The organism is Bradyrhizobium sp. IAR9 (assembly GCF_013408065.1).
Lineage (GTDB): Bacteria > Pseudomonadota > Alphaproteobacteria > Rhizobiales > Xanthobacteraceae > Bradyrhizobium.
On sequence record NZ_JACBZW010000025.1, the window covers coordinates 1 to 56245 of the forward strand.

General features: G+C 64.9%; 48 protein-coding genes and 1 pseudogene. 20 read left to right on the forward strand and 29 right to left on the reverse strand.

Annotated features, from left to right (window positions below):
* Window positions 1-284: 284 nt before the first annotated feature.
* From GGD67_RS38230 to GGD67_RS38250, 5 genes and pseudogenes are all read right to left on the reverse strand, one after another.
* Window positions 285-2003: an amidohydrolase family protein gene (locus GGD67_RS38230; RefSeq protein ID WP_179740098.1), complete on the reverse strand. Its 1719-nt coding sequence runs from the start codon at window positions 2001-2003 to the stop codon at window positions 285-287.
* A 203-nt stretch (window positions 2004-2206) separates the two neighbouring features.
* Complete coding sequence (locus GGD67_RS38235; protein ID WP_179740100.1) at window positions 2207-3415, reverse strand: MFS transporter; 1209 nt, start codon at window positions 3413-3415, stop codon at window positions 2207-2209.
* A 294-nt stretch (window positions 3416-3709) separates the two neighbouring features.
* Window positions 3710-3877: a hypothetical protein gene (locus GGD67_RS38240; protein ID WP_018316817.1), complete on the reverse strand. Its 168-nt coding sequence runs from the start codon at window positions 3875-3877 to the stop codon at window positions 3710-3712.
* A gap of 79 nt (window positions 3878-3956) precedes the next feature.
* A complete protein-coding gene (locus GGD67_RS38245; protein ID WP_028139702.1) occupies window positions 3957-4994 on the reverse strand; it encodes an MBL fold metallo-hydrolase in 1038 nt (345 codons plus the stop codon).
* Between the two features lie 320 nt (window positions 4995-5314).
* Window positions 5315-5768 (reverse strand): annotated as a pseudogene (locus GGD67_RS38250) (hypothetical protein); the annotation flags it as partial.
* 217 nt (window positions 5769-5985) lie between these two features.
* Here GGD67_RS38250 and GGD67_RS38255 point away from each other — a divergent pair.
* Window positions 5986-8235 carry an ABC transporter substrate-binding protein gene (locus GGD67_RS38255; RefSeq protein ID WP_179740101.1) on the forward strand — a complete coding sequence of 750 codons (2250 nt, stop codon included), beginning with the start codon at window positions 5986-5988 and terminating at the stop codon, window positions 8233-8235.
* 177 nt (window positions 8236-8412) lie between these two features.
* On the opposite strand, the gene GGD67_RS38260 is transcribed toward GGD67_RS38255, so the two are convergent.
* The 7 genes from GGD67_RS38260 to soxX are packed head-to-tail and all read right to left on the reverse strand — an operon-like array spanning window position 8413 to window position 13034.
* On the reverse strand, window positions 8413-8871 hold the full coding sequence (locus GGD67_RS38260; protein ID WP_179740103.1) for a hypothetical protein: 459 nt from the start codon (window positions 8869-8871) through the stop codon (window positions 8413-8415).
* Window positions 8868-10619, reverse strand: a complete 1752-nt coding sequence (gene soxB / locus GGD67_RS38265) for a thiosulfohydrolase SoxB (protein WP_179740105.1) — start codon at window positions 10617-10619, stop codon at window positions 8868-8870. The genes GGD67_RS38260 and soxB overlap by 4 nt, the downstream gene beginning before the upstream one ends.
* A 52-nt stretch (window positions 10620-10671) precedes the next feature.
* Window positions 10672-10977 carry a hypothetical protein gene (locus GGD67_RS38270; protein WP_179740107.1) on the reverse strand — a complete coding sequence of 102 codons (306 nt, stop codon included), beginning with the start codon at window positions 10975-10977 and terminating at the stop codon, window positions 10672-10674.
* Entirely contained in the window at window positions 10974-11837 is an 864-nt protein-coding gene (gene soxA, locus GGD67_RS38275) for a sulfur oxidation c-type cytochrome SoxA (RefSeq protein ID WP_177236858.1), read from the reverse strand. Before soxA ends, GGD67_RS38270 begins: the two co-directional genes overlap by 4 nt.
* Entirely contained in the window at window positions 11837-12148 is a 312-nt protein-coding gene (gene soxZ / locus GGD67_RS38280; protein ID WP_179740109.1) for a thiosulfate oxidation carrier complex protein SoxZ, read from the reverse strand. Before soxZ ends, soxA begins: the two co-directional genes overlap by 1 nt.
* Window positions 12149-12161: 13 nt before the next feature.
* A complete protein-coding gene (soxY, locus tag GGD67_RS38285; protein ID WP_179740111.1) occupies window positions 12162-12653 on the reverse strand; it encodes a thiosulfate oxidation carrier protein SoxY in 492 nt (163 codons plus the stop codon).
* Between the two features lie 24 nt (window positions 12654-12677).
* Window positions 12678-13034: a sulfur oxidation c-type cytochrome SoxX gene (gene soxX / locus GGD67_RS38290; RefSeq protein ID WP_179740113.1), complete on the reverse strand. Its 357-nt coding sequence runs from the start codon at window positions 13032-13034 to the stop codon at window positions 12678-12680.
* A gap of 237 nt (window positions 13035-13271) precedes the next feature.
* On the opposite strand from soxX, the gene GGD67_RS38295 reads away from it, so the two are divergent.
* A complete protein-coding gene (locus GGD67_RS38295; protein ID WP_179740115.1) occupies window positions 13272-13943 on the forward strand; it encodes a DUF938 domain-containing protein in 672 nt (223 codons plus the stop codon).
* A gap of 184 nt (window positions 13944-14127) precedes the next feature.
* Here the strand turns inward: GGD67_RS38295 and GGD67_RS38300 are convergent, their stop codons facing one another.
* A complete protein-coding gene (locus tag GGD67_RS38300; protein WP_179740117.1) occupies window positions 14128-16194 on the reverse strand; it encodes a prolyl oligopeptidase family protein in 2067 nt (688 codons plus the stop codon).
* 195 nt (window positions 16195-16389) lie between these two features.
* On the opposite strand from GGD67_RS38300, the gene GGD67_RS38305 reads away from it, so the two are divergent.
* Both GGD67_RS38305 and GGD67_RS38310 read left to right on the forward strand, forming a co-directional pair.
* A complete protein-coding gene (locus tag GGD67_RS38305; protein WP_179740119.1) occupies window positions 16390-17637 on the forward strand; it encodes an MFS transporter in 1248 nt (415 codons plus the stop codon).
* 161 nt (window positions 17638-17798) lie between these two features.
* Window positions 17799-19034: an MFS transporter gene (locus tag GGD67_RS38310; protein WP_179740121.1), complete on the forward strand. Its 1236-nt coding sequence runs from the start codon at window positions 17799-17801 to the stop codon at window positions 19032-19034.
* A gap of 91 nt (window positions 19035-19125) precedes the next feature.
* On the opposite strand, the gene GGD67_RS38315 is transcribed toward GGD67_RS38310, so the two are convergent.
* Complete coding sequence (locus GGD67_RS38315; RefSeq protein ID WP_018316832.1) at window positions 19126-19620, reverse strand: VOC family protein; 495 nt, start codon at window positions 19618-19620, stop codon at window positions 19126-19128.
* Window positions 19621-19729: 109 nt separating this feature from the next.
* Complete coding sequence (locus GGD67_RS38320; protein WP_179740123.1) at window positions 19730-20275, reverse strand: carboxymuconolactone decarboxylase family protein; 546 nt, start codon at window positions 20273-20275, stop codon at window positions 19730-19732.
* A 137-nt stretch (window positions 20276-20412) separates the two neighbouring features.
* Between GGD67_RS38320 and GGD67_RS38325 the strand changes: the two genes are divergently transcribed.
* Window positions 20413-21627, forward strand: a complete 1215-nt coding sequence (locus tag GGD67_RS38325; protein WP_179740125.1) for an acyl-CoA dehydrogenase family protein — start codon at window positions 20413-20415, stop codon at window positions 21625-21627.
* Between the two features lie 86 nt (window positions 21628-21713).
* On the forward strand, window positions 21714-22853 hold the full coding sequence (locus tag GGD67_RS38330) for an acyl-CoA dehydrogenase family protein (protein ID WP_179740126.1): 1140 nt from the start codon (window positions 21714-21716) through the stop codon (window positions 22851-22853).
* Between the two features lie 207 nt (window positions 22854-23060).
* Here GGD67_RS38330 and GGD67_RS38335 read toward each other — a convergent pair whose 3' ends face one another.
* The 11 genes from GGD67_RS38335 to GGD67_RS38385 form a co-directional block, all read right to left on the reverse strand.
* Window positions 23061-24098: an amino acid ABC transporter substrate-binding protein gene (locus GGD67_RS38335; RefSeq protein WP_026201740.1), complete on the reverse strand. Its 1038-nt coding sequence runs from the start codon at window positions 24096-24098 to the stop codon at window positions 23061-23063.
* Between the two features lie 87 nt (window positions 24099-24185).
* Window positions 24186-24779: a L,D-transpeptidase gene (locus tag GGD67_RS38340; protein ID WP_018316837.1), complete on the reverse strand. Its 594-nt coding sequence runs from the start codon at window positions 24777-24779 to the stop codon at window positions 24186-24188.
* A gap of 357 nt (window positions 24780-25136) precedes the next feature.
* A complete protein-coding gene (locus tag GGD67_RS38345) occupies window positions 25137-26111 on the reverse strand; it encodes a hypothetical protein (RefSeq protein ID WP_179740128.1) in 975 nt (324 codons plus the stop codon).
* Between the two features lie 90 nt (window positions 26112-26201).
* Window positions 26202-27179 carry a hypothetical protein gene (locus GGD67_RS38350; protein ID WP_179740129.1) on the reverse strand — a complete coding sequence of 326 codons (978 nt, stop codon included), beginning with the start codon at window positions 27177-27179 and terminating at the stop codon, window positions 26202-26204.
* 109 nt (window positions 27180-27288) lie between these two features.
* Entirely contained in the window at window positions 27289-27852 is a 564-nt protein-coding gene (locus GGD67_RS38355; RefSeq protein WP_179740131.1) for a thioredoxin family protein, read from the reverse strand.
* A 31-nt stretch (window positions 27853-27883) separates the two neighbouring features.
* Window positions 27884-28582 carry a cytochrome c biogenesis CcdA family protein gene (locus tag GGD67_RS38360; protein ID WP_179740133.1) on the reverse strand — a complete coding sequence of 233 codons (699 nt, stop codon included), beginning with the start codon at window positions 28580-28582 and terminating at the stop codon, window positions 27884-27886.
* 488 nt (window positions 28583-29070) lie between these two features.
* Window positions 29071-29682: a sigma-70 family RNA polymerase sigma factor gene (locus tag GGD67_RS38365; protein ID WP_018316842.1), complete on the reverse strand. Its 612-nt coding sequence runs from the start codon at window positions 29680-29682 to the stop codon at window positions 29071-29073.
* A gap of 397 nt (window positions 29683-30079) precedes the next feature.
* Window positions 30080-30817: a response regulator gene (locus tag GGD67_RS38370; protein WP_018316843.1), complete on the reverse strand. Its 738-nt coding sequence runs from the start codon at window positions 30815-30817 to the stop codon at window positions 30080-30082.
* 10 nt (window positions 30818-30827) lie between these two features.
* On the reverse strand, window positions 30828-32573 hold the full coding sequence (locus tag GGD67_RS38375; RefSeq protein WP_092251656.1) for a DUF3369 domain-containing protein: 1746 nt from the start codon (window positions 32571-32573) through the stop codon (window positions 30828-30830).
* Window positions 32543-34621: an ATP-binding protein gene (locus GGD67_RS38380; RefSeq protein ID WP_210286789.1), complete on the reverse strand. Its 2079-nt coding sequence runs from the start codon at window positions 34619-34621 to the stop codon at window positions 32543-32545. The genes GGD67_RS38375 and GGD67_RS38380 overlap by 31 nt, the downstream gene beginning before the upstream one ends.
* A 6-nt stretch (window positions 34622-34627) precedes the next feature.
* Window positions 34628-35623, reverse strand: coding sequence for a TRAP transporter substrate-binding protein (locus GGD67_RS38385; RefSeq protein WP_179740135.1), 996 nt, complete (start codon window positions 35621-35623; stop codon window positions 34628-34630).
* 184 nt (window positions 35624-35807) lie between these two features.
* Here GGD67_RS38385 and ugpB point away from each other — a divergent pair, with 184 nt between their 5' ends.
* The 10 genes from ugpB (at window position 35808) to GGD67_RS38435 (ending at window position 47590) form a co-directional block, all read left to right on the forward strand.
* Window positions 35808-37148, forward strand: a complete 1341-nt coding sequence (gene ugpB / locus GGD67_RS38390; protein WP_179740138.1) for a sn-glycerol-3-phosphate ABC transporter substrate-binding protein UgpB — start codon at window positions 35808-35810, stop codon at window positions 37146-37148.
* 236 nt (window positions 37149-37384) lie between these two features.
* On the forward strand, window positions 37385-38344 hold the full coding sequence (locus GGD67_RS38395; RefSeq protein WP_179740140.1) for a phosphotransferase: 960 nt from the start codon (window positions 37385-37387) through the stop codon (window positions 38342-38344).
* Window positions 38345-38695: 351 nt separating this feature from the next.
* Window positions 38696-40318 (forward strand): ABC transporter substrate-binding protein, encoded by a 1623-nt coding sequence (locus tag GGD67_RS38400; protein ID WP_179740142.1) that lies wholly within the window; start codon window positions 38696-38698, stop codon window positions 40316-40318.
* A gap of 246 nt (window positions 40319-40564) precedes the next feature.
* Window positions 40565-41578, forward strand: coding sequence for an ABC transporter permease (locus tag GGD67_RS38405; RefSeq protein ID WP_179740144.1), 1014 nt, complete (start codon window positions 40565-40567; stop codon window positions 41576-41578).
* A 220-nt stretch (window positions 41579-41798) separates the two neighbouring features.
* Window positions 41799-42698, forward strand: a complete 900-nt coding sequence (locus GGD67_RS38410) for an ABC transporter permease (protein WP_179740146.1) — start codon at window positions 41799-41801, stop codon at window positions 42696-42698.
* Between the two features lie 283 nt (window positions 42699-42981).
* Window positions 42982-44805: an ABC transporter ATP-binding protein gene (locus GGD67_RS38415; protein WP_179740148.1), complete on the forward strand. Its 1824-nt coding sequence runs from the start codon at window positions 42982-42984 to the stop codon at window positions 44803-44805.
* 82 nt (window positions 44806-44887) lie between these two features.
* A complete protein-coding gene (locus GGD67_RS38420; protein ID WP_018316853.1) occupies window positions 44888-45067 on the forward strand; it encodes a DUF4089 domain-containing protein in 180 nt (59 codons plus the stop codon).
* 7 nt (window positions 45068-45074) lie between these two features.
* A complete protein-coding gene (locus GGD67_RS38425) occupies window positions 45075-46469 on the forward strand; it encodes an AtzE family amidohydrolase (protein ID WP_179740150.1) in 1395 nt (464 codons plus the stop codon).
* 1 nt (window position 46470) lies between these two features.
* The gene (hpxZ, locus tag GGD67_RS38430; RefSeq protein WP_179740152.1) at window positions 46471-46863 is read left to right on the forward strand and encodes an oxalurate catabolism protein HpxZ; all 393 of its coding nucleotides are present in this window, start codon (window positions 46471-46473) and stop codon (window positions 46861-46863) included.
* A 4-nt stretch (window positions 46864-46867) separates the two neighbouring features.
* Window positions 46868-47590 carry a GntR family transcriptional regulator gene (locus GGD67_RS38435; RefSeq protein ID WP_179740154.1) on the forward strand — a complete coding sequence of 241 codons (723 nt, stop codon included), beginning with the start codon at window positions 46868-46870 and terminating at the stop codon, window positions 47588-47590.
* Between the two features lie 110 nt (window positions 47591-47700).
* On the opposite strand, the gene atzF is transcribed toward GGD67_RS38435, so the two are convergent.
* Both atzF and GGD67_RS38445 read right to left on the reverse strand, forming a co-directional pair.
* Window positions 47701-49518: an allophanate hydrolase gene (gene atzF, locus GGD67_RS38440; RefSeq protein WP_246784483.1), complete on the reverse strand. Its 1818-nt coding sequence runs from the start codon at window positions 49516-49518 to the stop codon at window positions 47701-47703.
* 194 nt (window positions 49519-49712) lie between these two features.
* The gene (locus GGD67_RS38445) at window positions 49713-50207 is read right to left on the reverse strand and encodes a MarR family winged helix-turn-helix transcriptional regulator (protein ID WP_179740156.1); all 495 of its coding nucleotides are present in this window, start codon (window positions 50205-50207) and stop codon (window positions 49713-49715) included.
* Between the two features lie 151 nt (window positions 50208-50358).
* Between GGD67_RS38445 and GGD67_RS38450 the strand changes: the two genes are divergently transcribed.
* Window positions 50359-52209, forward strand: coding sequence for a feruloyl-CoA synthase (locus tag GGD67_RS38450; RefSeq protein WP_179740158.1), 1851 nt, complete (start codon window positions 50359-50361; stop codon window positions 52207-52209).
* A gap of 390 nt (window positions 52210-52599) precedes the next feature.
* On the opposite strand, the gene GGD67_RS38455 is transcribed toward GGD67_RS38450, so the two are convergent.
* Window positions 52600-53106, reverse strand: a complete 507-nt coding sequence (locus GGD67_RS38455; protein WP_179740160.1) for a MarR family winged helix-turn-helix transcriptional regulator — start codon at window positions 53104-53106, stop codon at window positions 52600-52602.
* A gap of 83 nt (window positions 53107-53189) precedes the next feature.
* On the opposite strand from GGD67_RS38455, the gene GGD67_RS38460 reads away from it, so the two are divergent.
* Genes GGD67_RS38460 through GGD67_RS38470 form a run of 3 tightly spaced genes read left to right on the forward strand, consistent with a single transcriptional unit; the run spans window position 53190 to window position 56014 of the window.
* On the forward strand, window positions 53190-54410 hold the full coding sequence (locus GGD67_RS38460; protein WP_179740162.1) for a cytochrome P450: 1221 nt from the start codon (window positions 53190-53192) through the stop codon (window positions 54408-54410).
* 12 nt (window positions 54411-54422) lie between these two features.
* Window positions 54423-54746: a 2Fe-2S iron-sulfur cluster-binding protein gene (locus GGD67_RS38465; RefSeq protein ID WP_018316861.1), complete on the forward strand. Its 324-nt coding sequence runs from the start codon at window positions 54423-54425 to the stop codon at window positions 54744-54746.
* A gap of 56 nt (window positions 54747-54802) precedes the next feature.
* Window positions 54803-56014 (forward strand): ABC transporter substrate-binding protein, encoded by a 1212-nt coding sequence (locus GGD67_RS38470; RefSeq protein WP_179740164.1) that lies wholly within the window; start codon window positions 54803-54805, stop codon window positions 56012-56014.
* The last annotated feature ends 231 nt before the right edge of the window (window positions 56015-56245 follow it).

Consider the following 56245-nt stretch of genomic DNA (forward strand, 5'->3'; position numbering starts at 1 on the left):
CATCCGACCCCCTCCGTCTTCCGGGAGTCGTCTTCAGAATCCGTCTTGCCTTCCAATGCAATAGCTAGACAAAACCCATATGCGATTCCCCTGCCCTGGAGGGGGAGGGTCGATCGCGCGAAGCGCGAGCGGGGTGGGGTGATCTCTCCGCTCGGGCACCGTTGGTTGGGGAGAGACTGTCACTCCACCCCGTCTCACATTTCGCTGCGCTCCATGTGAGCCGACCTACGGGCGAGCTACGCTCGTCCCGGACCCCTCCAGGGGAGGGTAAGCAACACGCCGTGCTAGCTCGCGAGCCCCTGCGCCCCGCGAATCAACTTCCCCGGCCGGCGGCCCGTGGCCTCTCCATGCCGCCGCGTCACCACGCCTGAGACGATCGTCGCCTCATAGCCGTCGACGTCCTGCAACAGCCGCCGCCCGCCGACCGGCAGATCGTAGTGCACCTTCGGCGGATGCAAATGCAGGCGGTCATAGTCGATCACGTTGACGTCGGCCTTGTAGCCGGGCGCAATCAGGCCGCGATCGGTGAGGCCGACCGAGAGCGCGGTCTTGCGCGACTGCGCCGCGACCACGAACGGGATCGACAGCTTCTCGCCGCGCGTGCGGTCGCGCGTCCAGTGCGTCAGCAGATAGGTTGGGAAGCTCGCATCGCAGATGATGCCGCAATGTGCGCCGCCGTCGGACAGGCCCGGCACCGATTGCGGGTCGATCAGCATCTCGCGCGTCGCGTCGAGATTGCCGTCGGCATAGTTGAGGAACGGCACGTAGAGCATGCCGCGGCCCTCGTCCGACAGCATCGCATCATAGGCGAGCTCTTCCGGCTGACGGCCCTGCTTGCGCGCCTGTGGCCCCAGTGCGTTCTCCGGCGGCTGCTCGTAATCGGGGGGATCGCCGAGCAGAAACATCTTGTCGTAGTTGGGCCGGAAGAACAGTGGATCGTCGGTGGCGGTTGCCGTCTCGCTCAGGATCGCCTTGCGCACATCGCTCTGATGCAGCCGTGCCAGCCGCTCCTTCAAGGGAAGATGCGCGATCGCCCTGTAGCTCGGATGGGTCTGGAACGGATTGCGCGACAGCTCGAGCCCGAGCAGCAGGCCGACCGGGCGCGCTGCGATCTGCGCGGTGATGGAGAGGCCGCGCTTCGCCGCTGCATTGATCTCGTCCAGCGTCTGGCGCCAGCGGTTTGGCGATCTGTCGTTCTGTGTGATCGAGAACGAGATCGGGCACTTCGTCGTGTCGGCGACCCGCAACATCATCGGCAAATCTTCGTGGATGGTGGAGAGATCGAGCACGAATTGCAGGACGCTGCGGCCCTGGCTGTGCATCGCCCCGGCGATCGCGGTGAGCTCGTCCTCGCCGGCCTTCAGCGTCGGTGTGAAGTCGCCGGTCGAGGTGCGGTGGTTGAGCGTGCGCGAGGTCGAGAAGCCGAGCGCGCCGGAGCGCACCGCCTCGCCCGCGAGCTTGGCCATCGCCGCATTATCCTCCGCGGTCGAGGGATCGCGGCGTGCGCCGCGCTCGCCCATGACATAGACGCGTAGCGCCGCATGCGGCAGCTGCGCGCCGACATCGATGTCGAAATCGCGCTTGGAGAGCCAGTTCATGTAGTCCGGAAAGCTCTCCCACGCCCACGGAATGCCGGCGCTCAGCACGGGCTCCGGAATGTCCTCGACGCCTTCCATCAACTGGATCAGGCGGGTCTGGTCGGCGGGCTTGCACGGCGCGAAGCCGACGCCGCAATTGCCCATGATCGCGGTGGTGACGCCGTTCTGCGAGGACGGCGTGATGTCCTGGCTCCAGGTGACCTGGCCGTCGTAATGGGTGTGCACGTCGACGAAACCCGGCGTCACCAGTTTTCCGCGGGCGTCGATTTCCTCGGCACCTTTGCCAGAGACCTTGCCGACCTCGCTGACCTTTCCGCCGGTGATGGCGACATCAGCCTCGAACAGCTCGCCGCCGCGACCGTCCGCGACGGTGCCGCCGCGGATCACCAGATCAGGATTGCTCATGTGTTTCTTCCCGTTTTGTTTCTTGTTTCTTGTCGTCGTCCCGGACAAGCGCGCCCTAAGCGCGCGCAGATCCGGGACCCATAACCACGGGGAGATGTTTTGCGACGACTCGGAGTGACCACCTCGTGCCGCAACTTCTCCCTGTGGTTATGGGTCCCCGCGTTCGCGGGGACGACAGCTCAATTTGTGGCGATACCGGCGACTCAATTTGCCTTGGCCCGCTTCCGCTCCGTGAACGGCGACAGCGCCACCGTCGCGACCATGAAGATCACCGACGCGCCGAATACCCAGTGCGGTGCGTTCTGGTCCATGATCCAGCCGAACAGCAGCGGGCTGATAATGCCGCCGAGATTGAATCCGGTGGAGACGATGCCGAAGGCGCGCCCGGCGGCGCCGGGAGGTGCTGCGTTGCGCACCAGCATGTCGCGCGAGGGGGCTATCACGCCGGAGAGGAAGCCTGCGAGCGTCATCGCGGCAGTCAGCGCCCAACCCGGCAGCGTCACGAGCGCGATCAGCAGCACGATTGCCGCGTTCACGGCAAAGCAGGCCGCGGCGACATAGCCGTGGCGTTCGGTGTGGTCGGCGAGAAAACCGCCGGCCAGCACGCCGGCGGCGCTGGCGCCAAGGAATGCCGTCAGCATGACGTTGGCGGCCGAATAGGACGTGCCATAGCCGCTCATCAGCGCGACGACGCCGAAATTGTTGATACCGGCGACCGACAGGCTGAGCAGCATGAACAGCGCCGTCAGCACGATCAGCGCCGGCGTGATGACAGCCTGCTTCGGTGCGTTCTCCGCGCCCGGCTTCTTCTTGCTGGCGCCGGCGTCGGGAATGTTCATGACGAGCAGCAGCATCGCCACCGCGATGCCGATCGCACCCGAGGCGATCAGCGCGCCGACGCCGCCGGACAGGGTGACGAGTGCAGCCACGATCGCCGGCGCCACCGCGCCGCCGAGAAACCCGGCAAAGGTGTGGATCGAGAAGGCGCGGCCCATCCGTGCCTCGTCCATGTGCTCGGCCAGGATCGCGTAGTCGGCGGGGTGGTAGACGCTGTTGGCGAGGCCCAGCAGCACGGCGCAGGCGACCAGTGAGGCGTAGCTGAGGTGCAGACCAAGCAGGATCAGCGCGAAGCCGCCGAGCGTGAGGCCGGTCAGCAGAATTCGCCGCGCGCCAAAATGGTCGACGAGATAGCCGGTCGGCGCCTGCGTCAGTCCGGACACCACCGCGAATACGGTGAGCGCGAAGCCAAGCTCGATATAGCCGACGCCGAGCTGCGCCTTGAGGAACGGGAACAGCATCGGCAGGACCAGCAGATGGAAATGGCTGACCCAATGCGCGATCGAGATTCCGGTCAGCGTGCGTAGCGCGCTGTCCGCCTTGCCTTGCTGCGGTGCGGCGAGAACGTCGACCATTGCAATTCCGGTTTCACTCCCTGGAAGGCGCGCAAACTATCGGGGAGAGCGGTTATTTGTCCATGAACGCAGGCGCATGGCAGGTAGTGCGGGTGGTCGAAGAGCGCGTTGAGGTGCCTCCACGCCGTCGTCCCTGCGAAAGCAGGGACCCCCATACCGCGTGATGTCTCGATTGTGATCGGTTGAAGTGCCGAACGACGATCTCCGCAAAACTCCTCCCTGTGGCTACGGGTCCCTGCGCCCCGTGCGCAATTGCGCACTAGGCAGGGACGACAGCGGAGTTTGGGGGCGCCCTCATAACGGGTCGTCATCCGGACCGTAGCGGTCGCGTTTGGGCGTCGCGATGTCGCCGTCCTCGTAGTCGTCGTCATCGAGAGGAGGCGGCGGTATCTTCACCTTGTCTTCCGCCCGCTTTTTGTCAGCGATTTTGGGCGGCTCGCTTGGCTTGCCGATCTTGGCCATGGCTGTTCCCGGATGGTGATGCTGCATCCGATCCTATACGGAACATATGTGTAGTTTCTGACCTATCGCAAGCAGGCCGTCAGTGCACCAGCGGCCCGCCCGCCTTCTTCCAGGCATCCACGCCGCCGGCGATATGGGCGGTGTTGGAAAGGCCGGCCGCCTTGGCGGCGGCCACCGCCATCGCCGAGCGCTCGCCGAAGGCGCAGAAGAACACGATGCGGCGGCCGGTGGCGGCGGCGACCTCGCGCAGCATACCGCCGGGCTTGAGGCTCTCCTCGACGGACGGATAGGGCGTATGCAGCGCGCCTTCGAGCATGCCGTGCTTCATCCGCTCGTTGGTCTCGCGCAGATCGACCAGCAGCATGTCGGGCCGGCCGAGAATGCGGATCGCCTCGACCGCGCTGAGCGCGCGGCCTTCCTTCTCCAGCTCCTCCTGATGCAGGCCGACATGCATGTTGGCGGGCACCGCCACGTCCATCATCTTCGGATTGGGCAGCTTCAGGTTGGCCATCAGCTCGATATATTCGTCGACCGAGCGCACCTGGAGCCGCGGGTTGTAGCGCTTCTCCTCGCCGATGGTGGAGACGGTGTCGCCCTTGTAGTCGTGCGCCGGGAATACCATCGTCTCGTCCGGCAGCTTGAGCAGCCGGTTGAAGATGGAATCGTACTGTGCGCGCGAAGAACCGTTCTGGAAATCGGTGCGGCCGGTGCCGCGGATCAGCAGCGTATCGCCGGTGAAGACGCGATCGCCCATCAAATAGGAATAGGAATCGTCGGTGTGGCCGGGCGTGTACATCACGTCAAGCGACAAGCCCTCGATCGTCACCTTGTCGCCGTCGGCGACCCGCATCGCCACCACGTCGGCCTTGGTCTGGTCGCCCATCACGGTCATGCAATGGGTGCGGTCGCGCAGCTCGCCGAGGCCGGTGACGTGGTCGGCATGCAGATGAGTGTCGACCGCCTTGACCAGCTTGAGGTCGAGCTCGCGCAGCAATTGGCAGTAGCGGTCGACTTTCTCAAGCACGGGATCGAGGATCAGCGCCTCGCCGCCGGGGCGGCTGGCGAGGACGTAACTGTAGGTGCCCGAAACGCTGTCGAAGAGCTGGCGGAAGATCATGGCGGGAAAGTCCGGCGGTGGAACTGGTTTCGAGGATTCTACTACGTTCCGGGCCGGAAAGAGAAGTAATTCACTGGGCGGATCGCAAGTTTTGGAAGATTTTTGCTTTGCAGGATCGAATCTCCGATTGAACGCGATGGCCGTCCCACAAGTTCAGTGTCGTCCCTGCGAACGCAGGGACCCATAACCCCAGGGTGGAGTTTGGCGAAGACCAGCCGTTCGGTGCGCCTGCCGCCGCGATCGAGAGATCACGCGGTATGGGTCCCTGCGTTCGCAGGGACGACAGCTGAGTGCGACGCGGGAGCGCAGCGCCCCCTCAGGGGCCTCACCACCGTATATCCATTCTCCGCCAAAAACAGGATCTGCCCGACGCCCACCTGCACCGGGTCGCGGCTGGATGAACTCCGGCCGCTTGCCGGTCTCGCGCTCGATCGTATCCACCGTGTTGAGGCAGATGTCGAAGCGCACGCCTTGCGCGATCAGGCTTTCGACCTGCTTGCGACGCTCGCTGCCGGACAACAGGAGATCGATGCCGGGGCCGAACGCGACGACCTCGATCGCGATCTTGTCGGGGTCGTACGCCTTCAGGAGATTATTGGCGACGCTGAGCACCAGCGCCTGCTTCCTGGCGTCGCCGTCGGAGAGTTGCAGCACGATCTTGTGCTCGGCGAACGGCTTGTCCTGCAGCGGTACCTGCTGTGCCGAGGCCGCTGGGATCGCGACCCGGACCAGCAGCGCCAGCATCAGCGCGCAAAAGATCGGACCCCGAATCATCCCTGTCCCGCAATGCCTGGATTGTCCTCGACGCCCTTCAGCGTGACACCGGGGCCAAGCCGCTTCTCGTCGGCTTATCAGGGTGGGCCGGACGTGAGCGGACGGCCGGTGGCGATGGGGCGGGCTTGAAAAACGCTGTCAGCGGCGGCAATCTCGGCCTGATTGAGACTTCGATCTGACGAATCTCGGCTTATGCCGATCGATGCGAGGATCGACGATGAAGCAGCGGCCGATAGTGTGGCTTGCCGTTGTTGCAGGCGTGGTCCTGGTGCTTGCTGTCGCCTGGGCCGCCATCCTCTGGACGCGCCCAGAGCCTATTCGCATCGCGTTCGCCAATTCGCTCTCTGGCCCGTCCGCCCCGATCGGGGCGGAAAGCCTGGTCGCTACGCAGCTTGCAATCGACGAGGTGAACGCCAAGGGGGGTGTCAACGGACGGCTGATTGAGCTCGTTCTGTTCGACGACGCAAGCAATCCAGCTGTGGCGCGCGCGAATGCGCAGGCGATTGCCGACAGCCCGTGCGTCGCTGTGCTCGGACATTATCTTAGTTCCGCGTCGCTCGCGGCGGCGCCGATATACAAGGATGCGCGGATACCGGCACTCACGGGAAGCTCGGCTGCCGACGATCTGACAAACAACAGTGAATATTATTTTCGTGCGCTGTCGCCGGTCTCCGTGCAGGCGCGCTCGATCGCGGAACATCTGCGCGCCGTGATGAGGGAGCCAAAAGTCCGTCTCGTTCACACGCGCGATTCCTACGGCAAGAGTTTCGAGCATGGATTTGCGACGGCCTATCCTGCGGAGCAGTTGCGTGTGTTCGGACTGGACGTCGCAGCCGGTCAGATCGGATCGACGGATGAGGCGCTGGACGCTGCCGCGCAGGAGCCCGGGCCCGGTGTTATTGTCGTCGGCGCGGCAACCGATTTTAGCGCAGACATCGTCAAGGCGCTCCGCCGCCGCGGTATCAAGGGAATGATCATTGCATCCCAAGCCGCGGCCCGCGAAAGCTATTTGCGGAATTTCGCCAATGAGCCCGAGGAAAAAGCGCAGCCGGGTTTCTTCAGCGAGAATCTGTATGCTGCTTCCTCGCTGATGTTCGACAGTGCCGGCGTGGCAGCGCAGGTCTTTGCCGCCGACTACAAAGCGAAAGCGGGAACCTTGCCAAGCTGGGTTGCCGGCGGCTCGTATGACGCTGCGCGCCTGATGATCGATGCGCTAAAACGAGCTGCCGTACATCCCCGGTTTATGGGGCAGGGAATTCAGAAACGATCCGACAGCAAGGTCGCAGATCGCGACCGTGTGCGCGTCGCGCTCGCCGCGATCGGCGATCCGAAATCGGCGGTCGTCGGGCTGACTGGGCGGCTCTATTTCAACGCGAACCGTGACATTCCGCGCCCGATTCGACTGGGTTTCTTCCGTTACGGTTTGTTCGTCACTGCGCCGCTGCAACTCGTGCGCATCGATCAGCCCAAAGGAATCGATCTCGCCGCGGAACGAGAGAAGGGCCATGTCGTCACGTTCGGCGACCGACACTACTGGATTCAGCGCGTCGTTTATACGGGCATCGACATCATTCGCGTCAGCCGGGTCGACGTGAAGCAAAATTCGTTCAACGTCGACTTCTATCTCTGGATGCGGTTCGCCGGGGACGATGAGGCGCAGACGCACGTCGAATTCCCGGCCTTGCTGGATCGCGGGGCGTTCGATCCGGCTCGGCCGATTCAGATTGGACAGGAAGACGGCCTGAGCTATCGGCTCTATCGAATCAACGGCGATTTCAAAGCCCGTTTCGATCTCCATGATTATCCGTTCGACACGCAGGAATTGCGTCTACGTTTCCAGAACACGGAGCAGCGGCGGGAACTCATCACCTATGTCATCGATCGGTTCGGCTTGCGCCTCGCCGGCGATGGAAGCTCGCGGGCCGAGGATGGGGCCTATTCCGGACTTCAGCTCTGGCGATTTCTCGGACTGAACTATTTCGTCGAATCTCAGTCCAGCGGATCGACGCTCGGAAAGGCGTCCTCGTTTGGTGCCGAGGCAATGACGGAATTCGCAGGCTTCGATGCGACCATCATGCTGCGCCGCAGCTCCGCCATCTACATGCTGAAGAACCTATTGCCGCTGTTTCTGCTCGTGCTCGTCGTGTTCGCGACGCTGTTCTTTCCCGAAACCATGTTTCGTGAACGCGTGACGATTCCAGTGACCTCGATCCTGGCGAGCGCGGTGCTGCTCGTGACGGTCGCCAGTCAGGTCGGCGATGTCGGATATACGGTGGTCGTCGAAGAGATGTTCTACATTTTCTTCATACTATGCCTGATGACGATATTGGCGGGCTACAAACATGAAAAACTTCGAGACGCCGGCCGAAAGCGCGCCGCTATTGTTTTGGATCACGCAGCGCGGATCATTTATGCCGGGACGGTACTCGCTGTAATCGTTGTGCTCTACCGGCGTTATGCCGTGTGAGGCAAGCGTGGATACCTCGCCGGGTCCGCCACACCTTCTTGAAATTCGCAGCATGAGTCCGGATCTGGTCCTTGGCCGACATGACCAAGCGCACCTCCTTTGTCTGTTTCCGACGGTCATGCGGACGTCGTCCGCCGGACGGATTGGGTACACGCGTGTTCGGCGGGACAACGCCCCCTACGGCCGCACCAGCGTGTAGCCATTCTCCGCCAGGAAGAGGATCTGCCCGACGCCCACCTGCACCGGGGTCGCGGCCTGGATGAACTCCGGCCGCTTGCCGGTCTCGCGCTCGATCGTATCCACCGTGTTGAGGCAGATGTCGAAGCGCACGCCTTGCGCGATCAGGCTTTCGACCTGCTTGCGGCGCTCGCTGCCGGACAGCAGGAGATTGACGCCGGGACCGAACGCGACGACCTCGATCGCGATCTTGTCGGGGTCGTAGGCCTTCAGGAGATTATTGGCGACGCTGAGCACCAGCGCCTGCTTCTTCGCATCACCGTCGGAAAGCTGCAGCACGATCTTGTGCTCGGCGAACGGCTTGTCCTGAAGCGGCACCTGCTGCGCAAATGCTGGCGGCACCGCGGCCCAGGCCAGCAGCGTCAGTAGCATCGCGCGAAACATTTGCGCCCGCATCATCCTTGTCCCGCAATGCCCGGATTGTCCTCGACGCCCTTCAGCGTCACGCCGGAGCCGAGCCGCTCCTGGAACATCCGACCCGAGCGCAGATATTTGCCGACGACGTCCCACACCGGCGCGCCTTGCTGGCCATTGACCGAAGCCCAGCCCGCGACCTTGTAGCGATGGCTGGCGCTGAGTGCCTTGCCGCCATGGAGCTTCAATTCGGAGATGCGGCCGCCGATCGCGGCGGTCGGCGTGCAGGTGTAGCTGAGCCCGCCGGCGCGCACCATGTCGCCGCCCTGCTGATAATAGGGATCGGCGTTGAAGAGATTGTCGCAGACGTCTTCCAGCACGTCCTTGATCTGGGCGCCCGTCATCTCCTGCACATAGGTCTCGGGATAGGTGATTGCCGTCTCCGTGAGCAGATCCTCCATGGTCAGCGCCTGGCCCGACAGCGCGGTGACGCCCCAGCGGAACCCCGGCGATAGCGCGATCTCGGCATCGAGCTCGGTGCGCAGCGCCGTGCAGATCAGCTCGTCGACGGGCCCGGAGAAATTGCCGCGCCGATAGAGCAGGCGGTCAGGCGTTGCGATCTTTGCCGACCAGTCGGTCACATGCGGCGCGCGCAGCCGGCCGATCAGCTCGGCCATTCCAGGATCGGGCTTCAGCAGTTCGGAATAAACAGGAAGCAGATGATAATGAATGTCGCTGACCTTGCCCTTGTCGATCGCAAGATCGAGCACGGCGAGGAATTTTCCGTTGGAGCCGGCATTGGTGACGAGCGTGATCCCACCGGCGTTCTTCACGGCAATCGGCTGCGGTACGGCGTCATGGGTATGGCCGCCGAGAATGACGTCGATGCCCGTGACGCGGCTTGCGAGCTTGAGGTCGACATCCATGCCGTTGTGCGACAGCAGGACGACGGCGTCGACCTTGTCGGTGCCGCGCAAGGCATCGACATGCTTTTGCAACTCCTCCTCGCGGATGCCGAAGGTCCAGTCCGGCGTGAACCGCTTGGGGTGCGCGATCGGCACGTAAGGGAAGGCCTGGCCGACGATCGCGACCCGGTGACCGCCGATCTCCTTGATCATCGAAGGCTTGAACACGCGTCCCGTGGCCTTGTCGAAGGCGGGAGCGTCGTTGAACGCGGCTTCCTCGGTCAGGAACACGTTCTGCGCCAGGAACTCGCCCTTGAAGCGTTCGAGATTGTCGCGCAGCGTCTGCTCGCCATAGGTGAATTCCCAATGCCCGGTCATCGCTTCGATGCCGAGCAGATTGGCGACCTCGACCATGTCGCGGCCCTGCATGACGTTGGCAAGCCCGGTGCCCTGCCAGAGATCGCCGCCGTCGACCAGCAGCGAACGCTTCTCGCCGACATCGCCACGCAAGCGATCGACCAGCGTCTTCAGATGGGCAAAGCCGCCGAGCTTGCCGAAGCGGCCTGCCGACTTCTCGAACTCGACGCAGGTGAAGGCATAGGCATCGGCGCTGTCGGGACGGATGCCGAAACGATCGAGGAAGGCGCGGCCGACCAGGTGCGGTGGTCGCCCGGCCATCTCACCGACGCCGATATTGATGCTGGGCTCGCGGAAATAAACCGGGTTGAGCTGCGCATGCGTGTCGGTGATGTGCAGGATGCGCGCGTTGCCGAAGCGCTCGAGGTCGTAAATGCTCGCGGACTCAGTGCCCCGCGCAAGCCGCGGCAGACCGAGCGATGCAGCAGCAAGGCCTGCGCTCTTCAGGAAATCGCGGCGGCGGATCGCCATACCAAAATTCTCCGCGCCCTCAATGTCGCAAGACTGTTTCAGTTCAGGCAGTCTAGCGGATTTCCATCGCCTTCCAGGCTTCTTTTTCGGACGCCGCCTGGAAGATCGACGCCTTTGCCAGCGCCTCGGCCTCCCTGGCCGCGGCGGTGGCGCGGTCGAAATCGCCGCCATCCGCCGCTTTCCTGGCCGCGGCCAGCGTCGAGACGGTCACGGTCCACTGGTTGCGCAAGCCGGCAGCCTCCTTCGATGCGGCTTCCGCGGTGGCATAGGCCGCCTTGTAGTCCGCTTCATTTGCCGCGCGCGCCGCGGTCGCGAGGCCGAACGCCAGCAGCATGGCGAGGGGAAGTGACCGCTTCATGGCCGCGCTCCCGGTCCTGATATCGGCAGGCCGTTGGCGACATAGGACAGGAAATATTCGACGTCGCGATATTCGTCCGATTGCGGCTCCAGCGGAACCGCGCGGGTCTGGCTGTTGCAGGTGACGAAGCGGCGGCTGGTGGTGCCCATGCCGCTCCATTCGGAGCGGTAGATCGGCATCGCGTTCAAAATGCCGAGCGCCGGCGCCAGGACCTCGGCGCGGATGCGCTCGCCCGGGCTCTGCACATGGCAGCTGGCGCAGGAGAAATTCATCTGGCCGCGCCGCGTATAGAAGTAGCGCTTGCCGTTCTCGAATGCCGCGAGCGCACGGGGATCGTCGGGAATCTTGATGTCCATCGGCTTGCCGCGCGAGGTGAAGGCCATGTAGGCGGTGAGCGAGGCCATCTCGTCCTTGACGTAGGAGTAGGGCGCCTCGCCATTGGCCTCGCGGCAGCGGTTGAGCGCGAGCTCCAGCGTGACGACCTTGCCTTCCTTCTCGTCGAAGTAGGGATAGTTCTGGCGGATGCCGACGCCCCCATTGGGGAAGCAATCGGCATAGGTCTTGCCGTTCTTGAACGGGGTGGCGAACATCTCCTTGCCGGCGTCGAGCGCGAACTCGTAAGGCGGGAATTCTTCCTTCTCCTGCCACTGCCGCTTCATGTCCGCGTTCATGGAATACGGACCGTTGACGAAGTCCTCGTGCTTTACGTCGGGAAACTTCTGGAAGAAGAAGTTCTGGAACGCCTTGGCGTCGGCAACGGGATCGACCTTGTCGGCCGCGACGACGCGCGGAGAGGTGAGGGCGAACGCAACGAGTGCGGCGCTGAGCGAACCAAGCAGCAATGCAGACCGGGTCTTCATCACGCGATCTTCGCGGTGGTCGTATCCGACGCACCCTTGTTGTCGGTCCAGGAGATCTTGAGGTCGTCGCCCTTCTTGGCGCCCTTGAAGCTGAACTTCACATAGGGATCCTTGGAGACCGCAGTGCCCCAATCGGCGACGAAGACGTCCTTGCCGTTACATTCGAATTTCAGCTGCTGGATGTAGTGCGCGGGGATCAGCTCCCCCTTGGGATCCTTGACCAGGCCGGTATCCATGGGGTGCTGGATCAGCGCCTGCACCTCGGTGACGTCGCCGTTGGATGTTGCGCGCACGCGAATGCTTGATGCCATCGGACCGATCCTCCTAGCCGCCGCAGCCGCCGACGGTGACCTTCACTTCCTTGGTCGCGCTGTAGAGCTTGCCGTCAGCCTCGACGATGGCGACCAGTTTGGTGGTCTTGGCCATTTTCAGCCGGTTGGCGACGTGCGGAATGGTGCCGTCGGCGACCTTGTAGGACGCTGCGAGCGCGTACGGGTTCTCGGTCACGAGGAACGAGATCGAGGTCACCTTGTCGAGCGTCGTCGTCACCGAGACCGGCACGACGCCGCCGTTCTCGGCGATCTCGGGCGCATCCAGCTTGACCTTGTCGGAGGGCTCGGCGGACTTGCCATAGAGCGCCTTGATCGCGTCGGCCTCGTTCTTCTGCTTGAAGGCCTCTTCCGGATATTTGTCGTTGGCCGCGGCGCGCGCGGGCGTGGCTGCGAACGGCAGATTGCCAAGGCCGAGCAGGGCGACAGAGGCAGCGCCCTGAAGGATCAGGCGCCTTGTCGCAAGCGAGCCGGTGGTCGTGGTCATCTCAAATCTCCTGGCAGCCGGCCGTTACAGCGTCTGCAGGAAATCAACGATCGCGCTGATCTCCTGTTCGGTCAAAATCCGGTTCCGGCCGAACGGCGGCATCATGGTCTGCGGATTGCGCTTGGTCTCGTCGAAGATGATCGCGGTGAGCTCGTTGCGATCAGGGTATTTGGCCTTGAGGTCCTTCAGTGCCGGCCCGATTGTTCCCGGCAGGTCGCCGCCTTTGATGACGTGGCAGGTCAGGCAATTGCCCTTGCCGCGATCGAAGGCGAGCTTCTGGCCGTCGGCGACAGCGGATTGTGCCCGCGCTGGAGCCACAGCCGCGCCGGCGGAGAGCACCAGCGCCACCAGGACGGCAAGCTTGCAAGGAAAGGCGGTCAAGGCATCGTCCCAGGCGTTATGTCGATGATCTCGTTTGCGGAAATATAAGCGTTCCAAAGCACAAAGGGCATCGCCTGACAATCAAGACTATGCACGCGGCAAAATGGAGTTAATATCCTGCGCATTGCAACCGATGAGATCGTTTGTTCATCCTAACAGGTTGGCACTAGTAAATTATTCTAGGGCGTTTGGCCCTTACGGGCCGTCTTTTCTGTTTCGCATTCATTGGGGACTGACTTGGCTGAATATGTCGTCGAATTTGGCAGGGATGGCGGACGGGTCGAGCCGGATGGACGGCTCGATGCACCGGCGTTCCATCGCAACCATGTGCCGATCTGGGCGGCGCTGGAAAAGCACCTCACCGGGCTGACCGGCAACGTGGTCGAGCTCGGCAGCGGAACCGGCCAGCACGTGGTCTATTTCGCCCGCCACACGCCCGGCCTGATCTGGTGGCCGAGCGACCTCAACCAGCGCCATCTCAGGAGCATCGAGGCCTGGCGTGTCCATACGGGCCTCGCGAACATCCGCAGCCCCCTGCGGATCGATCTCACCGATCCCGACTGGTGCGAGGAGATGAAAAGCGGACAGGCGCCGACGAGCCTTGCGGCGGTGTTCTGCGCCAATGTCATTCACATCGCGCCCTGGGCCGTGGCCGAGGGCCTGTTCGCCGGCGCCGGCCGCTACATACGCCCCGACGGCAAGCTGTTCCTCTATGGCCCGTTCAAGCGCGACGGCAAGCACACCGCGCTCAGCAATGCGGTGTTCGACACCTCCTTGCGTGAAGGCAATCCCGAATGGGGCGTGCGCGACATCAGCGATGTCGAGCTCCTCGCGCGCGGCGCGGGCCTTCGCCTCGTCGATACGATCGACATGCCCGCGAACAATCTGACGCTGGTGTTCGAGCGGTAAGCGACTCGGAAGGTGTGCTCCCTCCCCCGCCTGCGGGGGAGGGTTGGGGAGAGGGTGTCTCCGCAACGGGACATCCCCCAGAGGAGAAAACCCTCACCCGCCACGCTCTTCGAGCGCGTCGACCTCTCCCGCAAGCGGGAGAGGTAAGAGCCGGCCTTGGTCTGCACCGACCAAACGAGTCCCATCACCCTTCATCCCTCCACCCGATCTTCTCCTTCAAGAACCGGAAGCCGAGCACCTCGAAGCCGGCGCGTTCCCTGTTGTCCTTGCCGTAGCCGTGGCCGCCGGCTTCCGGCTCGTAGAACCAGGCCTCATAGCCCATGGCCTGCAGCTTGGCCGTCATCTTGCGGGCGTGGCCGGGATGAACGCGGTCATCGCGCCTTGTGGTGGCGATCAGGATCGGCGGATAGGTCTGGCCGGCTTTCACGTTGTGATAGGCCGAGTAGGTTTTCAGCCACTGCCATTCCTCGGACTTGTCGGGGTCGCCGTATTCCGCGATCCAGCTCGCGCCCGCGAGCAGTTTCGTGTAGCGGCGCATGTCGATCAGCGGGATGGTGCAGAACAGCGCGCCGAAGTGCTCGGGGTAGCGCACCAGCATGTTGGTGATGAGGATGCCGCCGTTCGAGCCGCCCTGTGCCGCAATGCGCTTCGGCTGCGTCACGCCGCGGCGGACGAGATCGGCCGCGACCGCGGCGAAATCGTCGTGCGAGAGTTTCTTGCCGGCGAGGCGGCCGGCGTCGTGCCAGCGCGTGCCGAACTCGCCGCCGCCGCGCAAATTCGCCTGCACGATGGTGCCGCCGCGCTCCAGCCACAGCTTGCCGAGCGAGGAATTGTAGTACGGCTTCACCGAATGGGCGAAGCCGCCATAGGCGCTCATATAGACCGGCGCGTCGCCGGTCTCGCCTGCCGGCCCGGTCTGGACATAGGGAATGCGCTCGCCGTCAACAGAGACCGCCTCGTGCTGCGTCACCACGAGCCCGTCGGCGGTGAACGTCTTCGGCGCCTGCTTCAGGACGATCGGGCTGGCGACGCCGCGCTCGATCAACAGCAGTGACGGCGGGGTGAGTGGATCCTGCACATTGGCGAGCAGATCGCCGTTGCTCTCGCTGGGATGACGATCGAGCGGCCAGACGTCGACGACGCCGATTTGCGGCAGGCCGGCAAGCGTCTCGCGGCTCCAGCCCGCGGCGGACGGCGCACAGATCTCGAAGCGCGGGCGCAGCTCGTCGAGGATCGACAGCACGAGCTTGCCCGCCGCCCAGAACAGGCCTTGCAACGCGCGCCGGGGCGCCGGCTCGAACAGCACCGCAAAATCGCGGCTGCCGTTCAGGAATGCCGACAGCGAGATGCCGAGCACGGTGTCGGTGGCGTAGGTCCGCCCGCCGGCCGTCCAGTCCTTGCGCAGCTTCATCGCGAACCAGTCGCCATGGGCCTGCAGCCAGATGCCGGTCGGCAGATCGAGCTTGGTCATGCGACCGGCGGCATCGCGCAGCCAGACCGCGTGATTGAAGAAGTCGATCTGCTCGACGATCCAGACCCGCGGCTCAGGTCCGGTGTCGTCGGCGCCGCCATAGATCATCATGTGATCGGCGGTGGTCTCGGCGATCATCTCGGCCTGATCGACCGGCTGGCCGCGCCGCCACAGGCGAACTGTCCGCGAGTATCCGGAGTCCGTCACCATACCCTCGCCATGCGCGCTCGACAGCAACAGCGTATCGGCATCGAGCCAGTCGGCGCCGCCCTTGGCTTCCGGCAGTGTAAAGCCGTCCGCCACGAAGCTCTTCGCAACGAGGTCGAATTCCCGCAAGGTCACGGCGTCGCTGCCACCGCGCGACAGGCTCAAGATGGCGCGCGAGCTTCCCGGCGTCGTGGCGATCCCGCTCAGCAGCCAATCCTCGCCTTCGCGCGCTGCGAGCTGGTCAATATCCAGCATGGTCTCCCACGCAGGAGAAGCTTTGCGAAATTCCGTCAGCGTGGTCCGCCGCCACAGGCCGCGCGGGTTGGTGGCGTCCTTCCAGAGATTGTGCAGGTCGCTGCCGCGCCGACTGACATAGGGGATGTTGTCCGGGCGATCGTAAATCGTCGCGAGGATGTCGCGGTCGTGCTCGAAGGCTTTGCCGCCGAACGCCGCGAGCGTCAGCTGGTTCTGCCGCTCGACGAAATCGAGCGCTTGGGTGCCCTCGATCTCCTCCAGCCAGAGCCAGGGATCGTCGTCGGGAGCGCTGAGCGTGGGCCTGTCGTCGACGGACATGAACGAACCTCCGAAAAATAGCGGCGGATAGGATTTGATCGAGCGCAAGCCGTCAAGTGCGCGGCCGGCTATGATCGCACCGATTGCGTCAGAGGCATGGCCAGCGCCCGTTTGCGCCGGTTGTCCGGCCACTCGCGTCCCTCCATAGTGCCGGGAATCAACCAGCCCTTGAGCCCGTTCGGGCAGAAAAAGCCGATGCTTGACGTGACTTCTGCCCATGCAATCGCCGACGACGCCCGCGTGCGCGCCAATGTGGTGCGCCTGGCTGCAGCCCAGGCGCTGACCGGTGCCAATTCGGCGGTGATCTTCGCTACCGGCGCGATCGTCGGCTCCACGCTCGCGCCCGACATGTCGTTCGCGACGGTGCCGATCTCGATGTATGTGGTCGGACTCGCCGCCGGCACGCTGCCGACCGGCGCGATCTCGCACCGCTTCGGCCGCCGCGCGGCCTTCGTCATCGGCACCGCTCTCGGCACGCTCACCGGCGTGCTCGGCTCGTTCGCGATCCTGCACGGCTCGTTCGCGCTGTTCTGCATCGCGACCTTCCTCGGCGGCCTCTACGGCTCCGTGGCGCAATCCTATCGCTTTGCGGCCGCCGACGGCGCCAGCGCGGCCTACCGGCCGAAAGCTGTGTCCTGGGTGATGGCGGGCGGCGTGTTCGCCGGTGTGCTCGGTCCGCAGCTCGTGCAATGGACCATGGACGTCTGGCAGCCTTATCTGTTCGCCTTCAGCTTCCTGGTGCAGGCCGCCGTGGCGCTGATCGCGATGGGCATCGTCGCCGGCGTCGATATGCCCAAGCCCGCACCGGCCGATCTGCATGGTGGCCGGCCGCTGCTCACCATCGTGACCCAGCCGCGCTTCATCGCCGCGGCGCTGTGCGGCATCATCTCCTATCCCATGATGAACCTCGTCATGACCTCGGCGCCGCTCGCCATGAAGATGTGCGGCCTGTCCGTCTCCGATTCCAATTTCGGCATTCAATGGCACATCGTCGCGATGTACGGGCCGAGCTTCTTCACGGGCACGCTGATCGCCCGCTTCGGCGCACCGAAAGTCGTGGCCGCCGGCCTGCTGCTGGAGGCCGGCGCTGCCGGCATCGGCCTCTCCGGTCTCACCGCGATGCATTTCTGGGCCACGCTGATCGTGCTCGGCGTCGGCTGGAATTTCTCCTTCGTCGGCGCCTCCGCCCTGGTGCTGGAGACGCACCGGCCGCAGGAGCGCAACAAGGTGCAGGCCTTCAACGATTTCCTGGTGTTCGGCATGATGGCGATCGGCTCGTTCTCCTCCGGGCAATTGCTCGCCAGCTACGGCTGGTCGGCGGTGAACCTGGTGGTGTTCCCGCCGGTGGTGCTGGGCCTTGCCGTGCTCTCGCTGGTCTCCTGGGCCCGCCGCCGCAAGGCGCGGCTGGAGGCGGCGATGGGCGAGTTCCCGGATGCGATCTGACTGGTAGGAGGCTGTCAGCAACCTTGATACTTCGATCCAGGTCGAAGTGATTTTAAGGTAAGGGCTATTTAGATGTCGTCGTGGCCGGGCTTGTCCCGGCCATCCACGTCTTAGGTGCTCGGATCGAACGTGGATGCCCGGGCATGACGGAGTAAGCGGCGATGCTCGACAATCCTCAGATCCCAGCGCTCGACGAATCCTCCCTCCGCTACGAAGGCTGGCGCATCGTCGCGGTCTGCTTCCTGCTCGCGACCTTCGGCTGGGGGCTCGGCTTCTACGGCCAGAGCGTCTATGTCGCCGAGCTGCAGCGCGCGCGGGGCTGGCCGACCACGCTGATCTCGTCAGGCACAACGTTCTTCTATCTGTTCGGCGCGCTGCTCGTCGTGTTCGTCGGCGAAGCCGTGAGGAGATACGGCCCGCGCCTCTGCCTGATCGCCGGCACGCTGGCGATGGCGGCAGCCGCGGTCGCGATCGGCGCGGTGCGCGAGCCCTGGCAGCTTTATCTCGCCAACGCCGTGCTCGCCTTCGGCTGGGCCGGCACCAGTCTCGCCATGATCACCAACACGATCAGCCTGTGGTTCGATCACAAGCGCGGCATGGCGATCAGCCTGGCGCTCAATGGTGCCAGCTTCGGCGGCATCGTCGGCGTGCCGCTGCTGGTGACCCTGATCGGCCATGTCGGCTTCGCCAGCGCGATGTACGCCGCCGCCGGCGCCATGCTGGTGCTGCTGTTGCCGGTGATTCTTCTTGTCGTGGGCCGGCCGCCCGATCACCATGGCTGGCACGCGGCGGCGAAGGCGAAGCCGCAATCATCGACGCAGATTCGCGCATGGGCGCTGCGCGACGTCGGCTTCCTCACGGTGACGATTGCGTTTGCGCTGGTGCTGTTCGCGCAGGTCGGCTTCATCGTGCATCTGATCTCGTTCCTCGATCCCGTGATCGGCCGCGAGCGCGCCGCGGTCGCCGTCGCGGTGCTGACCGCGATGGCGGTGGTCGGCCGCGTGCTGTTCTCGCTGGTGATCGATCGTCTCAACCAGCGGCTGGCCTCCGCGCTGTCGTTCCTCAGCCAGGCCGCGGCGCTTCTGGTCGTCATCAACCTGCACAGCGATTACGTGCTGATCGCGGCCTGCGCGGTGTTCGGCTTCTCCGTCGGCAACCTCATCACCCTGCCGTCGCTGATCGTGCAGCGGGAGTTCGATTCGGCCTCGTTCGGCGTGCTGATCAGCCTCAACACCGCGATCAACCAGGTGACGTATGCTTTCGGCCCCGGTGTCGTCGGGGCCTTGCGCGATTGGTCCGGCGGCTACGCGTTGCCGTTCTATCTCTGCATCGCGCTGGAAGTGGCGGCCGCCGCGTTGATCATGGTGCGCGGGACGCCGCGGACGAAGCTCGCGTAGGTTGGGCAAAGGCGCAAAGCGCCGTGCCCACGATTCTTCGATGAGTCGGCAGGGTTTCGTGGGCACGCTTCGCTTTGCCCACCCTACGAGACTATCCTTGCCGATCGCTCAACAACCCCTCCACATCCAGCCGTTTGGTAAACATCGCGAGCTTGCCATCCGGCCCGAACGGCCATTGCTCCCTCGGCTTGTCCCAGTACAGCTCGACACCATTCTCGTCGGGATCGCGCAAATACAGCGCCTCGCTGACGCCGTGGTCGCTGGCGCCATCCAGCGCAATGCCGGCCGAGCGCACGCGGTGCAGCGCATCGGCGAGAGCGGCGCGCGTCGGATAGAGGATCGCGGTGTGATAGAGCCCGGTCGTGCCCGGCGGCGGCGGCGAGCCGCCCTTGCTTTCCCAGGTGTTGAGCCCGATGTGGTGATGATAGCCGCCGGCCGCGATGAAGGCGGCGCCCGAGCCCATCCGCTGCATCAGCTCGAAGCCGAGCACGCCGCAATAGAAGCCGAGCGCGCGATCGAGATCGGCGACCTTGAGGTGAACGTGGCCGATCCTGGTGCCGGCGGCGACGGCTGGGCTTTGCGACATGGGAATGCTCCGTTGAAAGCATGCACATAGGGCGGGCTCCGGGGCTGTGCTACGGCCGTTCCCGAAACCCAGCGTTTCCTGATGCGCAATTGCGCATCGGAAACAGAAACTAAGCCAGCTCCGGCACCTCACCCTCGGGCAGGCCGAACTCGAACGTGTTCAGCGTCATCGACACCAGCGTGTAATAGCCGCACAGTCCGATCACCTCGACCACGCCGCGCTCACCGAGAAGCTTCACCGCCTCATCATAGAGGCCCTTCTCGACGCCGTGGCCCTCGTGCAGCGATTTCGCCACGTCGTAGATCATCTTGCCCTTGGGATCGTCGAACTCGGGCGTGCGGCGATCGCGGATCGCTTCGATGATCTCAGGCTTCATGCCGCCCGCAAGCGCCAGGCGCTTGTGCGCATACCATTCGTAATGCGCGGTCCAGTGCCGCGCCGTCACCAGGATCGCGATCTCCGAGAGCTTTGCGGGGAAGATCGTGTCGTAACGCAGCACCTCGCCGAGCCGCGTGGCGTGACGGGCCATGTCGGGGCTGTTGAGCCAGGCCATCATCGGCGCCGGCGGCTTGCCGCGCTTGCCGGCGATCGACTCGTCGTAGGTCTGCCGCTGGCTATCGTTCATTTCGCCAGGCGAAAGAAGTTTCAGGCGCATCGTCGTTTCCTCTTTGTTTTCAAGCACCGTCTTGGTCGCGACTATAGCGGAATGCGGGCTCGCGGAAGTGGTTGAATTCCGCGGGAGCTTGGCCCAGAGTCGCGCCCAACAAGTCGATTGATTGATGGAAACGACCAATGACTGACTCCAAAACCAGCGAATCTGAGACCGCCGATCTCGAATCATTCCGCAACGAGACGCGCGCCTGGCTGGAAGCCAATTGCCCGCCGGAGATGCGCAAGCCCGCAACGTCGGATGCCGACGTGTTCTGGGGCGGACGTAACGCAAAGTTCTCGTCCGAGCCGCAGCGCATCTGGTTCGAGCGCATGCGCGACAAGGGCTGGACCGTGCCGGACTGGCCTAGGGAATATGGCGGTGGTGGCCTCAGCGCTGCCGAGCACAAGGTGTTGCGCGCCGAGATGGCGCGGATCGGCGCGCGCCCGCCGTTGTCGAGCTTCGGCATCTGGATGCTCGGGCCGGCGCTGCTCAAATACGGCAACGAGGCCCAGAAGAAGGAGCACCTGCCGAAAATCGCGGCGGGCGAGATTCGCTGGTGCCAGGGTTATTCCGAGCCGAACGCCGGCTCTGACCTGGCTTCGCTGCAGACCCGCGCCGAAAGCGATGGCGACGATTTCGTCATCACGGGATCGAAGATCTGGACCTCCTACGCCAACTACGCCGACTGGATCTTCTGCCTCGTCCGCACCGATCCCGCCGCGAAGAAACATGACGGCATCAGCTTCATCCTGTTCGACATGACCTCGAAGGGCGTGACGACCAAGCCGATCCTCTTGATCTCCGGCTATTCGCCGTTCTGCGAGACCTTCTTCGACGGCGTCCGCGTGCCGAAATCGCATGTGGTCGGCACCGTCAACCGCGGCTGGGACGTCGCGAAATACCTGCTGCAGCACGAGCGCGCTATGATCTCCGGCATGGGCGAGCGCGGCGTCGGCCGTCCGCTCGGCCAGATCGCGGCCGATTCCGTCGGTACCGATGCGCAGGGGCGGCTCGATGATTCCATGCTGCGCGGCAAGATCGCCAGCTTCGACGTCGATGAAGCCGCGCTTGCGGCTTGCGCCGAGCGCGCGGTCGATCTCGCCAAGGCGGGACAGGCGCATCCGGCGTTCTCCTCCGCGATGAAATATTACGGCACCGAGCTCAACAAGCGCCGCTACGAGATCCTGATGTCGGCCGGCGGCGTCGATGCGCTGGAATGGGAGAGCGAGCGCTCCAAGCAGGGCGCCCGCCCGCGCGCCTGGCTGCGCACCAAGGCCAACTCGATCGAGGGCGGCACCACCGAGGTGATGCTCGGCATCGTCGCCAAGCGCATCCTGGATTTGCCGGGGGCTTAGGGCGCACGTTCTCACCACCCGTCATTCCGGGGCGCGCGCAGCGCGAGCCCGGAATCCATACTCCCGATCGAAATCGGAAACACACCATGGCCCTCGTCCTCACCGAAGAACAATCAATGCTCCGCGATAGCGCGCGCGGGCTGATCAGCGACAAGGCGCCGGTGTCGCACCTGCGCCATTTGCGCGACAGCAAAGACCCCACCGGCTTCTCCAAGGAATTTTGGCATTCCTTCGCCGAAATGGGCTTCGCCGGCCTTTTGGTGCCGGAAGAGTTCGGCGGCAGCGGGCTCGGCTATGTCGAGGCCGGTGTCGTGATGGAGGAGATCGGCCGCACCTTGATGCCGTCGCCGTTTCTCGCCACCAGCGTGGTCGCGGCCTCGGCGCTGAACCGCGGCGGCAATGCTGCACAGAAAGCGGAATATCTGCCGAAGATCGCGAGCGGCTCGCTGCTCGCGACGCTGGCGATCGACGAAGGCACCAAGCATCGTCCGCTGCAGACCAGTCTGCAGGCCGTGCGCGCCGGCAACGGCTTCAAGCTCTCCGGCGCCAAGGCGCTGGTCGTCGATGGCCATGTTGCTGATTTGCTCATCGTGGCCGCGCGCACTGCCGGCTCCGCCGGCGAGCGCGAAGGCTTGACGCTGTTCCTGGTCAACCCCAAAGCCAAGGGCGTCGCAATCGAGCGCACCATCATGGTCGATTCGCACAACGCGGCGCGGATCGAGCTCACCAATGTCGAGGTCACCGCCGACAGCGTGCTCGGCGAGGTCGACCAGGGCGCTGCGCTGCTCGAGGGCGTGCTCGACATCGGCCGCGGCGCGGTCGCCGCCGAAATGGTCGGCCTCAGCGAGGAGGTCTTCAATCGTACCGTCGAGTACCTCAAGAACAGAAAGCAGTTCGGCAAGCTGATCGGCGAATTCCAGGCGCTGCAGCATCGCGCCGCCGAGCTCTATGTCGACATCGAGATCACCCGCGCCGCCACCATGAAGGCGCTGCAGGCGCTGGACGGCGATGTCGCGAAGGCGGCCTCAGCCGTCGCCGTGGCAAAGGCGCGCGCGGGCACCACCGCCACCCGCGCAGTGCAGGAAGGCGTGCAGATGCATGGCGGCATGGGCATGACCGACCAGTTCGACATCGGCTTCTTCATGAAGCGCGCGCGGGTGTGCGAGGAATTGTTCGGCGACGCCAATTACCACACCGAGCAGCTGGCGCGGGCGCGGGGGTATTGAGGCGGTAGACGTGAGACGCGAAGCGCGCGCCTCACCCCTCGGTGTCGTCCCGGCGAACGCCGGGATCCATAACCCCAGGGAGTACTTTGACGAAGGCTCGGAGTTTAAAGAGTCTCTCCGCGGTACTGTCACCTGTGCTTATCGATAGATCACGCGGTACGGGTCCCGGCGTTCGCCGGGACGACAGCGGAGAGAGCTGCCTCTTCCTTACCTCATCGGCGGCGCGTACTGCACGCCACCCGCGTTCCACAGCTGGTTCATGCCGCGCGGGATCTTCAGCTTGGACTTCTCGCCGATGTTGCGTTCGTACATCTCGCCGTAATTGCCGACGTGGCGGATGATGCGGACGGCCCAGTCCTTGGTGAGGCCGAGCTGCTCGCCGTAATTGCCTTCGGTGCCGACGAGGCGCATCACTTCCGGCTTCTTCGACTTCAGGGCCTCGTCGATGTTCTCCGAGGTGACGCCGAGCTCTTCGGCGTTGATCATCGCATAGAGCGTCCACTTCACGATCATCATCCAGTCGTCGTCGCGCTGGCGCACCACGGGGGCGAGCGGCTCCTTGGAGATCATGTCCGGCAGGATCATGTGGTCGCCGGGCTTCGCCAGGTTGATCCGCAGCGCGTAAAGCTGGGAAACGTCGGCGGAGAGCGTGTCGCACTTGCCGGTGTCGTAGGCCTTCACGACGTCGTCGAGCTTGTCGAACTTCACCTCGTCATACTTCATGTTGTTGGCACGGAAGTAATCGGTGACGTTGAGTGCCGTCGTGGTGCCGGCCTGGACGCAGACCTTGCTGCCGGTCAGGTCCAGCGAGGTCTCCTTGTTGCGCGAACGCGGCAGCATGAAGCCCGCACCGTCGTAATAGGCGACCGCGGGGAAATAGAGGTCGTAGTCGAGCTCGCGCGCCATGCTCCAGGTCGAGTTGCGCGAGAGGATGTCCACCTTCCGGCTCTGCAATTCCTTGAAGCGCTCGCCGGCATCGAGCGGGATGAACTTCGCCTTGCCCGGGTCGTTGAAGATCGCCGCGGCCACCGCGCGGCAGAAATCGACGTCGAAGCCGGTCCAGTTCTTGTTGTCCTCGGAGTACGAGAAGCCCGGCAGGCCCTTGTTGACGCCGCACAGCACCTCGCCGCGGCGAACGGTGCGCTTCAGCGTACGGGTGTCGTAGAATTCATAGATGATGGCCAGAACGGCGACCAGCACGGCGACCGCGAGCCCGATCAGCAGGCCGCCTCGAAAAGTGCGCATCATGTTGCTCTCTCGAAAAATCGGGAAAAGGAATCAGGAGGGAAGGCGACGAGCATGGTCCGGAGGACCATGCCCGGATAAAAAACCTCAGAGCTCGGGCTTCTGCCGGATCACCACTTTGGTGCCGACGGGGACGCGCTCATAGAGATCGGCGACGTCGTTGTTGACGAGACGGAAGCAGCCCGAGGACACCTTGGTGCCGATCGTGTCGGGGCGGTTGGTGCCGTGGATGCGGTAGACGGTGGTGCCGAGATACATGGCGCGGGCCCCGAGCGGATTGCCGGGGCCGCCGGCCATGAAGCGCGGCAGATAGGGCTGGCGCTGGATCATTTCCGGCGGCGGCGTCCAGTCCGGCCATTCCTTCTTGTTGGTGATGGTCACGAGGCCTTGCCACTGGAAGCCGTCGCGGCCGACGCCGATGCCGTAGCGGATCGCACGCCCGCCCGGCTGCACCAGATAGAGGTGCCGTTCGGCGGTCGAGACGATGATGGTGCCCGGTGCCTCGGTGGTGCGGAAGTAGACGACCTGCTTCTGCCATTCCGGCTCGAGCTGGTAGCCGTCGTCGGCGACCAGGCCCGGCTCGTCGCCGCGGTCGGGCTGCTGCGCGATGGCCTGTGGTGCGGACAGGATCAGGCCGATCGCGGCCACGAACATCCCGGTCAGGCGACGAAAATCCGTCATTTCAAGCTCTCCCCACTGCCACGGCGCAAATCATTCGGAACCATCAAACCTGAGGGGCATGTTCATGGCAAGTTGATGGCGCGCCGTCCTGATATGTCACGAGAATGCTTTGGTTTTTTGACGCCCGCCCGGCAATGCCACAAACAGGGGATGGCGCGAAAAGCCTAGGATGTTGCGGCTGGGCGGGGTGCGCTCCCTCCCCCGCTTGCGGGGGAGGGTTGGGGAGAGGGTGTCTCCTCTAGGGAGACTCCCCAGAGGAGAGAGCCCCCACCCGGCGCTACGCGCCGACCTCCCCCGCAAGCGGGAGAGGTTGCAGCGAGCCCGCAGCTAGATCACCTGAGCCAACAGGCATCGATGTCAGATCTTGTTGCTCTCCGGCGCGATCCCCAGCCGCCGCACAATCTCAGTCCCCACCGCGCGCGCTTCCACCCGCGAGCCGATCCGCGGGCTGCGAAACCTTCGCCCCGAGTGCAACCGGATCGTGACGATGCAGTGCTCGTCCTCGGACCGGCCGCGGCGCTCGACGGTGATCGTCTTCACGTCGTGCCCCTCGATATGATCGGCGCGCGGCGTGCCGTCGCCCCACAGGCGTTCGACGCGGATGTCGTGCTCGCGGATGATCCAGAACGCGCCGGTGACGAGGTTGGCATAGCGATGCACGGCGAACGCCGCGATCACGCCAAGCGGAAGCAGCAGGATATCGACATGGGTGGGCGGCCACCCGCGCCACAGCTTGTAGGCATAGGGCAGGGCGGACAATGCGACGGCGATCAGGGACACGATGCGGATGTCCCGCGCGGAAAATGCCTCGAGCGGCTCGCCGAGATGCATCTCGGGATTGCTGGCATCGAGCGGGTTGACGGGCTCCTCGACATTGGGAACCTCGAACTGCGTCGCGATCCGGGCCACGGTATCGCGAACATGGGTGACGTCGGAGATCGGCGGGGACGTCAGGCGCTCTCCCGAGGCCAGCGTGAAGACGAGCTGAAAGCGGGCCTTCACCCGCTTGCTGCCGGGAACCTGCAGCCTCGTGATGACGTCTTTTGCGACGATCCGCGTGCGCAGCTTGCCGAACGGACTTTGCCGCCCGATCAGGATCTCGTTCGCCGTGATGATCCACACCACCGCCGGCGCCATCATGATGCCGACGACGAACCCCGCACCCACCAGCAGCGCCACCACCGAGATGATGATCTCCAGCGTGTCATGCGTGAACAGTCCGGGCGTGAAGCACAGCGCAACAGCCGCCGCAAAAGCGGACATCACCAGCCGCTGCGCGATCGAGGAGCCTTCACGAAGGCGGATGTCGGGAGCGGTCGTTGTATCGTCCATCGCGGGCGGCTGATTCCGTCGCGTTGGAAACTCCACGGACGGGTCCGTGGAGTCAAGCAACAAGGGCGAGACTCGCGCCGGTCATGTGACTCAGCGGCACACCCCTTCAGGAGCGATCCCCAGCCGTCGGGCAATCTCGTCGCTCACCGCCTGCGTCTCTTCCTTCGTTCCGATGCTCTGGCTGAGGAACTTCTGCCCACTCAAAAGGTCGATCCTGACGACGTAGAGCTCCCCCTCGGCCCTGCTGTCGGGCGCCAGCCCAATCGTGGCAACGTCGCTGCCTGTGATCGTATCAACAATTGGCTTGCCGTCACGTGTCAGCCGTTCGACGCGCAGTTCGCCGTGGTGGACAATCCAGAATGCGCCGGCGGACGTGTGCGCATATCGAAAAGAGAGGAGGGCAATGACGGCGACGGCCACCCCGAATATGATTTCGGCAGTCGTGAGAGGCGCGCCGTTCCAGAATCTGTACGCATAGCGAATGGCGCAGAGGCCCGCGATGATCAGGGCGACGATTCGCCGCTCCGTGCCGGCGGCCTTTCGGACAGGTTCGCCGATCCGCATCTCCAAATTGGTGGCGTCAAGCGGGTTCACCGGAGGGTCGATATCGACGAAGCTTAGCTGTTCGGCGATCCGCGCTGTGGTCTCACGGACGTGCGTGACCTCCGGAAGCTGCGGCGAGATCAGGCGCTCACCTGACGTCAGCTGCAAAGCGAGGCGGAAGCACGTTGGGTTGGCCTTGTCGCGATTGATCCGAATTCCAGATATCTCCTCTCTCCGGATGAATCGGGTGTTAGGCTGGCCGAATGGTCGCGTCTTTTCGACGACGATCATGTCTAGGGCGATGGTCCAAAGCTCATCGGCGCCGAAGGCTGCTTCGTAGAGCATTGCAACGCCGATCACCAGGCCGACCAACGCTGCAACGATTTCTGCGTATCCGTTCCAGGTCGCGAGGTTGCAAACAGAAATAAACAATACGAAGGTCGCCAAGCCAGCCCCAACAAGGCGACCTTCGGAAGATGTATTCTTGCGGAGACGAACTTCGCTTCCGGTCGTTACGTCGGTCATTGCGTGCGTCAAACTCCCCCGTCGCGGCGGAAGCTCCGCGAACGGCTCGGGGGAGTCAAGCAAGAAGAGTGTCTGATCCCTGCGGCAACCTCAGGATTGGCCGCCGCACTCAGCCATTGGCGTTCAGCAGCTTCGCCACGGTGCGGTCGATCACGTCGTAGCTGCCTTCGCCGGCGTGCTGGAACACGATCTTGCCGCTCTGGTCGATGATGTACTGCGCCGGCCAGTACTGGTTGCGGTAGGCGTTCCAGGTCTTCGAATCGTTATCCTGCGCCACCGGATAGGTGATGCCGTGGCGCTTGAGCGCGGCCTGCACGTTGGAGGCGGAGCGCTCGAACGGGAATTCCGGCGTGTGCACGCCGACCACGACCAGGCCTTTGTCCTTGTACTTGGCGTAGAGATCGGTGACGTGCGGCAGCGTGTTGACGCAGTTGACGCAGCCATAGGTCCAGAAATCGACCAGCACGACCTTGCCGCGCAGGTCGGCCATGCTCAGTGGTTTCGAGTTGAACCAGTTGTTGATGCCGGTGAAGTCGGGCGCGGTCTGCTGGCCTGCGGCGGCGGTGACGATTGGCGCGGCGCGCGCGGCCTCCTCGCAGATGCCGGGAATGACGGCGCCGGTAACGGTGAAGCCGATCAGGGCGGCCGAGACGGCGAGCAGCTTGAAAGTCATGGAAGCGTCCTCCGGTGAAGATGAGGGATGATCACAGGCCGATCTGGCCGGTGGGATAGAAGCCGGTGAGCCACGCCACGATCAGCGTGTCGTATTGGAAATAGGCGGCGACCGCGAAGCCGATCACGACGATGCCAAAGCCCTGCTGCAGCCGCGGCGAGATCCGCGCCAGGCTGCGCACCCGCGTGGTCGCGGCCTGCCCGCCATAGGCTATTCCCAGCATCGGGATCGCGGCGCCGATGGCATAGGCGATCAGCAGTGTGCCGGCCCAGCTGAGGTTCTTGGAGGTCGCAACCAGCGTCAGGATCGAGCCGAGCACCGGGCCGGCACAGGGCGTCCACACCAGGCCCAGTGTGGTGCCGAGGATGAGCCCGCCGAGCGCACCCTCGCGCTGGGTAGCGCCGGTGTTGCCGAGATCGAGCCAGCCGTTGAGCCGGATCGACAACCATTCGAACGGCGCCGGCCACAGCATCAGCAGGCCAAAGCCGAGCAGCAGGATCGCGGCGGCTTCGCGCAGCACGTTCGGATCGAAATCGAACAGGCGGGTGATTGCGCCGAGCAGCAGCGCGGTCGCGGAGAAGGAAAGCACAAAGCCGAGCGCGATCATCGCAGGGCGCAGATGTCCCGCGCGCCCGATCGAGGCGCCAAGCAGGATCGGCAGCATCGGCAGCGTGCAGGGCGCGGCGATGGTGAGGATGCCGGCAAGGACGGCGAAGACAAGTTCGAGCATGGGGCACTCGTGAAGGAGGTCACGAGGATGGTTCGGGCGGCATGGAGCGGTCGTTACGGAGCGTCACGGCTTCGTGACGGGAGCTGCCAATCGCACGGCCGGTGCGCTCCCTCTCCCGCTTGCGGGGGAGGGCTGGGGTGGGGGTCTCTCCGCGACGGGACATCCCCCCAGAGGAAAGAACCCTCACCCGCCGCGCGCGGGACGATGCTTCGCATCGCCCGGGGCGCGTCGGCCTCTCCCGCAGGCGGGAGAGGCGGGAGCCCGCGGCTGCCACTTCAAGCCCAAACACAAAACGACCCGGAGGGGGGCATCCCGTCCGGGTCGCTGGAAGTCTTGGGAGGTTTAAGCAAAACCGTATGTGAGCTTTATAGGAGGGAAGTTTTTCCGCCTGATGTTGTGCTTTGTTTCAATTGTTTCGTCGGCGGTAACACTTCCGTGTCCCGGGAGAGGGCCAGATCGGCGGCCCTATCCCTTTGAATTCATTTAGCTTAGGCGGCGAAGCGCTCGACGCCGCAGCCCTTAAGCAATTCGGCCAGCTGCTTGCGGGCGTAGAACATCCGCGTCTTCACGGTGCTCTGGGGGATGCCGATGATCTGCCCGACCTCCTCCACCGACTTCTCGTGGTAGTAGACGAGGGTGATGATCTCGCGATGCGCGGGCGACAGCTTCTGCACGCAGGCGCGCAGGATGGCGCTGGTGTCGCTGCGGTCGAGCGAAGTCTCCGGCGTATCGGAATCGTCGGGGATCTGGCGCACGTCCTCCTGGTCGATGTCCTCGAAGCGGCGCTGTCGCATCGCGGTCAGCGCCTTGAAGCGGGCGATCGAGAGCAGCCAGGTCGAAACCTGCGAGCGGCCCTGAAATTGGCCGGCGGTCCGCCACACGTCCAGGAACACCTGGCTGACGAGGTCTTCGGCCGCGGTGGCGTCGCGCACGATGCGCAGGATGAAGCGGTACACCCGCACGCTGTGCCGGCAATAAAGGATGTGCATCGACGTCCGGTTGCCGTCGGCAATGCTTTCGAGAAGCATGTCGTCCGAAGTCGCCTGAGCGGCGATGATGCTCTGGCTGGCCTGGGCGTTGATGGCGATGACGTTCCGCATTGACTTGGCTCCCCGTAGCGCCGCGACCGAGCGGCGTTTCCTTGGACCAAAGTGTTAATGAGCCAACGTTTCGGGACGTCTGCACGAAAAGCGGAAAATGGTTTCGTGCGCCGCCAAATTGTTTCGTCGGAGAAGGGATGACGAAACATTCGGGACGAAAAAGCGTGGAATTTCAATGTACGGAAAATACGGGGGTAGGGTTTTGAGCCGGACGGAGGCGCCACGGAACGAATCTCGGTGACTTGCGTTCGGTCGCGCCCACCGCTGGGACGGTGATCTCGTAGGGTGGGCAAAGGCGCGCTCTTGCGCGCCGTGCCCACGATCTTTCCGATATGGCGACAGACGCGTGGGCACGCTTCGCTTTGCCCACCCTACGGCACCTGGCGTGCCGCGCGACTTACGCCTTCTCGCCGGCCGGCGAGAACAGGTAGCCGCCGCCGCGGATGGTGCGGATCACGGCGGGCTTGGCCGGATCGGGCTCGATCTTGCGGCGGATGCGCATGATGCGCAGGTCGACGGCGCGGTCGAAGGCTTCGGCGTCGCGCGCGTTAGCCAATTCCAGCAGGCGCTCGCGCGACAGCACGCGCTTCGGGTTGGCCGCGAACACTTTGAGCAGCCCGAACTCGGAGGCGGTCAGCGGATGCTCGTTGCCCTCGTCGTCGCGCAAGGCCTGGGCTTCGAGGTCGAGCCACTTTGTCCCGAACCGTACCAGCTGCTCCTTGTCGGATTTCGCCGCCGCCGCATCAGGCGCGGCGGCCTTGGCCGGCCCGCTCCGCCGCAGCACCGAGCGGATGCGCGCCATCAGCTCGCGCAGCTCGCAGGGCTTGGCTACGTAATCGTCGGCGCCGAGCTCGAGCCCCACCACGCGGTCGATCGGGCTCGCGGTTGCCGTCAGCATGATGACGGGCACGTTGATGCGGCTCTTGAGATCGCGGATGATCGAGAGGCCGTCTTCCTCGGGCATGTTGAGGTCGAGCACGACGAGATCAGGCATGCTGCCCTGGATCGCGGCGCGCAAACTCTTGCCGCCGTCGCACAGCGTCACGGTGAAGCCGTGCATCTTGAGATAATCGCCGACCATCTCCCGGGCCGGGGCTTCATCGTCGACGATCATGATGTGCTGGCTTTGGGTCATGGTCTTGAGATCACGGCATTTCGGTCGCGGGGAGGGTGATGGTGAAGGTCGAGCCTTTGCCGGGCCCTTCGCTATCGGCGGTCACCTCGCCGCCGTGCATGTCGACAATACGCTTGACGATGGAGAGCCCAAGCCCCGTCGAGCTCTCGCCTGCGGTCGGCTTGGCCGACAGCCGCTGGAACCGGCCGAACAGGCGGCCGAGATCTTCCGGCGACAGGCCGGCGCCCTCGTCGCTGACGCGGACGACGGTGTCGCTGCCCTCGTGGCTGACGACCACGTCGATCCTGCCGCCGATTGGTGAGTATTTGATGGCGTTGCTGATGAGATTGTCGATGGCTTCGCGGATGCGGTCGGTGTCGCACATGGTGACGATGTTGGCCGGCGCGGCGACGCTGATCGCCTGCTGCTTGTTGACGGCGAGCGGCTGGTTGGCCTCGGCGACCTCCTTGACCAGGGCGGCGACGTCGACCGGCTCGCGGCGGATGGTGATGTCGAAGGCATCGGCCATCGCATCCGAGATCAGATGGTCGACCATCGTGGTCAGGCGCTTGGTGGCGTCGCGGATGTGGTCGACCTGGGCGACCACGCCGTTTTCCGAGGCGCCGGTCGAGATCAGCTCCTTCAGCATCTCGGTGCGGCCGAGGATGACGCCGAGCGGGTTCTTCAGATCGTGCGCGACCGTGCCCAAAATCTCGTTCTTGAAGCCGTTCGCGCGCTGCAGCCGCAGCCATTGCGCCGAGAGGCGGCGGTTGGCCTGCATCAGCGCGCGGGTGCGCTGGGCGACACGGTCCTCCAGCTGGGTGTTGGCGGCCTGCAGCTGCTGGTAGAGGATGACGTTGTCGAAGGCGATCGAGAGCCTTGAGGAGAAGATCTCGACCAGCGAGCGGTCGGTCTCGGACAATTCGCGCTCGGCCTGCAGCAGCACCACCACCTCGCGGCCGGATCCGGTGCGCAAATAGATCACGCTGCGGTGGTCGGCGAATTCGTTCTTGCGGCGCTGGAACGCGGCCTCCACCATCTCGCGCAGCTCGGGGTCGAGCGCCTTCGACGTCGTGGTGCCGATGAAGCGGCTGTAGCAGCCGCTGCCGGCGAGCACCGAGAGCTCGGGGTCGATGCCGCCATTGTCGCGCAAGACCAGTATACCGGCGCAATCGACGTTGAGCAGCGAGGCGAGCTGGGTCAGCACGCCCTCGGCGAGCCGCTGCATCGACTTGAAGTCGTACAGCGTCGAGGCCGCGTCGATGATGATCTCGAGCCCGCGCCTTGTCTGCACCATGCGCTCGAGCTGCTGATAGGAGCGCAGCGCCGCGGTCAGCGAGGTGAACAGCTTGTCGGCGGTGAGCTCGGTCTTGGCCTTGTAGTCGTTGATGTCGTACTGCACGATCACGCGCCGCTCGGGCGCCTGGCCGGGCTGTCCCGTGCGCAGGATGATGCGCACCGTCTCGTTCCGGATCTCGTTGCGGATGAACTCGACCAGCTCGAGGCCGGCGACGTCGGTCTCCATGATGACGTCGAGCAGCACGGCGGCGATGTCGCTGTGCTCGGCCATCAGCTTGCGGCCTTCCGCCGCGGAATAGGCCGACAGGATCTCCAGGCTCTGGCCGTTGAGGCTATAGTCGGACAGCGCAAAACGGGTGCCGTCATGCACGGCCGGATCGTCGTCGATGACGGCGATCTTCCATTTCCGGGCGTTGGCATCCTCCGACGCGGTACCGGTATCGTCGATCAGGTGGAGGACATCGTCCTGTTCGGCCATTGAGAAGTCCCGTCACTTTCTGTGCTTTGCGCGCCGCCCTTGGCGACCCGGGGCATGATAATGCGAAAAGTGGTGCCTTGTCCCAGCTTGGATTCCAGCATCATGCGCCCGCCGAGCTGCTGGGTGACGAGGTTATAGACGATATGAAGCCCGAGTCCCGTGCCGCCTTCATTGCGCCGGGTGGTAAAGAAAGGGTCAAAGGCCTGGCGCTGCACGTCGGGGGTCATGCCGGCCCCGTCGTCGGTGAAGATAAGCTCGACGTCCTCGGTCCCGCGCGGCCGCGCCTGGATGATGATCGTGCCGGCACGCCCGTCGGCGAAGGCGTGATTGGCGGCGTTGAGGAAGAGGTTGGTCAGGATCTGGCCATAGGAGCCGGGATAGCCGTCGAGCAGCAGCCCCTCCGGCACGTCGACCTGCAGCGTGATCGGCGAGCGCTTCAGCACCGGGCGCAGGCTGGCGATGATCTGGTCGGTGGCCTCGCTGAGCGAGAACTGCCGCCGCTCGGCATGGGAGCGGTCGACCGCGACCTGCTTGAACGACTGGATCAGCTCGCCGGCGCGCTGCAGATTGGCGACCAGCTGCTGCGAGGCGTCGCGCGAGGATTGCACGAACTCCTCCAGCTGCGAGCGGCGCAGGCCGCCGTCGCCCTTGAGCTGGGCCTCGAAGATCTCGGTGCGCCGGGCAAAGCTCGAGGCAACGGTGAGGCTGATGCCGATCGGGTTGTTGACCTCATGCGCGACGCCGGCGACGAGACCGCCAAGCGCCGCCAGCCGCTCGGCATCGATCAAATTCTGCTGCGCGGTATTGAGCTCGAGCAGCGCGCTCTCGGCCTTCTCCTTCGACGCGCGCAGCTCGTCCTCGGTCTCGCGCTTCGCGATCGCGTTCTCGCGGAACACCTCCACCGCGCGCGCCATGGCGCCGACCTCGTCGCGGGCCTTGGTGCCCTGCACCTCGCGGTCGAGATCGCCGAGCGTGATCGCGCGCATCGCCGCCATGATCTGCTGCAGCGGCAGCCGGATCGACAGCGCGATCATCACGCCGGCGGTGAGGATGATGCCGAGGAAGATCACCGCGATGGAAAGGACACGGCGGGAAATATCCGCCAGCGTGCGGTCGAAGGTCTCCTGCGCCTTCTGCTCGCGCTTGCGCATCTTGGTGGAGAGGTCGTCGATGGCGCCGATCGCCTCGGCCTGGCTGGCGTCGATGCTGTTGCGGAGCAGCTCGGTGCGGCTGGCAAGCTGCTCGGAGAGCTTTGCAAAGCCCTCGCGCAGTGCGGCGGTGCGGGCCCCGAGCCTTCGCAAGGCCATCTTCTGCAGATCGTTGTCGGCGAGATCGATCATCACGGGGATGGTCTTCTCGATCGTCTCGGTATTGCGGCGCGCGTCGTCGGCCGCGCCCGATGACAGCGACAGATAATAGGAATTGGCCGCCACCAGCATCGCGGTGAAGGCCTCGCGGGATTTTCCGAGCGAGGGCCAGATCAGCGCGTCGCGATGGCCGGTGGCGCCTTCGATGATGGAATAGAGGCCGGCCATGTCCCTGGCCGGGCCCTGCACCTGATCCTCATAGGTCTTGGCGATGGTGGCCTGCACGCTGCGCAGCTCGCCGAAACCGTTGAGGAAGCGGTCGGTGGTGCGCTCCAGCTCCTCGACCGAGCCCGACAGCATCGGGTCCTTGGCGGCGCGGTTGGTCAGCGTGCCCAGCACCGCCTCGCGCAGCAGCAGGATCTCGGCGAACAGGTCGGGGCTCGGCTGGTTGATGTAGCGGTGGATCAGATTGTGCAGGCGCCCGGTCTCGCTTTCGAGCAGCGCCAGGATCCGGTCGGACTCGCGCACCTGGCGGACGTCGCCCCAGGCCGAGCCCAGCACCTGCGCGCCGTTCCAGATCATCCCCACCAGCACCACCACCACGGCGGAGTTCAGCGCCGCGATCGACAGGATGCGCCAGCGGATCGGCACCGCGCGCAGCACGCCGACCAGGCGTGCGCGCAGCCGTCCGATCGGGCCGGACGGCCGGTCTGGGTGCTCGGTATGTCCAAGTGCAGCCAACGCGGCTCACTCCACCTTGCGAATACGTTCGATCAGCGCGGCCGCGGCGGGATCGCGCCCGGCCTTGGCGTAGATCGGGGCCATCGCGTCCTCGAACGGCTTGCGGTCGATATCCTTGATGATGGTGACGCCGGCCTCCTGCGCCTTGCGCTGCGACTGCTCCTCGAGGTCGCGCCATTTCTCGCGCATGAACCGGCTGGAGCGCTGCGCAGCCTCCCGGAAGATTTTCTGGTCGTCCGGCGACAGGCTCTGCCAGGCCTTCAGCGAGATCACCAGCACTTCGGGGCTCATCGTATGCTCGGTGAGCGTATAATGCCCGGCGTGCGTGTAATGATCCGTCGTCACGAAAGATGGCCAATTGTTTTCGGCGCCGTCGATCAGATGGTTGGCGAGCCCGGTGAGCACCTGCCCATAGGGCATCTCGACCGGCTCGGCGCCGAGCGAGCGGATCATCTGGCTCATCAACTCCGATTGCTGCACCCGGATCCGCAATCCCTTGAGATCCGCGATGGTCTTCACCGGGCGGGCGCCGTTGTAGATCGACCGCGCCCCGGAATCGTAGAAGGCGAGCCCGACGAAGCCATAGGGCTCGAAGCTGTTCAGAATCTCGCTGCCAATCGGGCCGTCCAGCACCTTCTGCATGTGCTCGATGGACCGGAACAGGAACGGCATGGCGAGCACGTTCATCGCCGGAACGAAGTTGCCGATCAGCGCGACATTGGTCCGGTTCAGGTCGATCGCGCCGGCCCGAGTCTGCTCGATCGTCTCCTTTTCCTCGCCGAGCTGGCGGGAATGGAACACCTTGATCTCGTGGCGGCCGCCGCTGCGCTCGGCAATCAGCGCGCCCATGTAGCGCAGCGCCTGGACGGTCGGGTAATCCTCGGTCTGGGTATCGGCGGCGCGAAATTCGCGTGCGACGGCACCCGTCGCACAGACGGCAAGCAGAAGCGCGACGACGATCACTCCGGTCCGCGAGAGTTCGGCACGGCTCAACACTGGCACACTCAACCCCTCAGTGGTGGAGTCTATGGCGGGGGCAAAAGGTTCAATGCAATCTAGCAGATGGTCGGGGGAAGGCCATCCCGCCCGGCGCGGCCGTGTAATTGTGCGGCGCGGCCGGCGCTCATTCCCGGTTGAAACCGCAAATGCCGCGCCTTAAGCAGGGCAGCCGCCTTTGTCGCGCGGCATGGGAAGCGCCATCGTGACTTCAGCATTGCGCCTTTTGCAGCTCGTCGCCGCCATGGCGGCTCTCTCATTGGCCGCGCCCGTGCGCGCCGCCACCGACATCGCGTGGTGGCACGCCATGTCCGGCGAGCTTGGGCGGCAATTGGAAAAGCTCGCCTCGGACTTCAACGCCTCGCAGTCCGATTACCGCATCGTGCCCGCTTACAAGGGCAACTACACCGAGACGGTGACGGCGGCGATCTTCGCCTTCCGCTCGCGCAGCCAGCCCGCGATCGTCCAGGTCAACGAGGTCGCCACCGCCACCATGACCGCGGCCAAGGGCGCGATCTATCCGGTGTTCAGCCTGATGCGGGACCAGGGCGAGCCGTTCTCGCTCAATGACTACCTGCCCGCCGTCTCCGGCTACTACACCGATGCGGCCGGCAACCTGCTGTCGTTCCCGTTCAACTCCTCGACGCCGATCCTCTACTACAACAAGACCATGTTCCGCGACGCGGGCCTCGATCCGGAGACGCCGCCGAAGACCTGGCCGGAATTGGGGGCCGCTGCAAAGCGCCTGCGCGACCGCGGCGCTGCTTGCGGCTTCACCACATCATGGCCGTCCTGGATCCATGTCGAGAATTTTTCCGCCTTCCACAATCTGCCGCTGGCGACGCGCGGGAACGGCTTTGCCGGGCTCGATGCCGAGCTGACCATCAACAATCCGGTCGTGGTCAAACACATCGCCCAGCTCGCCGAATGGCAAAAGACAAAACTGTTCGACTATGGCGGCCGCGGCCAAGCGGCCGAGCCGCGCTTCCAGAGCGGCGAATGCGGCATCTTCATCGGCTCCTCGGCGACGCGCGCCGACATCAAGGCGAATTCGAAATTCGAGATCGGCTACGGCATGATGCCGTATTGGCCCGACGTGAAGGGCGCGCCGCAGAACTCGATCATAGGCGGCGCCACGCTCTGGGTGCTGCGCGACCGGCCGCGCGAGGAATACAAGGGCGTGGCGCGGTTCTTCGCCTATCTGTCACAGCCCGGCGTGCAGGCCGCCTGGCATCAGAACACGGGGTACTTGCCGATCACCCGCGCCGCCTCCGAGTTGACGCGCGCGCAGGGCTTTTACGAGCGCAACCCGGGCTCGTCGATCTCGTTCGAGGAGATCACGCTCAATCCGCCGACGGAGAATTCGAAGGGCATCCGGCTCGGCTCCTTCGTCCTGATCCGCGGCGCGATCGAGGACGAGCTGGAGCAGGCCTTTTCCGGCCAGAAGAGCGCGCAATCCGCCCTGGATTCCGCCGTCGAGCGCGGCAACAAGCTGCTGCGCCAGTTCGAGCGCGCAAGCCCGGAACGGTAGTGCATGTTGCGATTGGGCTTCGCTGTGGCCGCGCGGGAGGCGCGCTCCCTCCCCCGCTCGCGGGGGAGGGTTGGGGAGAGGGCTCTCTCCACGCTGGGATGGCCTGACGTCTGCGGAGAGTGTCCCCGCGGGGAGAGAGCCCCCACCCGACGCTTCGCGCCGACCTCCCCCGCAAGCGGGAGAGGTGCACCGTCTCCTCGGCTCGCACTGACGAATCAATCAAGCTCGTAACGACGATGACTAACGCTCCATCGCAAACACTGCCGGCCTTCGCCGACGAGGAAAGCTTCCGCGCCTTTCGCTCCGCTTCCTCGCAATGGCTTCCGATCGCACTCGACATTGCGCGCCGCCACGGTCTCGATATCAGCGCGCCGCATGTGTTCGCGACCGGCACCAACCTCGTCGTCGGCCTCGGCGAGGGGCCGATCCTCAAAATCTTCCCGCCGATGCTGTACGCACAATTCGTCTCCGAGCGCGGCTCGCTGATGCAGCTCAAAGGCCATCTCGATCTGCCGATCCCCGAGATCGTCGCGGAAGGGATACGCGACGGCTGGCCCTATCTCGTCATCACGCGGCTATCAGGCACGCTCGGCTCGGAGGTGTGGCCACACCTGCCGGAATCGCAGAAGGAACGCCTGCTGCGCCAGATCGGCGAGACCATCGCGAGCGTCCAGCGCGCCCCGCTCGGGCCGCTTGCGGCGATCGAGCCGCGCTGGGACGATTTCATGCGTGCCCAGATGCGGGGCTGCAGGGCGCGGCACACGCGTCTCGGCCTCGCGCCGAAATTCCTCAAAGGCCTCGACGATCTCCTGTGCGATGCGGACAAGCTCATCCCGCTGGATGCGCCGCCGGTCTTTCTGGTCGGCGAATACATTCCGGAGAACTTCCTGCTCGCCTGCGACGACGGCCAGTGGTCGCTTGCCGGCCTGTTCGACTTCGGCGACGTGCTGGCGGGATGGCGCGATTACGACCTGCTCGGCCCCGGCGCGTTCATGGCGGCGGGCCGGCCGGGGAGGGTGAAGAGCCTGCTGGAAGGCTTCGGCTATGCGAAGCTCGACTACGCGCTCAAACGCCGGCTGATGGCCCTGATGCTGCTGCACCGCGCCAGCGACCTCAACAGCCACATCTGTATTGCGGGCTGGCAGGAGCAGGCGGACGATCTGGTCGAGCTGCAGGAGCTGATCTGGGCGGGGTGAGCGCGGGCCCCACCTCTCTCCATCATTCCGGGGTGATGCGCAGCATCGAGCCCGGAATCCATGGTCCTGCGCGTGCTGCCGCCCCGACGGATTCCGGGCTCGATTCTGCGCATCGCCCCGGAATGACAGCTGTGCTTATTGGGCGGGCGCAGATCAAATTAAGCTCATGAAATAGGCAAATCTGTATCTTTGTATGCAATTCCGGGAGATCGAGACGAAGGCCGCGACGCGCGAAAATAAACATTTCCTAAGCGATATCAGTTCATTAAATTGATCGTAACTGCTCGTTAAGCTCTGGCACAAACCTTGCGAATCCGGTTCCAACCAAAAACGTTGTGTTGGAGCGATGTCATGAAGCGCCGCGATTTCCTCAAGTCCGTTTCCGGATTGGCCGCCGGAGCGGCGCTTCCGGCGATGCCACAGGTGATTTCCTCAGCCTATGCCGACGCCCGTTCGGAGACGCTGCTGATCGTCTCGGAAGGCGGCCCCAACAATCTCGATATCCACGGCGTCGGCACCAACGTGCCCGGCTATGAGGTGTCCTGGAATTGCTACGACCGCCTGATCAGCCACGAGATGAAGAGCGGCCCGGGCGGCGTGCCCTATTACGACCGCGACAAGTTCAAGGGCGAGCTCGCCGAGGAGTTCAGGATCGACGACATGTCGGTCACCTTCAAGCTGAAGAAGAACGCCAAATTCCACGACGGCGCGCCGGTGACCGCCAAGGACGTGAAATGGTCGCTCGACCGCGCCGTCAGCGTCGGCGGCTTCCCGACCTTCCAGATGAGCGCGGGCTCGCTGACCAAGCCGGAGCAGTTCGTCGTGATCGACGACTACACCGTGCGCGTCGACTTCCTGAAGAAGGACAAGCTCACGATCCCCGACCTCGCCGTGATCGTGCCCTGCATCGTCAACTCCGAGCTGGTGAAGAAGAATGCCAGCGAGAAGGACCCCTGGGGTCTCGAGTTCACGAAACAGCAGACCGCGGGCTCCGGCGCCTACAAGGTGACGAAATGGACCGCGGGCACCGAAGTCATCATGGAGCGCAACGAGGATTGGGTCGGCGGCCCCTTGCCGAAGATCAAGCGCGTGATCTGGCGCATGGTGCCGCAGGCCGGCAACCGCCGCGCGCTCTTGGAACGCGGCGATGCCGACATCTCCTACGAACTGCCGAACAAGGACTTTCAGGAGATGAAGGCCAACGGCAAGCTCAACGTGGTGTCGCTGCCGTTCTCCAACGGCATCCAGTATATCGGCATGAACGTCACCAAGCCGCCCTTCGACAATCCGAAGGTGCGTCAGGCGGTCGCCTATGCGCTGCCCTATCAGAAGATCATGGACGCCGTGATGTTCGGCCTTGCCAACCCGATGTTCGGCGCACCTGCGGACAAGGCCACCGAAGTCGCCTGGCCGCAGCCGCATAAATACAACACCGACATGGAGAAGGCGAAGGCACTGCTCACCGAGGCCGGCTACGCAGGCGGCTTCGAGACCACGATCTCGTTCGATCTCAACTTCGCCGGCGTCAACGAGCCGCTCTGCGTGCTGGTGCAGGAGAGCCTGGCGCAGATCGGCATCAAGACCACCATCAACAAGGTGCCCGGCGCCAACTGGCGCACCGAATTGAACAAGAAGGAGATGCCGCTCTTCACCAACGTGTTCTCGGGCTGGCTCGATTACCCCGAATACTTCTTCTACTGGTGCTATCACGGCAACAATTCCGTCTTCAACACCATGAGCTACAAGTCGGCGGAGATGGACAGACTGATCGACGGCGCGCGCACTGCCGCTGCGGCCGGCGATACCGCGGCCTACGACAAGGACGTGAAGGGCTTCGTCGATCTCGCCTACACCGACATCCCGCGCATCCCGCTGTACCAACCCTTCGTCAACGTCGCGATGCAGAAGAACATCAGCGGCTATCAGTACTGGTTCCATCGGCGGCTCGATTATCGCGCGATGGCGAAGGGGTGAGATCAGCCGATTGGCGATTAGGGCGAGGCAATCGGATATGGCGTTCGGAGGCTTATCGGCTGGCTCGGTTCGCCTCTCCCGCTTGCGGGGGAGGCCGACGCGCTCGAAGAGCGCGGCGGGTGGGGGCTCTCTCCACACGGAGAACCCCAATGCGGAAGCACCCCCACCCCAACCCTCCCCCGCAAGCGGGAGAGGGGGCGCAGTTGTGCCCGTTGCGTCATCTTCTCTTTCCACGGGAAGTCGCCCATGCTGACCATGATCGGCAAGCGTCTGATGTTCGCGATTCCCTCGCTGATCGGCGTGGTCATCGTCACCTTCCTGCTGACACGCGCGCTGCCCGGTGATCCCGCCGCTTATTTCGCCGGGCCCGCCGCGACCAAGGAAGCCGTCGAGCAGATCCGCAAGAAGCTCGGCCTCGACAAGCCGCTGATCGAGCAGTTCTTCCGCTACACCAATGATCTCGCCCACGGCGATTTCGGCAACTCGCTGACGACAGGACAGCCGGTCGCGGCCGAGATCCGCAACCGCCTGCCGGCCTCGGCTGAACTCACGCTGCTCGGCCTCATCGTGTCCGTCGTCATCGCCATTCCGCTCGGCGTCCTCGCGGCGACGCGGCCAGGGTCATGGGTCGATCACTTATGCCGCGTCACGACGACAGCCGGCGTCTCGCTGCCGGTGTTCTTCACTGGCCTCGTGCTGGTCTATGTCTTCTATTTCCGGCTCGGCTGGTCGCCGGCGCCGCTCGGCCGTCTCGACGTGTTCACCAGCGCGCCGCCGACGGTGACCGGCTTCTATCTGATCGACACCCTGATCGCGCGCGATCTCGAAGCGTTCCGCTCGGCGCTGAGCCAGCTCATCTTGCCGGCGACCACGCTGGCGATCTTCTCGCTGGCGCCGATCGCGCGCATGACGCGCGCCTCGATGCTGGCGGTGCTCGCGTCCGAATTCGTCCGCACCGCGCGCGCCAGTGGCCTGTCGCCGTCGACCGTCATCGTCACCTACGCGTTTCGGAACGCGATGCTGCCCGTGATCACCACGCTCAGCATGGTGTTCTCGTTCCTGCTCGGCGCCAACGTGCTGGTGGAGAAAGTGTTCGCCTGGCCGGGCATCGGCTCCTATGCGGTGGAAGCGCTGATCTCGTCGGACTTCGCGCCGGTGCAGGGTTTTGTGCTCACCATGGCGGTCATGTACGTGCTGCTCAATCTCGTGATCGACATTTTGTACGGCGTGATCGATCCGCGCGTGCGGTTGGAAGGGTAGACCGTCATGATCTCGCCCAATACGAGCCACGCGAGCGGTCCGCTCCCTCTCCCGCTTGCGGGGGAGGGCTGGGGAGGGGGGGCTCCGCGGGCGAGAGCCCCCAAGAGGAGAGAGCCCTCACCCGCGCCTTTGGCGCGACCTCTCCCGCAAGCGGGAGAGGTGAAGCGCGCTCGCCGCTTGGCCGTTCGTCCCCACGCTCAGAAGCTCCAGGAGTAAAGCCATGAGCTCCGTTGCGCCTGCTGTTGAACCCGTCGGTCCCGCGCGCACCTCCGGCCTCGTCGCGGTGCTCGAACAGACCCGCTATGTCCTCAGCGAAAACAAGGTCACCGGTTTTGCCTTCGCATTGCTGATCCTGATCCTCGCCGCCGCGATCGTCGGCCCTTATCTCGTGCCGTACGATCCGCTCGCCTCCGACACCGCCGCGGCGCTGAAGCCGCCGTCGGCCGCGCACTGGTTCGGCACCGACCAGCTGGGGCGCGACATCTTCAGCCGCGTCGTCGTCGCGACACGGCTCGATACGTTCATCGCGGTCGCCTCGGTCGCGCTGGTGTTCCTGATGGGCGGGCTCGCCGGTATCGCGGCCGGCTATTTCGGCGGCTGGACCGATCGCATCGTCGGCCGCATCGCCGACACCATCATGGCCTTCCCGCTATTCGTGCTGGCGATGGGCATCGTCGCGGCGCTCGGCAACACCGTGCAGAACATCATCCTGGCCACCGCCATCGTGAACTTCCCGCTTTATGCCCGCGTCGCGCGCGCCGAGGCCAATGTCCGCCGCAACGCCGGCTTCGTGCAGGCCGCGCGCCTCTCCGGCAACGGCGAATTACGCATCCTCCTGGTGCATATCCTGCCGAACATCATGCCGATCATGATCGTGCAAATGTCGCTGACCATGGGCTACGCCATCCTCAACGCCGCGGGCCTGTCCTTCATCGGCCTCGGCGTCCGTCCGCCCACCGCCGAATGGGGCATCATGGTCGCCGAGGGCGCCGGCTTCATGGTGTCAGGCGAATGGTGGATCGCGCTGTTCCCCGGCCTCGCGCTGATGATCGCCGTGTTCTGCTTCAATCTCCTCGGCGACGGCCTGCGCGACATCGTCGACCCCCAGCGGAGGACGTGATGATGGTTGGGGGCAGAGAGAAGATCGGGACGCTTGGGAGTGTGGTTGCCACGGCTCTCTCATTCCCTCCCCCCTTGTGGGGGAGGGGAAGGGAGGGGGGTAGCCACGAACTCCGACTTCGCTTGGAGCCACCCCTCTCCCCAACCCTCCCCCACAAGGGGGGAGGGAGCGAGAGGCCGGTGCCTGCCTCACGCGTAAATCTACGTCAAAAATTCCCCAACGAATCCAACCTCTTTCTACTGTGCATGGGGTTGTTTTCGCGTTTTTTGATCGGCAGGCGCGCATGACCGCCCAGCCGCTGCTCGATGTCCAGGACCTCACCGTCGAATTCACCACCCGCCGCGGCATCGTCAAGGCCGTACAGCACGTCAATATTTCCGTCGCCAAGGGCGAGACGCTCGCCATCGTCGGTGAATCAGGCTCCGGCAAGTCGGTGACGTCCTATGCGGTGATGCGCATCCTCGACCGCGCGGGGCGGATCGCCGAGGGCTCGGTGATGTTCTCCGGCATCGACGTGAAGGCTGCGACCGAAGACCAGATGCGCGACCTGCGCGGCCGCGAAGTCTCGATGATCTTCCAGAACCCACGCGCGGCGCTGAACCCGATCCGGAAAGTCGGCGACCAGATCGAGGACGTGCTGCGCACTCATGTGCAGCAGGCCCAGGTCAAGGATCACGGCGAGAAGGCGATCGAGGCGCTGGAGCAGGTCAAGATCGCCCGTCCGCGCGAGCGCTACCACGCCTATCCATTCGAGCTCTCGGGCGGCATGTGCCAGCGCGTCGTCATCGCGCTCGCGCTCGCCTGCAATCCGCAGCTGCTGATCGCGGACGAGCCGACCACCGGCCTTGATGTGACCACGCAGAAGACGGTGATGGATCTGATCGTGGAGCTGACCAAGCGCCGCGCGATGTCGACCATCCTGATCACCCACGATCTCGGCCTCGCCGCCGCCTATTGCGACCGCGTCGTGGTGATGGAGAAGGGCCGCGTGGTCGAGACCGCCAAGGCCGCCGACATTTTTGCGAACCCACAACACCCCTACACCAAGAAGCTGATGCGCGCGACGCCGCGGCTGGGTGTGTCGTTGCGTGATCTGCTGCCTGAAGAGGACGCCGCTTCCTTCGCCTCTCCCCGCACGCGGGGAGAGGCCGACGCGCACAGCGCGGCGGGTGAGGGGGACTCTCCCAGCACCGTGCTCGCGGAAGCAGCCCCTCACCCCAACCCTCTCCCCGTGAAGGACGGGGAGAGGGAGCAGACCAGCGCAAGTGGCAAACCCCTCCTCCTCGTCGAAAAGCTCGTCAAGGAATACCCGGGCCAGGGTGCCACCGCGACGCTCGGAAAGCTGTTCGGCCGCAAGCCGCCGCTGGAGCCTGACGTGTTCCGCGCCGTCGACGGCATCAGCTTTTCGATCGGCCATGGCGAGAGCGTCGGCCTCGTCGGCGAGTCCGGCTGCGGCAAGTCGACCACGTCGATGATGGTGATGCGGCTCCTGGACCAGACCTCCGGCCTGATCCAGTTCGACGGCGAGGACATCGGCGCCATCCAGCCTGCGTCCTTCGCCCGACTGCCGCAGCGCAGCCGCATCCAGATGGTGTTCCAGGATCCGACCGACAGCCTCAACCCGCGCTTCACCGCAGCGCGCGCCATCGCCGACCCGATCATGCAATTGAGCGACATCAGGGGCCGCGATGCGCTTCGCGCCCGCTGCGAGGAGCTGGCGACCATGGTCGGCCTGCCGCACAACCTGCTCGACCGCTTCCCGCATCAATTGTCCGGCGGCCAGAAGGCGCGCGTCGGCATCGCCCGCGCCATTGCGCTGCATCCAAAACTGGTCATCCTGGATGAGCCGACGGCGGCGCTGGACGTCTCTGTGCAGGCTGTCGTTCTGAACCTGCTTCAGGATCTCAAGGCGCGGCTAGGTATGAGCTATCTGTTCGTCTCGCATGATTTGAACGTAGTGCGCTTGCTGTGCGATCGTGTCATTGTGATGCGGACCGGTCGAATCGTCGAAGAGGGCTCTTCCGAGCAGGTCCTCAGCGATCCGCAGGACGACTACACCAAGGAGCTGCTGACGGCGATTCCGCATCCGCCGTTGCAGGTACACTAGAGCATGATCCGGAAAAGTGCGCAGCGGTTTTCCGAAAAGATCATGCTCAAATAACAACCTAGAGAGATAGTTTGGGAGCGTGATGGCCGAGCCGCTGGACGACTATATCGACGCCGTATCGAAAGCGCTGGCGCTGCCGGTCGAGGAGGCCTGGAGGCCGGCGGTGCGCGCCAACCTCGAAGTCTCGCTGCGGCTCGCCCGCCTGGTCGACGAATTCGCGTTGCCGGACGAGACCGAGCCGGCACCGATTTTCACGGCGTGATGCTGCCATGACCAGCAAGCCAGAGATGACGGCCGCCGAAATCGCGAGTGCAGTCGCGGGCCGCAGGATGTCCGCGCTCGATGCCACGGAAGCCGCGCTGTCGCGCATCAAGCAGCACGACGGCATCCTCAATTCCTTCACCGACGTCACCGCCGATCGCGCTCGTGCGAAGGCGCGTGCCATCGACGCCGACATCGCCGCCGGCAAGGAAGTCGGCCCGCTCGCCGGCGTGCCCTTCGCGGTGAAGAACCTGTTTGACGTCGCCGGCCTTTCGACGCGCGCGGGCTCGAAGATCAACCGGGACCTCGCGCCCGCTAAACGCGACGCCACGCTGATCGAGCGCATGGAAGCGGCCGGCGCCGTGCTGGTCGGTGCGCTCAACATGGGCGAATACGCCTACGACTTCACCGGCGAGAACGTCCATGACGGTCCCTCGCGCAATCCGCATGACACCACGCGAATGACCGGCGGCTCCTCCGGCGGCTCGGGCAGCGCCGTCGGCGGCGCGCTGGTGCCGATCGCGCTCGGCTCGGACACCAACGGCTCGATCCGCGTGCCGTCCTCGTTTTGCGGCATTTTTGGTTTGAAGCCGACCTATGGCCGGCTGTCGCGGGCGCGCTCGTTCCCGTTCGTCGCGAGCCTCGATCATCTCGGCCCGTTCGCGCGCTCGGCCGCCGATCTCGCGCTCGCCTATGACGCGATGCAGGGCCCGGACGCGGAGGACAGCGCCTGCACGACGCGCGGTCTGGAGCCGACGCTGCCGCTGATCGCCAACCCGGTCTCGGATCTGCGCATCGCCATCGCCGGCGGGTATTTCCAGAAGAACGTGTTTCCGGAAGCGGTCGAGGCCGTCAGCCGCGTCGCCAAGGCGCTTGGCGCAACGAAGGTGATCGATATCCCGGAAGCCGCGCGCGCCCGCGCGGCAGCCTATGTCATCACCACCACCGAAGGCGCTTCGCTGCATCTCGACCGCCTGCGCAAGCGGCCGGACGATTTCGATCCGGCCGTACGCGACCGGCTGATCGCGGGCGCGATGGTGCCGGCGCCGATGGTCGATCGGGCGCAAAAATTCCGCCGCTGGTATCGAGCCCAGCTCGCCGAGATCTTCAAGTCGGTCGACGTGCTGCTCGCGCCGGCGACGCCTTGCACCGCGCCAAAGCTCGGCCAGGTGAATTTCAACCTAGACGGCGTCGAGCTGCCGGTGCGCGCCAATATCGGCATCCACACCCAGCCGATCTCCTTCATCGGCCTGCCGGTGGTCGCCGTCCCGGTGCCGCTCGAGCCGCTGCCGATCGGCGTGCAGATCATCGCGGCGCCCTGGCGCGAGGACATTGCGCTCCGCGTCGCCTACGCCCTGGAAAAGATGGGCGTCGCCGCAGCGCCCGCGCCGAGAGGACTCTGACATGGAGATCGATCTCCCCGATGTGATCGCGGAAGTCAAAGCCGCGTTCGATCGCTATGAGCAGGCCCTCGTCAGCAACGATGTCGCCGTGCTCGGCGAGCTCTTCCGCAACGATCCCCGCACGCTGCGTTACGGCATCGGCGAGAATCTCTATGGTTATGAGGCGATCAGCGGTTTCCGCGCCGGCCGCTCGCCGGTCGGCCTGAACCGCCGCACCGCAAAGACCGTCATCTCCAGCTACGGCCGCGACACGGCCGTGGCCTCCACTTTGTTCTATCGCGACACCGCGCCCGGCAAGGTCGGCCGGCAGATGCAGACCTGGATTCGCTTCCCGGAGGGCTGGCGCGTCGTCGCTGCCCATGTCAGCATCATCGACGAGCCGAAAGAGACCTGACCGTATGACGCTTGAGGATCTTCCGCAGGGAGCACTGCCGGCCGAGCCGGTGGTGCCGCGCGTCGACCGCGCCTCGCCATCGGTGCTGAAGGTCACGCGCGCAGAGGAGTTGCGGCTGCAGCTCGCCGACGAGATCGTGCGCGGCACCCTGGCCCCCGGTGCACCCTTGGACGAGACCGACATCGCGCGCCGCTTCAGCGTCTCGCGCACGCCGGTGCGCGAAGCCTTGCGTCAGCTCGTGGCCAGCGGCCTCGTCGAAGCGCGTGCCCATCGCGGCGCGGTGGTGGCGCAGCCCTCGATCGAGCGTCTGACGAGCATGTTCGAGGCGATGGCCGAGCTCGAGGCGCTGTGCGCCGGGCTCGCCGCCGAGCGCATGTCCGCGGCCGAGCGCCATGGCCTGGAGGCCATCCACGAGGAGCTGCGGGTGCTGAGCTACACCGGCAATCCCGATCGCTTCCACGAGGTCAACGAACGCTTCCACAACGCGATCTATGCGGGATCGCAGAACGGCTACATCGCCGAGATCACGCTGGCGACGCGCGTGCGGGTGCAGCCGTTCCGCCGCGCCCAGTTCCGCAACCTCGGCCGTCTCGCCAAATCGCAAGCCGAGCACGACCGCGTCGTCGTCGCCATCATGCGCGGCGACAAGCAGGGCGCTGCCGCCGCGATGCGCGCGCATATCGAATTGGTGCGCGGGGAGTACGAGATTTACGCGGTGTCGGTGTAGCGCCGCACGATCGGTGCCGTAGGGTGGGCAAAGGCGCAAAGCGCCGTGCCCACGGTTTTTCAGGAAGGTCGGGATCGTGGGCACGCTTCGCTTTGCCCACCCTACGAGACCTACTTTGTCGCAGCTTCCTTCATATACGCGCGCCATCCCCCATACGCGGTGATGTCGCGCGCGTCACCCAGCACTTCGGGCTCGACGAGAAACCCTTTTACGCTGCGCCCGTCCGCCAGCCGCACCGTGCCGATCGCCATCGGCGAAGGAATCGCATTGACGAACTTGCCGAAGGCGGATGGCGACAGCGACCAGATCTCCAGCGCGATCGATGCGCCCTTGCCGGCTTCCACGCGCAGCATGCCGGGCTTCGGCGGCGTGGTCTTGAGCGCGTAGAGCTTGTAGTCGGGCGCGGTTCTTGTCGCCTCGATCAGCTTTGCATCCAGCGCCTTCAATTCGCCGTTGAGCACCATGCCGGATAGATGTGCGCCGACCACGGCGATGGGGATCTCGTCGCCGCTGCTTGCCGGCAGCGACGGCAGCGGCGCTGGCGCCGCGCCCTTCGCGCCGAGGCTCAGCTTGGTATCGGCATGGAAGACGCGGCCGATGCTCGCGAGCCGCGCGTCATGTCCCGCGGGCGCCAGCAGCGTGATGCCGAACGGAATGCCGTCAGCGCGCATCGATGCCGGCACGGCGAGGCCGCAGAGGTCGAGCAGATTGACGAAATTGGTATAAGTGCCGAGCCGGCTGTTGAGCTCGATCGGATTGGCCAGCACCTGCGCGGTCGTATAGGCCGTCGGCGCCGTCGGCAGCACCAGCGCGTCGATATTGGCAAACGTGCGCTCGGCGATCTTGCGCAGGCCCTGCAAGCGATAGAGCGCCGAGAACGTCTCCGCAGCGGTGAGCCGCGCGCCGGCCGCGGTGATCTCGCGCGTTACGGGATGGATCGCATCCGGCGCGGACGCCAGCAGATCCTTGATCACGAGATAACGCTCGGCGACCCAGGGGCCCTCGTAGAGCAGCCGCGCCGTCTCGTAGAACGGCTCGAGATCGAACTCGACGAGCCTGGCTCCAAGCGCAGTCCAGCGCTTCAGCGCATCGGCGTAGGCGGTTTCCGCCTTCTTGTCGCCGAAGAAGATCAGTTGTCCGTTGCGCGGCACGCCGAGGCGCAAGCCTGCCGGGAACGGCGTGAGCGCGCCCAGTGGCCGGTCGCGCGAGAACGGATCGGCCGGGTCCGGCCCCGCCATCACGGAGAGCGCGAGCGCAGCATCATCCACCGTCAAGGCGAACACTGAGATGCAGTCCAGCGTGCGGCAGGCCGGCACGAGGCCCGCGTTCGAGATCATGCCGAGGCTCGGCTTCAGCCCGACGATGTTGTTGAGCATCGCCGGCACGCGGCCGGAGCCGGCCGTGTCGGTCCCCAGCGACAGCGGTACGAGCCCCGCGCCGACCGCCACAGCGGAGCCCGAACTGGAGCCGCCGGGAATGAGATCGTCGCGGATCGAATTTTTGGGAATGCCGTAAGGCGAGCGCACGCCGACGAGGCCGGTGGCGAACTGGTCGAGATTGGTCTTGCCGATGATGATCGCGCCGGCCGCACGCAGCCGCGCCACCGCAGTCGAGTCATGCGTCGGCGTGGTGGAGAAGGCCGGGCAGGCCGCCGTGGTCGGAAAGCCCAGCGCGTCGATATTGTCCTTCACCGCAACGGGCACGCCGTAGAGTGGCAGGTTGGCGGCGTCCTTCGGAGCAAGCCCCTCGGCCTCGGCGATCGCATCCTTCTCGTCGCGCAGGCTGATGAAGATGGCGGGGTCATTGTGGTCGCGGATGCGCTGATAGGTCCGCGCGATCGTCTGCGCCGGCGTCAGCGTGCCCGCGCGATGCGCGGCCACAATCGCGGCGATCGTTTCAGGCTGCTCAGCCCCCATTTCAGCCCTCATGGCGACAAAAACTCCGGCAACTGCTTCATCCGGAGTGAAGCAAGCGATGTGCCATTGTGTACATTAACCGGGCAGGAATGCTGCTGCGGATATTATCCGTGTGATCAGTGGCTTGGGGGATATTTCGACAGGCGAGCGGGCAGCGATGTCAGCGCCCTGTGACGGGCATCTGCTCAAATCATGGGCAGTCGAGATCAGGTGAAGCCGGCGAGGATCCGCAGCAGCTGCGCCCGGTTTTCCTTGCCGATCTTCTCTTCGACATGTCGCTCGTGCTCGGCCGCAAGCCGCTTGAATTTCGCCAGCGCCGTCTCGCCCTGGGTCGTCAGATGCAGCGCGTGGGAGCGACGGTCCGCCTTCGATTTGACCCGCTTCACCAGCTTGCGCTGCTCGAGGCTGTCGAGCAGGTGCACCAGCCGGGCGCGCTCGATGCCGAGGCGCTTTGCCACCGCCATCTGCGACAGGCCCGGATTGGCGCCGATCACCGTCAGCACCGAATATTGCGTCGGCCGGATGTCGACATCGCCGAGCGTCCTGATGAAGTCCTGAAAGATCCAGATCTGGAAGCGCCGCACCGCATAGCCGGCGTGCCCGACCAGCGCGTCGAGGCCGACATCGTCGGCGATATCGCGCGGCGCCGCGCCGTTGCCGGCGCGCTTGCGTGCGGAAGTCTGGGCTGCGGTGGCTGTCAATCGCGTCTCCTGCCGCACCTGTTGTAGCGTCTCTGTTGCCCGGGCGAAAGATTGTTGTTGACGACAACAATTGTCATGCCAAACATTATGGCCAAGGCAGCCCGGAACGAGGCTGCGGCCGATCCCGGGGGCCGGGCGGAGGAGGAAACACATGACAGTCGCGCCACACGGCGACGCTGCGAGCCTGTTCGCAACACCCAGAACCGTCGCCAAGCATCGCGCCGACGGCAGCATCGTGCTGCGCTCGCCCGAACCGTTGCGCGATGGCGCGCGCTGTATCGGCGACTGGCTGGAGCAATGGGCGCGGCAAACGCCTGACACGATCTTCCTTGCCGAGCGCGGCCACGTCGATGCACCCTGGACCACCGTCACCTATGGGCAGGCGCTGCGACAGGTGCGTGCGGCGGCGTCCTGGATTCTGGCGCAGGGCCTCAGCGCAGAGCGCCCGCTCGCGATCCTCTCCGACAACAGCATCGACCACGCGCTGCTCGCGTTGGCCGCCCAGCATGTCGGCGTGCCCTCGGCCGCGATCTCGCCGGCCTATTCGCTGATGTCGAAAGACTTTGACAAGCTCAAGAGCATGATCGCGCTGCTCGAGCCGGGCGCGATCTATGTCTCCGCCACGAAACCATTTGCGGCAGCGCTGGCGGCGATCAAGCCGCTGCACAAGGCGCAGATCATCAGCGGGAACGCTGACGATGTCGGTGCGCTCGCGTTCCACACCATCGCCGCGACGCCCGAAACGCCCGACGTCGCAACGGCGTTCGCCGCGGTGACGCCGGATACGATCGCAAAACTCCTGTTCACCTCGGGGTCAACAGGTGCGCCCAAGGCCGTCATCAATACCCAACGCATGCTGACCTCGAGCCAGCAGGCCAAGGCGCAGACCTGGACCTTCCTCGAACAAAGCCGCGGCGACCTCGTCATCCTCGACTGGCTACCCTGGAGCCACACTTTCGGCGCCAACCACAATTTCAATCTCGTGCTGCGCAATGGCGGCTCGCTCTATATCGACGGCGGCAAGCCGGCGCCGGGGCTGTTTGCGACGTCGCTCGCCAATCTGAAAAGCGTGATGCCGACGGTCTATTTCAACGTGCCGCGCGGCTTCGACATGCTGATCGCGGCACTGCGCGGCGACGAGGAATTGCGCCGCCGCTTCTTCAGCGAGGTGAAGTTCGCCTTCTATGCCGGCGCGGCACTGCCGCAGAATCTCTGGGATGCGCTCGAAGACCTCTCGATCAGGACCGTGGGCCGCGCGATGCCGATGGTTTCGGCCTGGGGCTCGACCGAGACGTCGCCGCTGGCGGCCGACTGCCATTTCCTCGCGGAGCGCTCCGGCAATATCGGTGTCCCCATTCCCGGCACCGAGCTGAAGCTCGTCCCTTCCGGCGACAAGCTGGAGGTGCGGGTGCGCGGTCCCAACGTCACGCCGGGCTATTGGAAGGCGCCGGAGCTGACGAAGCAGGCCTTTGATGAAGAGGGTTTTTATCTCATCGGCGATGCGGTGAAGCTTGCCGATCACGCGCGGCCGGAGCGCGGACTGTTCTTCGACGGCCGCGTCGCCGAGGATTTCAAGCTCAATTCCGGCACCTGGGTCAGCGTCGGCACCCTGCGTGTCGCCGGCATCGCCGCGCTGGCACCGCTGGCGCAGGACATCGTCGTCGCAGGTCATGGCGGCGACGAGGTGCGCTTTCTGGTGTTCCCGAACATCGCGGCCTGCCGTGCCCATGCCGGCTTGGGCGAGACGGCGGATCTGCACGAGGTGCTCGCGCATGACAAGGTCAGGAGCGCGATCGCACACGGCCTGGCGAAACTCAGGCAGCAGGGCCCCAACTCCTCCGGCCACGCCACGCGCGCGCTGCTTCTCGCCGAGACGCCATCGGTCGATGGCGGCGAGATCACCGATAAGGGCTACATCAACCAGCGCGCCGTGCTGACGCGCCGCGCCGATGCGGTGGCGCGGTTGAATGATGATGCGTCGGCGGAGTGGATCGGGCTGTAGCTGGCCGCGTTTCCCTCTCCCTTGTGGGAGAGGGTGGCACGCCGCGCAGCGGCGAGACGGGTGAGGGGTTCTCTCCGGGTCTCACACTGCCACGTGTAGTCGCGGAGACAACCCCTCATCCGGCGCTTCGCGCCACCTTCTCCCACAAGCAAGGGGAGAAGGAAGCAAGCGAGACCTCTCACCCATAGGCCAGTGACCCTGCCGCAATATATTGCTGATTCTTTTGTTGCCTAAGCAACTAATTTATGCGAACCGTTCCAGAGAGCGATGACGGCGGGAAACCTGCCGCGTCTGATCCTGGAGGAAACGATGCTCGGCCCGAACGGTGCCGTCGGCAAAGGCTGGCGCATGCCTGGACGTGACGGAGGAGGGTGCCGGAAGCGCGCCCCGTCAGGTCTCGGTGCCGCCGGTGACCGCGCCGAGATTCTCGTGCAGCCGGCGGAGCAGGCCGATCAGCACCTCGCGCTCGTCCTTGTTGAGGCAGGACAACAGTCGCCGCTCGCGTTCGAGCGCCGCGGCGATCACCTTGTCATGGGTGGCGCGGCCCCTCGCCGTCAGGGAAATCGAATGGGTGCGGCCGTCGTTCGGGTCGGTGCGGATCGAGATCAGCCCGCGCTTCTCGAGGCCCGCCAGCGTCCGGCTCACGGGCCCCTTGTCGAAGCCGATGACGTGACAGATGCGCGAGGCCGGAATGCCGGGCTCGATCGCCAGCAGCGACATGACCCGCCATTCCGTGACGTTGACGCCGAACTCGCGCTGATAGAATGCGGTCGCGCTGTTCGAGAGCTTGTTGGCGATGAAGGTGACGAAGGCCGGGACGTAACGCTCGAGATCGAGCGTCGGTCCCGACTCTGCGGGCGTAGGCTTGTGGCGGGGTCTGGTCGAAGGCGCAGGCATGTCGGCGTTCTGTCTCGCGGTGAGGCCACCGACCTAAAGGCATGCGCCGCGCTTTCACAAGATCAAAATGAGAGAGGTCTCCCATGACCGCATCCGGCACCCCTGCATCGACAGGCTCTGTGGCCGTCCCGCATCTCGACGTCGATCCCTTCGACATGAATTTTTTCGCCGACCCGTATCCGACGCATCACCGGCTGCGGGAGGCCGGTCCGGTGGTCTATCTCGACAAGTGGAACGTCTATGGCGTGGCGCGCTATGCCGAGGTCCATGCGGTACTGAACGATCCCGCGACCTTCTGCTCCAGCCGCGGCGTCGGCCTGTCCGACTTCAAGAAGGAGACGCCGTGGCGGCCGCCGAGCCTGATCCTCGAGGCCGATCCGCCTGCGCACACCCGCACCCGCGCCGTGCTGTCGAAGGTGCTGTCGCCGACCGTGATGAAGCAGGTGCGCGATCGCTTTGCCGCCGCGGCGGAGGAGCGCGTGAACGCACTGCTGGACAAGCGCAGCTTCGATGCGATCACCGATCTCGCCGAGGCTTATCCGCTCTCGATCTTTCCGGATGCGCTGGGCCTGAAGGCGGAGGGGCGCGAGCATCTGATTCCCTACGCGAGCGTCGTGTTCAACGCGTTCGGCCCGCCCAACCAGTTGCGCCAGGAGGCGATCGCGCGCTCGACGCCGCACCAGGCCTATGTCGCCGAGCAATGCCAGCGCGACAACCTCGCGCCCGGTGGCTTCGGTGCCTGTATCCACGCCCGCGTCGACGCCGGCGAGATCACGGCGACCGAGGCGCCGTTGCTGGTGCGTTCGCTGCTGTCGGCCGGTCTCGATACCACCGTCAACGGCATCGGTGCTGCCGTCTATTGCCTCGCGCGCTTCCCCGACCAGTGGCAGCGCCTGCGCGCTGATCTGACGCTGGCGCGCAACGCCTTCGAGGAGGCTGTGCGGTTCGAAAGCCCGGTGCAGACCTTCTTCCGCACCACCACGCGGGAGGTCGAGCTCTCAGGTGCGACGATCGGCGAGGGCGAGAAAGTGCTGATGTTCCTCGCCGCCGCCAATCGCGATCCCAGACGCTGGGACGAGCCTGATAGTTACGACATCACCCGCCGCACCTCCGGTCATGTCGGCTTCGGCTCGGGCATCCACATGTGCGTCGGCCAACTCGTTGCCCGCCTCGAAGGTGAGGTGATGCTGACGGCGCTGGCCCGGCGCATCGCGAAGATCGAGATCACGGGCGAGCCGAAGCGTCGCTTCAACAACACGCTGCGCGGGCTCGACAGCCTGCCCGTCACCATCACCCCGGCTTGACCAGGAGCTTTGATGCCCGCCATCACTTTCATCCATCCCGACGGCAAGTCCGACCGCCTCGAGACCGCGGACGGCGAGAGCGCCATGCAGGCGGCGACCCGACACGGTCTCGACGGCATTCTGGCCGAGTGCGGCGGCAACGCCATGTGCGCGACCTGTCACGTCTATGTCGACGAGAGCTGGCTCGTGCGGCTTCCCGCGGTGGCTGACGACGAGGACGCGCTGCTCGACGGCACAGCGAGCGAGCGGCTGCCCAACAGCCGGCTGTCATGCCAGATCAAGATCACTCCGGAGCTCGACGGGCTCGTGGTGAAGCTGCCGGAGCGGCAGGTCTGAGTCTCGACGCGCCGGCAACGACCGGCGCGGCAAACTATCAAACAGGGGAGGGAACGATGAAACATCTGAAATGGACGCTTGCGCTGGCCGCGAGCCTGGTGACGGGCGCGGCGAGCGCCGAGATCTCGGACAATGTCGTGCGCGTCGGCGTGCTCAACGACATCTCCGGCATCTTCCAGGATACCAACGGCATGGGCTCGGTGGAAGCGGCGCGCATGGCCGCGGAGGATTTCAACGGGGGTGGCAAGAACATCAAGGTCGAGATCGTCTATGCCGACCACCAGAACAAGGCCGATGTCGGCAATGCCATTGCGCGCAAATGGCTCGATGTCGAGGGCGTCGATGCCATTGTCGACGTGCCGAACTCGGCCGTAGGCCTCTCCATCAACACGCTGCTGCGCGACAGCCGCATGACCTTTCTGGCGTCGTCGACCGCAAGCTCGGATCTCACCGGCAAGGCCTGCTCGCCCAACACCATTCAGTGGGTCAACGACACCTGGGCCACCGGCAACACCACCGCGGCCGCGATGATGTCGCGCGGCGGCAAGGACTGGTATTTCCTGACCGTCGACTACGCGCTCGGCAAGGGCATCGAGGCGGAGGCGCAGAAATATATCGAGGCCCATGGCGGGAAGGTGACCGGCTCTTCCAAGCACCCGCTCGGCACCTCCGACTTCGCCTCCTTCCTGTTGCAGGCGCAGAGCTCGAAGGCTCAGGTGATCGGCCTTGCCAATGCCGGTGGTGACACCATCAACGCGGTGAAGCAGGCCGCCGAGTTCGGCATCCAGCAGAGCGGCCAGAAGCTCGTCGCCTTCCTGCTCTTCATCAACGACGTCCACGGCATGGGCATCAAGGTCGCGCAGGGCCTGCAGCTCATAGAAGCCTTCTACTGGGACATGAACGATGACACCCGCGCCTTTGCCAAACGTTTCGCCGCGCGGCCGGGCATGAACGGCAAGATGCCGAGCGGCAACCAGGCCGGCGTCTATGCCTCGACGCTCGCTTATCTCAACGCGGTTGCCGCGACCGGCAGCGACAATGCCAAGGACGCCGTGCCCGAGATGAAGAAGTTCAGGGGCAAGGACAAACTGTTCGGCGACACCACCATCCGCCAGGACGGCCGCGTCGTGCACCCGATGTACTTGTTTGAGGTGAAGAAGCCGGAGGAGTCGAAATACCCGTACGATTATTACAAGCTGGTCTCGACGATTCCCGCGGAGCAGGCGTTTCGGCCGCTGGCGGAGGGTGGATGCGAGCTGGTGAAGTGAATTTAGCGAAGGGCACCGCTGCACCCTCTCCCCTTGTGGGAGAGGGTGGCTTCGCAAAGCGAAGCCGGGTGAGGGGTCTCTCTCTTCACGAGCGGCCGTGCGAGTGGACACATACCCCTCATCCGGCGCTTCGCGCCACCTTCTCCCACAAGGGGCCTGTTGCGTTATCGGTCTTGGAGGCTGAGGACATGAGGAGAGAGGGGCGCGGTCACGGCAATTGCCAGCGAGGTC

Coding starts and splice junctions, on each gene's coding strand:
- soxY (WP_179740111.1), bottom strand. CDS start 12,653: ATGACCACGACCACCGGCTCGCTTGCGACAAGGCGCCTGATCCTTCAG.
- GGD67_RS38460 (WP_179740162.1), top strand. CDS start 53,190: ATGACCGCATCCGGCACCCCTGCATCGACAGGCTCTGTGGCCGTCCCG.
- atzF (WP_246784483.1), bottom strand. CDS start 49,518: ATGAGGGCTGAAATGGGGGCTGAGCAGCCTGAAACGATCGCCGCGATT.
- GGD67_RS38235 (WP_179740100.1), bottom strand. CDS start 3,415: ATGGTCGACGTTCTCGCCGCACCGCAGCAAGGCAAGGCGGACAGCGCG.
- GGD67_RS38330 (WP_179740126.1), top strand. CDS start 21,714: ATGGCCCTCGTCCTCACCGAAGAACAATCAATGCTCCGCGATAGCGCG.
- GGD67_RS38425 (WP_179740150.1), top strand. CDS start 45,075: ATGACCAGCAAGCCAGAGATGACGGCCGCCGAAATCGCGAGTGCAGTC.
- GGD67_RS38455 (WP_179740160.1), bottom strand. CDS start 53,106: ATGCCTGCGCCTTCGACCAGACCCCGCCACAAGCCTACGCCCGCAGAG.
- soxZ (WP_179740109.1), bottom strand. CDS start 12,148: ATGGCATCAAGCATTCGCGTGCGCGCAACATCCAACGGCGACGTCACC.
- GGD67_RS38350 (WP_179740129.1), bottom strand. CDS start 27,179: ATGACCGACGTAACGACCGGAAGCGAAGTTCGTCTCCGCAAGAATACA.
- GGD67_RS38410 (WP_179740146.1), top strand. CDS start 41,799: ATGAGCTCCGTTGCGCCTGCTGTTGAACCCGTCGGTCCCGCGCGCACC.
- GGD67_RS38360 (WP_179740133.1), bottom strand. CDS start 28,582: ATGCTCGAACTTGTCTTCGCCGTCCTTGCCGGCATCCTCACCATCGCC.
- GGD67_RS38420 (WP_018316853.1), top strand. CDS start 44,888: ATGGCCGAGCCGCTGGACGACTATATCGACGCCGTATCGAAAGCGCTG.
- GGD67_RS38355 (WP_179740131.1), bottom strand. CDS start 27,852: ATGACTTTCAAGCTGCTCGCCGTCTCGGCCGCCCTGATCGGCTTCACC.
- GGD67_RS38450 (WP_179740158.1), top strand. CDS start 50,359: ATGACAGTCGCGCCACACGGCGACGCTGCGAGCCTGTTCGCAACACCC.
- GGD67_RS38300 (WP_179740117.1), bottom strand. CDS start 16,194: ATGTCCGTCGACGACAGGCCCACGCTCAGCGCTCCCGACGACGATCCC.
- GGD67_RS38230 (WP_179740098.1), bottom strand. CDS start 2,003: ATGAGCAATCCTGATCTGGTGATCCGCGGCGGCACCGTCGCGGACGGT.
- hpxZ (WP_179740152.1), top strand. CDS start 46,471: ATGGAGATCGATCTCCCCGATGTGATCGCGGAAGTCAAAGCCGCGTTC.
- ugpB (WP_179740138.1), top strand. CDS start 35,808: ATGGGAAGCGCCATCGTGACTTCAGCATTGCGCCTTTTGCAGCTCGTC.
- GGD67_RS38345 (WP_179740128.1), bottom strand. CDS start 26,111: ATGGACGATACAACGACCGCTCCCGACATCCGCCTTCGTGAAGGCTCC.
- GGD67_RS38315 (WP_018316832.1), bottom strand. CDS start 19,620: ATGTCGCAAAGCCCAGCCGTCGCCGCCGGCACCAGGATCGGCCACGTT.
- soxA (WP_177236858.1), bottom strand. CDS start 11,837: ATGAAGACCCGGTCTGCATTGCTGCTTGGTTCGCTCAGCGCCGCACTC.
- GGD67_RS38335 (WP_026201740.1), bottom strand. CDS start 24,098: ATGCGCACTTTTCGAGGCGGCCTGCTGATCGGGCTCGCGGTCGCCGTG.
- GGD67_RS38245 (WP_028139702.1), bottom strand. CDS start 4,994: ATGATCTTCCGCCAGCTCTTCGACAGCGTTTCGGGCACCTACAGTTAC.
- GGD67_RS38405 (WP_179740144.1), top strand. CDS start 40,565: ATGCTGACCATGATCGGCAAGCGTCTGATGTTCGCGATTCCCTCGCTG.
- soxB (WP_179740105.1), bottom strand. CDS start 10,619: ATGGCGATCCGCCGCCGCGATTTCCTGAAGAGCGCAGGCCTTGCTGCT.
- GGD67_RS38340 (WP_018316837.1), bottom strand. CDS start 24,779: ATGACGGATTTTCGTCGCCTGACCGGGATGTTCGTGGCCGCGATCGGC.
- GGD67_RS38370 (WP_018316843.1), bottom strand. CDS start 30,817: ATGACCCAAAGCCAGCACATCATGATCGTCGACGATGAAGCCCCGGCC.
- GGD67_RS38470 (WP_179740164.1), top strand. CDS start 54,803: ATGAAACATCTGAAATGGACGCTTGCGCTGGCCGCGAGCCTGGTGACG.
- GGD67_RS38240 (WP_018316817.1), bottom strand. CDS start 3,877: ATGGCCAAGATCGGCAAGCCAAGCGAGCCGCCCAAAATCGCTGACAAA.
- GGD67_RS38255 (WP_179740101.1), top strand. CDS start 5,986: ATGAAGCAGCGGCCGATAGTGTGGCTTGCCGTTGTTGCAGGCGTGGTC.
- GGD67_RS38325 (WP_179740125.1), top strand. CDS start 20,413: ATGACTGACTCCAAAACCAGCGAATCTGAGACCGCCGATCTCGAATCA.
- GGD67_RS38465 (WP_018316861.1), top strand. CDS start 54,423: ATGCCCGCCATCACTTTCATCCATCCCGACGGCAAGTCCGACCGCCTC.
- GGD67_RS38260 (WP_179740103.1), bottom strand. CDS start 8,871: ATGATGCGGGCGCAAATGTTTCGCGCGATGCTACTGACGCTGCTGGCC.
- GGD67_RS38395 (WP_179740140.1), top strand. CDS start 37,385: ATGACTAACGCTCCATCGCAAACACTGCCGGCCTTCGCCGACGAGGAA.
- GGD67_RS38400 (WP_179740142.1), top strand. CDS start 38,696: ATGAAGCGCCGCGATTTCCTCAAGTCCGTTTCCGGATTGGCCGCCGGA.
- GGD67_RS38435 (WP_179740154.1), top strand. CDS start 46,868: ATGACGCTTGAGGATCTTCCGCAGGGAGCACTGCCGGCCGAGCCGGTG.
- GGD67_RS38305 (WP_179740119.1), top strand. CDS start 16,390: ATGCTTGACGTGACTTCTGCCCATGCAATCGCCGACGACGCCCGCGTG.
- GGD67_RS38310 (WP_179740121.1), top strand. CDS start 17,799: ATGCTCGACAATCCTCAGATCCCAGCGCTCGACGAATCCTCCCTCCGC.
- GGD67_RS38270 (WP_179740107.1), bottom strand. CDS start 10,977: ATGAAGCGGTCACTTCCCCTCGCCATGCTGCTGGCGTTCGGCCTCGCG.
- GGD67_RS38320 (WP_179740123.1), bottom strand. CDS start 20,275: ATGCGCCTGAAACTTCTTTCGCCTGGCGAAATGAACGATAGCCAGCGG.
- GGD67_RS38375 (WP_092251656.1), bottom strand. CDS start 32,573: ATGGCCGAACAGGACGATGTCCTCCACCTGATCGACGATACCGGTACC.
- GGD67_RS38415 (WP_179740148.1), top strand. CDS start 42,982: ATGACCGCCCAGCCGCTGCTCGATGTCCAGGACCTCACCGTCGAATTC.
- GGD67_RS38365 (WP_018316842.1), bottom strand. CDS start 29,682: ATGCGGAACGTCATCGCCATCAACGCCCAGGCCAGCCAGAGCATCATC.